At 68.7% G+C, this 56,238-nt stretch carries 58 protein-coding genes, 1 pseudogene and 1 riboswitch (1 of these 60 only partly in view); of the genes and pseudogenes, 30 read left to right on the top strand and 29 right to left on the bottom strand.

The annotated features are described in order from the left end of the window. Both A8G18_RS23105 and A8G18_RS17010 read right to left on the bottom strand, forming a co-directional pair. Positions 1-100: the 5' portion of a hypothetical protein gene (locus A8G18_RS23105; RefSeq protein WP_016932729.1), read on the bottom strand. It extends 68 nt beyond the left edge of the window; 100 of the gene's 168 nt are visible here — the first part of the coding sequence; it begins with the start codon at positions 98-100; its stop codon lies beyond the left edge, outside the window. 562 nt (positions 101-662) lie between these two features. Beyond that, positions 663-2,942, bottom strand: a complete 2,280-nt coding sequence (locus A8G18_RS17010; protein ID WP_064064779.1) for a helicase-associated domain-containing protein — start codon at positions 2,940-2,942, stop codon at positions 663-665. Between the two features lie 59 nt (positions 2,943-3,001). Between A8G18_RS17010 and A8G18_RS17005 the strand changes: the two genes are divergently transcribed. After that, a complete protein-coding gene (locus A8G18_RS17005; RefSeq protein ID WP_006551681.1) occupies positions 3,002-3,190 on the top strand; it encodes a hypothetical protein in 189 nt (62 codons plus the stop codon). A gap of 150 nt (positions 3,191-3,340) precedes the next feature. Here the strand turns inward: A8G18_RS17005 and A8G18_RS17000 are convergent, their stop codons facing one another. The 3 genes from A8G18_RS17000 to A8G18_RS16990 all read right to left on the bottom strand — a co-directional run bounded on the left by A8G18_RS17000 (position 3,341) and on the right by A8G18_RS16990 (position 5,034). Beyond that, entirely contained in the window at positions 3,341-3,931 is a 591-nt protein-coding gene (locus A8G18_RS17000) for a resuscitation-promoting factor Rpf1 domain-containing protein (protein WP_026002975.1), read from the bottom strand. A gap of 10 nt (positions 3,932-3,941) precedes the next feature. Continuing rightward, positions 3,942-4,082: riboswitch (cyclic di-AMP (ydaO/yuaA leader) on the bottom strand. Positions 4,083-4,402: 320 nt separating this feature from the next. Next, positions 4,403-4,795, bottom strand: a complete 393-nt coding sequence (locus A8G18_RS16995; RefSeq protein WP_064064778.1) for a YccF domain-containing protein — start codon at positions 4,793-4,795, stop codon at positions 4,403-4,405. Continuing rightward, positions 4,792-5,034 (bottom strand): hypothetical protein, encoded by a 243-nt coding sequence (locus A8G18_RS16990; protein WP_037222384.1) that lies wholly within the window; start codon positions 5,032-5,034, stop codon positions 4,792-4,794. The genes A8G18_RS16995 and A8G18_RS16990 overlap by 4 nt, the downstream gene beginning before the upstream one ends. A gap of 192 nt (positions 5,035-5,226) precedes the next feature. On the opposite strand from A8G18_RS16990, the gene A8G18_RS16985 reads away from it, so the two are divergent. Continuing rightward, positions 5,227-5,634 (top strand): cold-shock protein, encoded by a 408-nt coding sequence (locus A8G18_RS16985; RefSeq protein WP_172506139.1) that lies wholly within the window; start codon positions 5,227-5,229, stop codon positions 5,632-5,634. A gap of 65 nt (positions 5,635-5,699) precedes the next feature. Here A8G18_RS16985 and A8G18_RS16980 read toward each other — a convergent pair whose 3' ends face one another. The 3 genes from A8G18_RS16980 to A8G18_RS16970 all read right to left on the bottom strand — a co-directional run bounded on the left by A8G18_RS16980 (position 5,700) and on the right by A8G18_RS16970 (position 8,773). Further along, positions 5,700-6,188: a DUF2771 domain-containing protein gene (locus tag A8G18_RS16980; RefSeq protein WP_064064777.1), complete on the bottom strand. Its 489-nt coding sequence runs from the start codon at positions 6,186-6,188 to the stop codon at positions 5,700-5,702. A gap of 1 nt (position 6,189) precedes the next feature. Beyond that, positions 6,190-7,866 (bottom strand): MFS transporter, encoded by a 1,677-nt coding sequence (locus tag A8G18_RS16975; RefSeq protein WP_064064776.1) that lies wholly within the window; start codon positions 7,864-7,866, stop codon positions 6,190-6,192. Between the two features lie 91 nt (positions 7,867-7,957). Beyond that, positions 7,958-8,773: a glutaminyl-peptide cyclotransferase gene (locus A8G18_RS16970; protein ID WP_064064801.1), complete on the bottom strand. Its 816-nt coding sequence runs from the start codon at positions 8,771-8,773 to the stop codon at positions 7,958-7,960. Positions 8,774-8,857: 84 nt separating this feature from the next. Between A8G18_RS16970 and A8G18_RS16965 the strand changes: the two genes are divergently transcribed. From A8G18_RS16965 to A8G18_RS16955, 3 genes are read left to right on the top strand one after another with little or no spacing between them, the layout of a single operon-like run. Next, positions 8,858-9,715, top strand: coding sequence for a DUF3027 domain-containing protein (locus A8G18_RS16965; protein ID WP_242496761.1), 858 nt, complete (start codon positions 8,858-8,860; stop codon positions 9,713-9,715). A 1-nt stretch (position 9,716) separates the two neighbouring features. Next, positions 9,717-12,554, top strand: a complete 2,838-nt coding sequence (locus tag A8G18_RS16960) for a sacsin N-terminal ATP-binding-like domain-containing protein (protein ID WP_064064775.1) — start codon at positions 9,717-9,719, stop codon at positions 12,552-12,554. Further along, the gene (locus A8G18_RS16955; protein WP_064064774.1) at positions 12,551-13,090 is read left to right on the top strand and encodes a phosphatase PAP2 family protein; all 540 of its coding nucleotides are present in this window, start codon (positions 12,551-12,553) and stop codon (positions 13,088-13,090) included. The genes A8G18_RS16960 and A8G18_RS16955 overlap by 4 nt, the downstream gene beginning before the upstream one ends. Positions 13,091-13,128: 38 nt before the next feature. Here A8G18_RS16955 and A8G18_RS16950 read toward each other — a convergent pair whose 3' ends face one another. After that, a complete protein-coding gene (locus A8G18_RS16950; protein ID WP_016935129.1) occupies positions 13,129-13,380 on the bottom strand; it encodes a DUF2530 domain-containing protein in 252 nt (83 codons plus the stop codon). Between the two features lie 81 nt (positions 13,381-13,461). Between A8G18_RS16950 and A8G18_RS16945 the strand changes: the two genes are divergently transcribed. From A8G18_RS16945 to A8G18_RS16910, 8 genes are all read left to right on the top strand, one after another. Continuing rightward, complete coding sequence (locus A8G18_RS16945; RefSeq protein ID WP_064064773.1) at positions 13,462-14,931, top strand: NCS2 family permease; 1,470 nt, start codon at positions 13,462-13,464, stop codon at positions 14,929-14,931. Between the two features lie 44 nt (positions 14,932-14,975). After that, positions 14,976-15,407 carry an Rv0880 family HTH-type transcriptional regulator gene (locus A8G18_RS16940; protein WP_026002996.1) on the top strand — a complete coding sequence of 144 codons (432 nt, stop codon included), beginning with the start codon at positions 14,976-14,978 and terminating at the stop codon, positions 15,405-15,407. Between the two features lie 179 nt (positions 15,408-15,586). Continuing rightward, entirely contained in the window at positions 15,587-16,393 is an 807-nt protein-coding gene (locus tag A8G18_RS16935) for a TrmH family RNA methyltransferase (protein ID WP_064064772.1), read from the top strand. Further along, complete coding sequence (locus A8G18_RS16930; RefSeq protein ID WP_064064771.1) at positions 16,390-16,662, top strand: DUF2537 domain-containing protein; 273 nt, start codon at positions 16,390-16,392, stop codon at positions 16,660-16,662. The genes A8G18_RS16935 and A8G18_RS16930 overlap by 4 nt, the downstream gene beginning before the upstream one ends. 103 nt (positions 16,663-16,765) lie before the next feature. Beyond that, positions 16,766-17,191 carry a DUF7144 family membrane protein gene (locus A8G18_RS16925; RefSeq protein WP_016932827.1) on the top strand — a complete coding sequence of 142 codons (426 nt, stop codon included), beginning with the start codon at positions 16,766-16,768 and terminating at the stop codon, positions 17,189-17,191. Positions 17,192-17,499: 308 nt separating this feature from the next. Further along, positions 17,500-17,916: an SHOCT domain-containing protein gene (locus A8G18_RS16920; protein WP_064064770.1), complete on the top strand. Its 417-nt coding sequence runs from the start codon at positions 17,500-17,502 to the stop codon at positions 17,914-17,916. Between the two features lie 209 nt (positions 17,917-18,125). Further along, positions 18,126-18,551 (top strand): DUF7144 family membrane protein, encoded by a 426-nt coding sequence (locus A8G18_RS16915; protein WP_064064769.1) that lies wholly within the window; start codon positions 18,126-18,128, stop codon positions 18,549-18,551. A 133-nt stretch (positions 18,552-18,684) separates the two neighbouring features. After that, the gene (locus A8G18_RS16910) at positions 18,685-20,268 is read left to right on the top strand and encodes an alpha/beta hydrolase (protein WP_064064799.1); all 1,584 of its coding nucleotides are present in this window, start codon (positions 18,685-18,687) and stop codon (positions 20,266-20,268) included. A gap of 36 nt (positions 20,269-20,304) precedes the next feature. On the opposite strand, the gene A8G18_RS16905 is transcribed toward A8G18_RS16910, so the two are convergent. From A8G18_RS16905 to A8G18_RS16890, 4 genes are all read right to left on the bottom strand, one after another. Then, positions 20,305-21,006, bottom strand: coding sequence for a DUF6928 family protein (locus tag A8G18_RS16905; RefSeq protein ID WP_064064768.1), 702 nt, complete (start codon positions 21,004-21,006; stop codon positions 20,305-20,307). A 14-nt stretch (positions 21,007-21,020) separates the two neighbouring features. Beyond that, a complete protein-coding gene (gene sepH / locus A8G18_RS16900; RefSeq protein WP_165369252.1) occupies positions 21,021-21,875 on the bottom strand; it encodes a septation protein SepH in 855 nt (284 codons plus the stop codon). Between the two features lie 221 nt (positions 21,876-22,096). Beyond that, on the bottom strand, positions 22,097-23,218 hold the full coding sequence (serC, locus tag A8G18_RS16895; RefSeq protein WP_016932820.1) for a phosphoserine transaminase: 1,122 nt from the start codon (positions 23,216-23,218) through the stop codon (positions 22,097-22,099). A 103-nt stretch (positions 23,219-23,321) separates the two neighbouring features. Further along, complete coding sequence (locus tag A8G18_RS16890; protein ID WP_064064766.1) at positions 23,322-24,449, bottom strand: citrate synthase 2; 1,128 nt, start codon at positions 24,447-24,449, stop codon at positions 23,322-23,324. A 183-nt stretch (positions 24,450-24,632) separates the two neighbouring features. Between A8G18_RS16890 and pdxH the strand changes: the two genes are divergently transcribed. The 5 genes and pseudogenes from pdxH to A8G18_RS23445 all read left to right on the top strand — a co-directional run bounded on the left by pdxH (position 24,633) and on the right by A8G18_RS23445 (position 29,276). Beyond that, complete coding sequence (pdxH, locus tag A8G18_RS16885) at positions 24,633-25,319, top strand: pyridoxamine 5'-phosphate oxidase (protein WP_165369259.1); 687 nt, start codon at positions 24,633-24,635, stop codon at positions 25,317-25,319. Beyond that, positions 25,316-26,584 carry an MFS transporter gene (locus A8G18_RS16880; protein WP_064064764.1) on the top strand — a complete coding sequence of 423 codons (1,269 nt, stop codon included), beginning with the start codon at positions 25,316-25,318 and terminating at the stop codon, positions 26,582-26,584. Before pdxH ends, A8G18_RS16880 begins: the two co-directional genes overlap by 4 nt. A gap of 621 nt (positions 26,585-27,205) precedes the next feature. Continuing rightward, positions 27,206-28,504, top strand: a complete 1,299-nt coding sequence (locus A8G18_RS16875) for a citrate synthase (RefSeq protein ID WP_016933032.1) — start codon at positions 27,206-27,208, stop codon at positions 28,502-28,504. Between the two features lie 49 nt (positions 28,505-28,553). Continuing rightward, positions 28,554-28,904, top strand: a pseudogene (locus tag A8G18_RS23450) (FKBP-type peptidyl-prolyl cis-trans isomerase); the annotation flags it as partial. Continuing rightward, entirely contained in the window at positions 28,881-29,276 is a 396-nt protein-coding gene (locus tag A8G18_RS23445) for an FKBP-type peptidyl-prolyl cis-trans isomerase (protein ID WP_232284705.1), read from the top strand. The pseudogene A8G18_RS23450 and the gene A8G18_RS23445, both read left to right, overlap by 24 nt. A gap of 87 nt (positions 29,277-29,363) precedes the next feature. Here the strand turns inward: A8G18_RS23445 and A8G18_RS16865 are convergent, their stop codons facing one another. Continuing rightward, on the bottom strand, positions 29,364-30,059 hold the full coding sequence (locus A8G18_RS16865; protein ID WP_064064798.1) for a TetR/AcrR family transcriptional regulator: 696 nt from the start codon (positions 30,057-30,059) through the stop codon (positions 29,364-29,366). 77 nt (positions 30,060-30,136) lie between these two features. Here A8G18_RS16865 and A8G18_RS16860 point away from each other — a divergent pair, with 77 nt between their 5' ends. After that, on the top strand, positions 30,137-31,936 hold the full coding sequence (locus A8G18_RS16860; RefSeq protein ID WP_064064763.1) for an acyl-CoA dehydrogenase: 1,800 nt from the start codon (positions 30,137-30,139) through the stop codon (positions 31,934-31,936). Here the strand turns inward: A8G18_RS16860 and A8G18_RS16855 are convergent. From A8G18_RS16855 to A8G18_RS16840, 4 genes are read right to left on the bottom strand one after another with little or no spacing between them, the layout of a single operon-like run. Beyond that, positions 31,919-32,431: a hypothetical protein gene (locus A8G18_RS16855; RefSeq protein ID WP_026003041.1), complete on the bottom strand. Its 513-nt coding sequence runs from the start codon at positions 32,429-32,431 to the stop codon at positions 31,919-31,921. The genes A8G18_RS16860 and A8G18_RS16855 overlap by 18 nt on opposite strands. Before the next feature lie 44 nt (positions 32,432-32,475). Further along, positions 32,476-32,967 carry a CinA family protein gene (locus A8G18_RS16850; protein WP_016933027.1) on the bottom strand — a complete coding sequence of 164 codons (492 nt, stop codon included), beginning with the start codon at positions 32,965-32,967 and terminating at the stop codon, positions 32,476-32,478. Next, a complete protein-coding gene (locus A8G18_RS16845) occupies positions 32,957-33,733 on the bottom strand; it encodes a pyrimidine reductase family protein (protein ID WP_016933026.1) in 777 nt (258 codons plus the stop codon). Before A8G18_RS16845 ends, A8G18_RS16850 begins: the two co-directional genes overlap by 11 nt. Before the next feature lie 37 nt (positions 33,734-33,770). After that, on the bottom strand, positions 33,771-34,280 hold the full coding sequence (locus A8G18_RS16840; RefSeq protein WP_016933025.1) for a flavin reductase family protein: 510 nt from the start codon (positions 34,278-34,280) through the stop codon (positions 33,771-33,773). A gap of 99 nt (positions 34,281-34,379) precedes the next feature. Here A8G18_RS16840 and A8G18_RS16835 point away from each other — a divergent pair, with 99 nt between their 5' ends. From A8G18_RS16835 to A8G18_RS16825, 3 genes are read left to right on the top strand one after another with little or no spacing between them, the layout of a single operon-like run. Next, positions 34,380-35,501, top strand: coding sequence for a YihY/virulence factor BrkB family protein (locus A8G18_RS16835; RefSeq protein ID WP_016933024.1), 1,122 nt, complete (start codon positions 34,380-34,382; stop codon positions 35,499-35,501). Then, positions 35,498-35,923, top strand: coding sequence for a phage holin family protein (locus A8G18_RS16830; RefSeq protein ID WP_016933023.1), 426 nt, complete (start codon positions 35,498-35,500; stop codon positions 35,921-35,923). The genes A8G18_RS16835 and A8G18_RS16830 overlap by 4 nt, the downstream gene beginning before the upstream one ends. Further along, on the top strand, positions 35,920-36,162 hold the full coding sequence (locus tag A8G18_RS16825; RefSeq protein ID WP_016933022.1) for a DUF3618 domain-containing protein: 243 nt from the start codon (positions 35,920-35,922) through the stop codon (positions 36,160-36,162). The genes A8G18_RS16830 and A8G18_RS16825 overlap by 4 nt, the downstream gene beginning before the upstream one ends. Positions 36,163-36,245: 83 nt before the next feature. On the opposite strand, the gene A8G18_RS16820 is transcribed toward A8G18_RS16825, so the two are convergent. Next, positions 36,246-38,138 carry a propionyl-CoA synthetase gene (locus A8G18_RS16820; RefSeq protein WP_064064762.1) on the bottom strand — a complete coding sequence of 631 codons (1,893 nt, stop codon included), beginning with the start codon at positions 38,136-38,138 and terminating at the stop codon, positions 36,246-36,248. Between the two features lie 131 nt (positions 38,139-38,269). Between A8G18_RS16820 and A8G18_RS16815 the strand changes: the two genes are divergently transcribed. Continuing rightward, positions 38,270-38,944, top strand: a complete 675-nt coding sequence (locus A8G18_RS16815) for a GOLPH3/VPS74 family protein (RefSeq protein ID WP_016935039.1) — start codon at positions 38,270-38,272, stop codon at positions 38,942-38,944. Positions 38,945-38,960: 16 nt separating this feature from the next. Here A8G18_RS16815 and A8G18_RS16810 read toward each other — a convergent pair whose 3' ends face one another. The 10 genes from A8G18_RS16810 to A8G18_RS16765 form a co-directional block, all read right to left on the bottom strand. Then, the gene (locus tag A8G18_RS16810) at positions 38,961-40,466 is read right to left on the bottom strand and encodes a carboxyl transferase domain-containing protein (RefSeq protein ID WP_016935040.1); all 1,506 of its coding nucleotides are present in this window, start codon (positions 40,464-40,466) and stop codon (positions 38,961-38,963) included. A 118-nt stretch (positions 40,467-40,584) separates the two neighbouring features. Further along, entirely contained in the window at positions 40,585-41,778 is a 1,194-nt protein-coding gene (locus A8G18_RS16805) for an ABC transporter permease (RefSeq protein ID WP_064064761.1), read from the bottom strand. Next, positions 41,775-42,665, bottom strand: a complete 891-nt coding sequence (locus A8G18_RS16800; RefSeq protein WP_064064760.1) for an ABC transporter ATP-binding protein — start codon at positions 42,663-42,665, stop codon at positions 41,775-41,777. The genes A8G18_RS16805 and A8G18_RS16800 overlap by 4 nt, the downstream gene beginning before the upstream one ends. Beyond that, positions 42,662-43,198 (bottom strand): hypothetical protein, encoded by a 537-nt coding sequence (locus A8G18_RS16795; RefSeq protein WP_064064759.1) that lies wholly within the window; start codon positions 43,196-43,198, stop codon positions 42,662-42,664. The genes A8G18_RS16800 and A8G18_RS16795 overlap by 4 nt, the downstream gene beginning before the upstream one ends. Next, positions 43,198-43,470, bottom strand: coding sequence for a helix-turn-helix transcriptional regulator (locus A8G18_RS16790; RefSeq protein ID WP_016934131.1), 273 nt, complete (start codon positions 43,468-43,470; stop codon positions 43,198-43,200). The genes A8G18_RS16795 and A8G18_RS16790 overlap by 1 nt, the downstream gene beginning before the upstream one ends. Positions 43,471-43,539: 69 nt before the next feature. Further along, the gene (locus A8G18_RS16785) at positions 43,540-43,914 is read right to left on the bottom strand and encodes an RNA-binding S4 domain-containing protein (protein WP_016934130.1); all 375 of its coding nucleotides are present in this window, start codon (positions 43,912-43,914) and stop codon (positions 43,540-43,542) included. Further along, positions 43,915-45,552, bottom strand: coding sequence for an ABC-F family ATP-binding cassette domain-containing protein (locus A8G18_RS16780; RefSeq protein WP_064064758.1), 1,638 nt, complete (start codon positions 45,550-45,552; stop codon positions 43,915-43,917). Between the two features lie 68 nt (positions 45,553-45,620). Continuing rightward, positions 45,621-46,964: an MFS transporter gene (locus tag A8G18_RS16775; RefSeq protein ID WP_026003286.1), complete on the bottom strand. Its 1,344-nt coding sequence runs from the start codon at positions 46,962-46,964 to the stop codon at positions 45,621-45,623. 115 nt (positions 46,965-47,079) lie between these two features. Continuing rightward, a complete protein-coding gene (locus A8G18_RS16770) occupies positions 47,080-48,153 on the bottom strand; it encodes a S1C family serine protease (RefSeq protein ID WP_016934127.1) in 1,074 nt (357 codons plus the stop codon). Next, on the bottom strand, positions 48,150-49,280 hold the full coding sequence (locus A8G18_RS16765) for an NAD(P)-binding domain-containing protein (protein WP_064064797.1): 1,131 nt from the start codon (positions 49,278-49,280) through the stop codon (positions 48,150-48,152). Before A8G18_RS16765 ends, A8G18_RS16770 begins: the two co-directional genes overlap by 4 nt. Before the next feature lie 131 nt (positions 49,281-49,411). Between A8G18_RS16765 and A8G18_RS16760 the strand changes: the two genes are divergently transcribed. The 7 genes from A8G18_RS16760 to A8G18_RS16730 all read left to right on the top strand — a co-directional run bounded on the left by A8G18_RS16760 (position 49,412) and on the right by A8G18_RS16730 (position 56,056). Beyond that, positions 49,412-50,302 carry an SPFH domain-containing protein gene (locus A8G18_RS16760; protein ID WP_016933660.1) on the top strand — a complete coding sequence of 297 codons (891 nt, stop codon included), beginning with the start codon at positions 49,412-49,414 and terminating at the stop codon, positions 50,300-50,302. 12 nt (positions 50,303-50,314) lie between these two features. Beyond that, positions 50,315-50,518, top strand: a complete 204-nt coding sequence (locus tag A8G18_RS16755; RefSeq protein WP_016933661.1) for a type II toxin-antitoxin system antitoxin — start codon at positions 50,315-50,317, stop codon at positions 50,516-50,518. Positions 50,519-50,524: 6 nt separating this feature from the next. Beyond that, the gene (locus A8G18_RS16750; RefSeq protein ID WP_016933662.1) at positions 50,525-51,208 is read left to right on the top strand and encodes a DUF2332 family protein; all 684 of its coding nucleotides are present in this window, start codon (positions 50,525-50,527) and stop codon (positions 51,206-51,208) included. 123 nt (positions 51,209-51,331) lie between these two features. Further along, complete coding sequence (locus A8G18_RS16745; protein ID WP_016933663.1) at positions 51,332-52,063, top strand: enoyl-CoA hydratase; 732 nt, start codon at positions 51,332-51,334, stop codon at positions 52,061-52,063. Further along, positions 52,060-53,178 carry an MBL fold metallo-hydrolase gene (locus tag A8G18_RS16740; protein ID WP_064064757.1) on the top strand — a complete coding sequence of 373 codons (1,119 nt, stop codon included), beginning with the start codon at positions 52,060-52,062 and terminating at the stop codon, positions 53,176-53,178. Before A8G18_RS16745 ends, A8G18_RS16740 begins: the two co-directional genes overlap by 4 nt. Before the next feature lie 52 nt (positions 53,179-53,230). Further along, positions 53,231-55,708: an HAD-IC family P-type ATPase gene (locus A8G18_RS16735; RefSeq protein ID WP_026003181.1), complete on the top strand. Its 2,478-nt coding sequence runs from the start codon at positions 53,231-53,233 to the stop codon at positions 55,706-55,708. Positions 55,709-55,771: 63 nt separating this feature from the next. After that, positions 55,772-56,056 carry an antitoxin gene (locus A8G18_RS16730; protein ID WP_016933666.1) on the top strand — a complete coding sequence of 95 codons (285 nt, stop codon included), beginning with the start codon at positions 55,772-55,774 and terminating at the stop codon, positions 56,054-56,056. The last annotated feature ends 182 nt before the right edge of the window (positions 56,057-56,238 follow it).

Below are 56,238 nucleotides of genomic sequence, written 5' to 3'. Positions count from 1 at the left end.
ACCGATATCCGTGCCGCTGCGCGTCGGTGCCCGATTCCCGACCGGACAATCCACTTATCTTCTCGTACAGCGCTTCGAGCGCTGCGATTTCGAGATCCATGGCCTGCAAGTGGATTCAGCTCCGCTTCCGCTTACGAATGAACTCTCCGGCTTCGGCGGTCTTCTGCCGCTTCTCCTGTCGACGTTCCTTCAGGGACTTCGCAGGCTTCTTCGGATTCTTGCCCTTGTCGGCCATTGTCACTCCATCTTCGATGAACAACCACTCGACAGGACCACACCATACGTCATTTCCGGGAAAAAGCCAGTCGCCCGAAATATTCTGTGCGCCATCCGAACACAATGCAGAAATAGTGCGGGCGTCCGGGTTCCCGGAGTCGATTTCACGGTGCGTCGATTCCTGTCGCACCCGAGGTCGCGCCCCTGGCGGAACGACCCTCACCGGTACTCGAACCGGTACGAGAACGAGGGTGCGCGAGGAGTGACCCGGGAGATCTCGACGCTCCTCGGCGAACCCGGATGGTGCCACCGGTCCGATGTCGAGCAGATCGGTGATCGAGGACTCGAATCCATTGCCGCGGAATCTGTTCCGCGGGAGCACATGAAGGGGGCGGGCTCGTGCGCGACCGGCCGCCGAATGCCGACGGCCGCACCCGGTTCCGTCATCAGTCGACCAGCGCCACCGAGGTGACACGGTGCAGCACGAAGCTGCGCACCGAGCCCGTCGCCGGGTCGAAAGCCTGCACCTGTCCGCCGCCCACCGACACCGGGTCGACGATCCGCCGCGTCGCCACCCCCTGGGCGTCGACGTAGCCGAGGGTGACGCTGCGCTTGCCGTGCACGGCAAGCTGCAACAGTGCAAGAGTCGCCGCGCCCCCGGATCTGCTGCCGTCGCCGCGCGCCGAGGCCGTCGGTGTCGCGGCCTCCGCACGGTCGCCGGCGCGCAGCGTACGCACCAGGGTGTCGAGCTGCTCGCCGCTCGGCGCGGTCGGTCCGGCGTAACGGGCGCGGGCGCGCGGCATCGCGACACGGGCCCCTCGGGGCCGTAGATCCACGATTGCTCCCGAGGCGTCCTCTCCGGCCGGAGCGAAGCCCGCGGCACGCAGCTCGGTGAGCACCTCGGCGAGCGGTGCCTGCGAGATCGCGACGGTCGGGGCGACCGCACGCAGAGCGAGCATCGCGGCGACCGGGGCGGACAACACCTCGGTGAGGAGAGCTGGGTCGTCGGCGCGGACGAAGGACGTCGCAACACCCGCGCGCAGACGTCCGTGGCGACGCGCGACGTCGTCGATCAGATAGGTGAGCGATTGCGGCACCGGGGTACGGGAATGCGTCGCGAACAGACCGTGCAGGTCGCTCGCGCCGAGACCGGCGTCGAGCGCGCGCCGGATGCTGCTGTCGCCGATCCGGTAGACCGTCGCGGCACCGGCCGATTCGACGTCCGCCACGAGTGCGATCCGCTCGCCGAGTTCGGGGACGAGCGGTCCGGGAGCGACGACCGTCAGGTCGGCCTGCACGAGCACGTAGTCGACGGGTTCGGGCAGCACGGCCGCCATCTCGGCCTCGGCGTCGCCGCCGTGCAGCAACGCCTTACCGGGCGACGCGAGCATGCCGTGCGCGACGAGACCGAGGGTCGTCGCCTCACGCACGGTCTCCACGACGCTCGTCGTGTCGAGACGACCCGCCCAGCGAGGACGACGCCACGCCGCAGCCGCACGGAGATCGGCGACGTCCGCGCCCAGTGCCGGCACGTCGGAGAGGACGTCGAGCAGCAGTCGCCGATCGCGGGCGGCTGTGGGGGACTTCACCTCGTCGGAGAGTGCGGCGACCGGCTTGTCGTTCTGGTCGCGCCGGCCGATCAGCCAGGGGCGCCGCGGCAGGTCGAGCCAGGCGCCGGCCAGGACCGCCCAGCGGTAGGCGGGGGAGGACGCCAGCCACGCGTCGGTGGCGGTGGTCGGGGCCCAGTGATCGTCGTCGCCGGGTGTGGGCGGGTCGGGAAGGCCACGCGCGATCAGCCCGGCGCCGGCGAGGACCTCGACGACCAGCGCCGTCTCGTCGTCGTCGAGGCCGACCGCCTTCCCGATGCGATGCAGTTCGCGGACACCGAGTCCGCCGGCCTTGAGGACGGGGGCGGGTTGCGCGCCCAGCACGTCGAGGACGTCCTCACAGTGCCGCAGCAGTTCGAGGGCGGCACCGGCGGCGGTCGCGTTGACGTCGGCGGTCGACCGGGTGGGTTTCGGCGCGCGCGGGGGAGCGAACGCCGCCGGGTCGAAGGATGCGTCGTCGCGCAGCGCCTGACCCACCCGGTGGGGGAGTTCGACGGTCTCGTCGTCGATGCGGAGGAGCAGTCCGGCGGCGAGCAGTTTCTGCACGGGCCGCTCGTCGGGTGTTCCGGGCGCGGCGTCGCGGGTACGGCCGATCGGGGACGTACGGGACAGGGTGTCGAGGATGCTGCGCTGCTCGGGCGGTAGCGCCGCGAGGAGATCGTCGAGTTCCTGCCGGGACGGACCGGCGACGTCGCTGCTGCGTCCCACGCGCCACGGGACGGCGTCCACGGCGGCAGCGGACAGACGCAACTCGTCGGTGGATCCCCAGACCAGCAGCAGCGACCGCAGGGTGGACAGGATCCGGTCGAGATTCCTCGCGCTGAGCCGGCCGGACACCTCGTCGAATACGGCGGCCCGGGCCACGGGGGACACGACCGCTCCGAGACGCGCCAGCACCTCGATGATTCCGAAGGTGGCGGTGTCGAGCTCGTCGGCAGCACGGAACACCGAGGCGCGTTGCTGTGCCCGGTTGGCGAGCACGTTCATGCTCGCCGGTGGCGGCACCACGAGGTCGGGCCGGGCACGCAGCGTGGCAGCGAGATCCGTGTCGCGTCGACCTGCCAGCCAGCGGGCGAGGGAGTCCGAGGCGGTGTCGGGAGCGGGCGTGGTCGGGGACATCCCCTCCAGATTAGAGACCTGCGGTAGCAGGCCCCGAACTCACCTGCCAAAATGAGCGCATGGCTACCTCTTCGAAAAAGCACTATGTCGACCACGGATGGCCCGAGCTGGCCGACGGTGAGCACGCTGTCACCGAACTGTCGTCCACGCGATCCGGTCCGCTCTCCCCCTACGGTGAGGACACCGTGTTCCCGTTGCCGGTCGAGGACCTGCCCTACACGCACCCCAAGACGGTGATCAACCGCTGATCGCGGATCACCGATTCGGCTCTTCCGCACGACGCCCGGTCCCTTCGCAGGGGCCGGGCGTCGTCGTTCTCAGGGTCCATGCCGGGTCCGCGCATGCGGAAAGGCCCCGCACCATCAGTGGTGCGGGGCCTTCCCGGGATGTTCGGAGTGTTACTGCGGGAGCACCGCGCGAACGGCGTCCAGGATGTTCGGGTCGAGCTCGACGCCGGCGTCCTGGAGCGCGGTGACGCCCTGCTCGAAGCCGGCCAGGATGCCCTGGACATCGGCGGGGAGGGCGGGGGTCTCCGGAAGCTGCGGGACAGCGTTCTCGATGCTCGGCGCCGGGGTCTCCGCAGGAGCGCTGGGGACCGTGTCGACGGAGCGCTGCGTGGGCGCGCTCGACAGTCCGAGGCTCGACGAGCAGGAGGGCCATGCGCCCCAGCCCTGGCCGGCGAGGACACGCTCGGCGACGGCGATCTGCTGTTCGCGGCTGGCCTGGCTGGCCGAGGCAGCGTATTCCTGGCCGCCGTAGGCGTTCCAGGTGCTCGGCGAGAACTGCAGGCCACCGTGGTAGCCGTTGCCGGTGTTGATTCCCCAGTTGCCGCCGGACTCGCACTGTGCGAGGCGGTCCCAGTCGGAGTCGGGGGCGGCAGCGGCGGTGCCGCTGAACGCGACACCCGTGACGCCGAGGACTGCACCCGTCAGCGCGAACTTCGCGACGGTACGACCGGTATTGGTGGGCTTGCGATGGCGTCCGCTCATGTCGGTTCCGTGTTCCTCTCCGTACGCACCTACGAGGTCAGCTGTCGGGTTCGGGCTGAAGAGGTTGCCCGGCCGTGTCGCTCCGTTGGGAGCGCCTTCGGCTTCACCCCGAGGGCCGTCGCGCTTGCGTCGGCCCGGGCCTCCTGGACACCGTCCGGCTGTGGGCCGGTCGGTTCCTGGGAGACCGGTGGGTCCCCCGTTTCCTGTCCCCTGTGGATCGTTCGTCGGGATTTCCGGAACCACGGGACAGGAATTTGGCGCGGCGGTTCCGGACCGGCCGAGCCTGGCGGTTCGACCGGACATGACGGTAACGGCCCGAGGGCGAAGTGTCACCAATTGATAACGCGCCGATTCGAGGGTCGGCGAACGCGCGCATCGCGTACCAGGGAATAAAGTCCCAGGTAGTGGGGTTCGGGTACCCGAAAATCCGTTTCGAGTCCCGCTCGTTATCCCCCTGTTATGTGATAAAGATCACATATAACTCGGGCGGGTCTCCACAGGAACGATCTCCTTCCCCAAGGGCATCAGGGAGATCGGGATCATCTTCAGGTTCGCGATCGCGAGCGGGATACCGATGATCGTCACGGCCATGGCGATCGCCGTGGCGATGTGCCCGAGGGCCAGCCAGATGCCGGCGACCACGATCCAGATGACATTTCCGATCAGCGACGCGGTACCGGCCGTCGGTTTGTCGACCGTCGTCTTGCCGAACGGCCACAACGCGTAGACGCCGATGCGGAACGACGCGATGCCGAAGGGGATGGTGATGATGAGGATGCAGCAGATCAGACCGGCCGCGAAATAACCGAGCGCGAGCCACAGGCCGCCGAAGATCAGCCAGATGATGTTGAGGAGGATCCTCATGTCCGGTCTCCGTTCCGTGCGCGCCGGCCCGAGCTCAGCGCGAAGGCGATGGCGAGCGCGAAGCCCAGCGGCCAGGCGAGGGTCAGCAGATACAGCACGAGCCCGGGCTTGCCGTCGGTGATCACCGGGGTGAGGAAGATGGCGAGGACGGCCACCACGCCGACGGCGAAACACACGATCGCGGCCTTCAGGAGGCCGTTACGCGGAGCGGCGGACGAATCCGAAGATGAAGTACCCACGTGACCACGGTAGTCGTCGCGGGGTCCGGCGGTGAGGTCCGGGAGCGGGAAGACGATTCGGGGGGACGCACACCCCGGCAGGTACACTGGCAGGCGTCTACGCGTCCCACTCGACCGAGTCGGGGCGCGTTGTTTTGCATGGTAAACGGGTTGCCCCGTGGGGGCACAGCTGTCGAGGAGCGGGTGAGCGCGGTGCCGACCGGCAAGGTGAAGTGGTACGACGTCGAAAAGGGCTTCGGCTTCCTGTCCCAGGACGAGGGCGAGGACGTCTACGTGCGTGCCTCCGCGCTCCCCGAAGGAGTGGAAGCGCTCAAGCCCGGGCAGCGCGTCGAGTTCGGCATGGCAGTGGGTCGCCGGGGTCCGCAGGCGCTGAAGGTCGAGCTCCTCGAGCAACCCACGCTGCGGCAGGGACGCCGCGAGGCTCCTGTCCAGCAGAAGCGCCGCGCACCGGACGAGCTGCACGGCATGGTCGAGGACATGATCAAGCTGCTCGAAGCAGCGGTACAGCCCGATCTGCGGCGCGGGCGCTATCCCGACCGCAAGACCGGTCAGCGCATCTCCGAGGTCATGCGGGCGATCGCGCGCGAGCTCGACCACTAGAAACGAAACACGCCAGGCCGCCTCGCTACCGGCGAGAGCGGCCCGGCGTCGTTCGTGCTGCCGGATCAGAAGGTCTTCACGGCCCAGACTGCGTGCGCGATCGGTTCACCGGCCTCGTCGACCACGGCCGACGGCAGCTGGATCTCGACCCCGAGCAGCTGCAGCTCGGGAGAGCTCTTCACAGTGAGCGTCCGACGCGCCCCGGCCTCGAACATGGCGCCGTCGACGTAGGTCTGACCGGTCTGCGTGTCGCCGTAGACGGTGATGATGCGCCACGGAGCATCGGCGATCTCCGCGGGGAGCGACAACTGCAGCGGGTAGCCCGCCGGCACGTCGAGCTGACCGATGGGGTTCTCCACGCAGTCCTCGAGATAGAGATTGCAGTGTTGCGCGGGGTCGACCGTCACGGTCTTTCCCCGGGCGTACGCGGTGATGGTCGGAAGCGTGGGCTCGGCCGAATCGACCAGTTTCCACACCGTGGCGGCGACTCCCCCCACCACGATCACCAGGGCCACCAGCAGCAGCGCGAGAGTCTTCTTCGTCCGGGCCTGCAACTCAACTGTTCCAATCTTCGGTGGGGGATCCGCCGGCGCGTCGTCGCCCGGCAGCCGTCTCGGTGGAGACGCGTTCGGGTCGACGGCCGCCGAATCCCGGTAGCAACGTCCCCCCACGGTATGTCAGCACCGTCTGTGCGAATCCGACGACCAGCACCACGGAGACCACGGCGAATCCGAGCCACAGTTCGGTGGGCAGCAGCACGCCCATCGCCCCGCCGAACACCCAGCTGAGCTGGAGGACGGTCTCGGACCGTCCGAATCCCGACGCGATCGATTCCTCCGGGAGGTCCTGCTGGAGCGACGCGTCGAGCGAGACCTTGGCGAGCGCGCTGGCGCACGCCGCGACGAGCGCCGCCAGGGCTGCGGTCAGGACGTTGCCGGTCGCGGCGACCACGGCGGCCACGACCACGACCGCCGCGGTGCACCGCACGACGATCAGGGCGGGCCGCCCCAGCGCGAGTCGCGCTCCGGTCGCATTGCCGGCGAAGTTGCCGATCGCGGCGGCGGCGCCGACACCTCCGAGCATCGCGGCCTGCATCAGCGGATCCTGTCCGGTGGTGTTCTTCGCGACGAACGCCATGAACAGGGTGAGGAAGCCGGTGAGGATGCGGATCGTGCCGTTGCCCCACAGTCCGGTCACGACGGCCCGTCCGAGGGGCTGTTTCCGTTTTCCGGACTTGGTGACGATCACCTCGGTCACGGTGTCGGAATGCAGCACCTCGGTACGCGCATCGGAGCGGTGGTACGACAGTGTCGCCGGTACCTCGCCCTCGGTGACCTCGACCCAGGCCGGGATACGCATGCTCAGATAGGCGCCGAAGGCGGTGATCCCGGCGCACAGCCACAATGCTCCCGCCGACCCGAACGCCCACGCGGCGGCCGCCGCGACCGCGCCGGCGCCGATCGTGCCGCCGACCAGGCCGAAGACCGTCAGCCGGGAGTTCACCCGCACCAGATCGATCTCCGGTGGCAGGACGCGTGGGGTCACCGCGGATTTGAGTACCGCGAACGATTTGCTCAGCACCATCATGCCCAGGGCGGCCGGATACAGCAGCCAGCTGTCGAAGTTGAACACGAGCACCATCGCGAGCACCGTGCGCAGCGCGAAGGACGTCGCCAGCGCGAGACGGCGACCGTGCTGCAGCCGATCGAGCAACGGCCCGATGAGCGGCGCGATGATCGCGAACGGCGCGATCGTGATGAGCAGATACAGCGCGACCTTCGTCTTGTCCTCCCCGGTGGCCGCCGAGAAGAACAGGGTGTTCGCGAGGGCGACGGCGATTGCCGCATCGGAAGCGAAGTTCGCCATCGTCGCGTAGGTGAGCGCGGTCAGTCCCGACTTGTCGGCGCCGTCGGCGGTGGCGGCCCGGCGGAACGTCGCGATGCCCTTCGAGGTGAGTTCGCGGCTGCGCAGAGCCGCGACTCGCGTCACCGTCAGTTTCCGCGGCATGCGCGGAGCGCGCGGTGCATCGGTGCCGGACGCGGACTCCTCGCGATCGGCACCCGGCGCACCCGCAGGTCGGCGCGGGTGGTCGACGGGATGCAGGGGTGGCAGGGGAGTACGACGTCCCGAGACGCGGCGGGGAGGCGGATAGTTGCTGTACCCCGGATGCTGCGAGCCCGGGGCAGGTCGGTCTGCTCCCTCTGGGGCGGGTCGCTCGTCCGGTTCGGTCACGTCTTCGATTCTTCCCCACGCTGTAGCGGCTGTAACACAAGGGCGGGTCGTGGCCCCGGTGAGGCGTGTCGCGATCGGTATGCCACCCGGATCACCCCACGAAACGCACCTCGAACAGGGTCGGCCAGTACTTGCCCGTCACCAGGAACCGGTCGGTTCCCGGGATCTGCGCGATGCCGTTGAGGACGTCCACCTCGGCCCCGTCGGGCAGCAGATCGCGCAGCGGCGCCGCGTCGATCCGCGCGTCCACCCGGCCGGTGGACGGATCGATCCGCACGATCTCGTCCGTCTGCCAGACGTTCGCGTAGACACTGCCGTCCTCGGCGCACTCGAGCTCGTTGAGATTCGTCACGGCGCGGCCCTCCCGGTGCACGGTGACGCGTCCGATCTCGGCGAAGGAGGTGGGGTCGCGGAAGATCAGCTCGGCCGAGCCGTCGCTCATCACCAGACGGTCGGGCCGGGCGCACAGCCCCCAGCCTTCGCTGTCGTAGCCGACGCGGCGCTTCTCGAGAAGCGTGTCGCGATCGCGCACGACGGCGGTGCCGTCCTTCCAGGTCAGTTGCCACAGCTCGTCGTCGACCACGGTGATGCCCTCCCCGAAGAAGTCGTCGAGGACGGGCTCACGGGTGCGTTCGGCTTCGGCGAGTGTGAGGGTGCCGCCGTCGACGTCGACCTCCCGCGCCGAGACCCACGAGTGTCCGGCACGGCCGGTGCCTTCGAGCAGTTCGTCCTCGTCGATCTCGAGGCCCTGGGTGAACGCCTCCGGATCGTGAGGGTGTGTGGCGACGACCTCCACACCGAGCTCGGTGGCCGGTGGCCCGGGTTCGGCGACGAGATCGTCACCGCATCCGGCGGTGGTGACGCAGACGATCGCCGCGACCGCGGCCGAGAGAAGAAGACGGGACACGCGCCCATCCTGCATCGCGTGTGCGACCCGCGTCTGCACCAGCTTCCGCGACCCGCGGGCGCCCGGGCCGACAGGTCAGGCAGAATGGGGGCCGTGAGTGTTGCCTCTGCTTCCGCTTCCCGAGGAACGAACCCCGTGGTCGATCCGGCGGTGCGTTCCGTGCTCGCCGACGCCGCCGACCTCGCTCGGGCCGCACTCGACGAACTCGGAGACGGTGGAGTCGGCGCCTATCTGGGCGTCACGCGCGAGGACGAGTGCTCGGCCACCCACCGCTTCGTCGCGGAGCTTCCGGGCTACCGCGGTTGGCAGTGGGCCGTCGTCGTGTCCGCCGCACCGGATTCCGACCGGGTGACGGTGAGCGAACTCGTGCTCCTGCCAGGCCCCGACGCCCTCGTCGCGCCCGAGTGGGTGCCGTGGAGCGAACGGATCCGTCCCGGCGATCTCGGTCCCGGCGATCTGCTGGCTCCCGCTCCCGACGATGTGCGGCTGGTACCCGGCTACATGCAGTCCGGCGATCCCGAGGTCGACGAGACCGCCCTCGAGATCGGGTTGGGCCGCAGGCAGGTCATGAGCCTCGAGGGTCGCCTCGAAGCAGCGCAGCGGTGGTTCGACGGCGAGTACGGCCCCGGTTCGGAGATGGCGAAGGCCGCCCCGTCCTCGTGCCGCCTGTGCGGTTTCTACCTTCCCCTCGCAGGTTCGTTGCGTGCGGCCTTCGGGGTATGCGGCAACGAGTTCGCCGCCGACGGTCATGTCGTGCACGCCGAGTACGGGTGCGGTGCGCATTCCGACACCTCTCTGCCCACCGGCGCCGGCTCCCCGCTGTACGAGGCATTCGACGATTCGGCCGTGGAGGTCGTCGAACTCGGCTCGGCGCCCGCCGAGTCCGCGGACGAGCCTGCCGCTGCCGAGTCGTCCTCGTCCGAACCGGAACAGACCGACTGACGTGACCCGGCCGGGCCCCGCGGATCCGTTCGGGACCGCGGCGTTACGCGAGGGAATCCTCGCGGCGTGGTCGTCGTCGCCCACCCGCCTCCGGGAGGACGCCGCCACCGAGGCCGATCACGTCCGTGCGGGGTACCGCGATCGCGTCCTGACCGAACTCGCCCAGAACGCCGCCGATGCCGCCGCGCGCGCCGGTACACCGGGGGAACTGCGGGTACGGGTCGCCGACGGTCGGCTCCATGTCGCGAACATCGGCGAGCCGCTCGACGTGGGCGGTGTCCATGCACTGACCGCGCTGCGCTCGTCGAACAAGAGCGGTACCGCATCCACAGTGGGACGGTTCGGGGTCGGCTTCACCGCGGTGCTGGCGGTCTCCGACGACATCGAGGTCCGTTCGCGGACCGGCTCGATCCGCTTCTCGGCCGAGCGCACCCGCTCGGTCCTCGCCGAGCGGGGCCTGCCGGAACCGGAGTCCGGTGTCCCGGCGCTGCGCCTCGTGTGGCCGACGGCGACACCACCGGTGCCCGACAGCGACACCGAGGTCGTGCTGACCCTGCGTGCCGGGGTCGACCCGGTCGCGCTGCTCGATGCCTTCCGCGCCGAGGCCCACGACATCCTGCTCGAACTTCCCGGCCTGCGCACCGTCGTCATCGGCGACGACGAGTTCACCCGCCACCGGCGCGAACTCGACAACGGCCTGGGGGAGGTGCGGATCGGCGGTCGCACCTGGTGGGAGTTCACCGGATCGTCGGCGCGGTGGCTCGTCCCCGTCGTGGACGGCCGGGTCGCACCGGTCGGCAGCGACGTCCTGCGCGCTCCCACCCGCTCCGACGAGGAGCTGTCGCTGCCCGCGATCGTCGTCGCCGACGTCGCGATGCAACCCGACCGGCGGCGCGTGCTGCCCGGGGCCCACGTCGAGAACGCCGCCCGCGGGTACGCGCGGTTCGTCGCGGCTCTGCCCCCCGACCAGCGACTCGACCTCGTGCCCCTCCCGGGCTTCGCGCGCAGCGAGGTCGACGGCAGGATCCGCGAGGCGATCCTCGACGACCTGGCCGCCGGAGCGTGGCTTCCCGCAGCCGACGGCGACGCCGATCTGGTACCGGACCGGGCCGTCGCGTTGCCCGGTCTCACCGACGAGCTCGCCGACGTCCTCGGTGAGGTCGTCCCCGGGCTCGTGATCCCGGAGCTGTGCGGCCCGCGACATTCGTCGGCGCTCTCGGCCGTCGGAGTGCACCGGCTCGGTCTCGCGCGACTGGCCGAACTGCTCTCCGGCCACGAACGCGATCCGAAGTGGTGGAACCGCCTCTACGAGGCGCTGACTCCGCTCGTCGTCGACGCGGTGGCGGCCGAGGAACTCGCATCCCTGCCGGTTCCGCTGTCGGACGGCCGGACCGTGACCGGCCCGCGCACGACCGTCCTCGCGACGCAACTGCAGGATGTGGGCGCGGTGTCGATGCCGTGGGTGCGCCTCGTCCATCCCGAGGCCGCGCATCCTCTGCTCGCCCGGCTCGGAGCCGGCACCGTGACGGTCGAGGATCTGCTCGCCGACCCGGCGCTCGCCGCCGCCGTCGAGGACGCCGATCCCGACGACATCGACCCGGACGGCGATCTCCCGGCCGGCGAGCTCGCCGACGTCGTGCTCCGGCTGGTGCCGTTCGCCTCCGCTGCGGCCGTGCCTCGCGAACTCGGGGCGTTGCTGCTGCCCGACACCCACGGCGATGCCGTTCCCGCCGACGAACTCCTGCTCCCCGGCGCGCCGCTCGCCGAGGTGCTGGTCGAGGACGCACCCTTCGGCACCGTCGACCCGTCCGTCGTCGACCGGTACGGGGCCGACGCGCTGCGCGCGATCGGTGTGGGCTGGGGCTTCACGGTCCTCCGCGCCGACCTGCCCACCGGTCCCGATCACGACCTGCCCGACGAACACCTCTGGTGGGAGCGACTCGACGACGATCCCGAGACACTCGTCGCGGTGCGCGATCTCGATCTCGTCGACGATCGTCGCTGGTCACGGGCGCTGACCCTGCTGGCGACCGAACCCACTACGGCCGAGGCGCTCGCCGACCCCGCCGGATACACCGCGTGGTACCTGCGCACCCGCGCGTCGCTCGACGGCCGGCCCCTGGGGCACTACCGCTTCGCCGACGACGTCCTGTTCGACGGTCTCCTCGATCCCTGCACCCATCCCGACGCGGCCGCCTTCCGCGGTGCCCTCGCCGGAACGGTGATCGAGGACCTCGACCTGGCACAGACACTGCTCGACCGGCTCGCCGACGAGAGCCGATCGCCGGGACCGGCGGCGATCGTCGCCGCTCACGACGCGCTCGCCGCGGCCTTCTCGTCGGGGGGTCTCGATCCCGAGTCGGTCACCCTGCCCGACGGGGTGCGCAGCCTGGCGGGCACCGTCGCCGATGCCGCGGACGCCCTCGTCCCCGACCGTCCGTGGTTCGCGGCCGTCATCCCGCACGACCGGCTCGTCACCGGCGGACGGGGAACCGCACACGCGCTTGCGGACGTGCTCGACATCGCCGTGGCGTCGGCGGTCGTCGACGCCGAACCCGTCGAGCAGGGACACAGCTCGACCTGGGAACGCGAGCCTGCCGCCGTCCTGGCCGGGATCGTCGCCGGTGTACCGCTGCCGCGCGGGGTGCTCGCCCTGCACGACCGGCTGGTCGTGCGCTGCTCCGGGGCTCTGGCCGGTGAGATCGAGGTCGAATGGTGGGTCGATGCCGCCGGCACCGTCCACAGCACGCCGAAGGGCCTGGCCGCCGCGCTCACCGCGCTCGCGGCGGGCCGCGCGACCGTGGTGGCAGCTGCGCCGCACCGGGGAACCGGACCGTGACGATCGACGTCGCGGTGCTCGACTGGATGGTCTCGATCCGCGAGCCCGTACTGACCACCACAGTGACCGTCCTCACCCATACGGGTGGGGGAATCGCGACGAGTCTGATCGCGACGGTGACGACGTTGTTGCTGGTGCGCGCCGATCGTCTGCGCGATGCCGTCTTCGTGGCCGGTGCCGTACTGACGGGCTGGCCGGTGATGTCGCTGCTCAAGCATCTGTTCGGCCGCGTCCGGCCCCCCGAACCCGAACGACTGGTCGTCCTGCACACCGAGTCGTTCCCTTCGGGACATGCGATGACCAGTGCCGTGCTGGCCACGGTGCTCGTGGCGGTGGTGGTGCGCACGTGGCCGCGGGGGGATCGTCGCCGGACGGTCGCGACGGCGGCGCTCGCAACGTACACCCTGGCCATCGGGTTCTCCCGCGTCTACCTGGCCGCGCACTGGTTCACCGATGTCGTCGCGGGCTGGATCTTCGGGATCACATGGGCCGTGCTGTGGGTGTGGTTGATCACTCGCGTGCGGATCCGCCGCTGACCCGCCGTGGGTGTCTCGCGGACGGCGGTGTACGGGAATCAGTCCAGACCCACCTGGGCGCCGCGGTCGCCGCGACGGGCGGCGCGACGCTGCAGCAGGAAGAGCGCAGTTCCCAGCAGCCCCACCAGGATTCCCGCCACGCAGATCGGTAGCGCATCGTCGCGGAGATCGCCGCCGACCCACAACACGACGACGGTCGCCACCACCCACAGAGCGGTTCCCACGGCGAGCGCGGGGCGGGGGTCGGCGAGGCGTCGGATACGGGCGGCGACGAGCTGGGCGGGTTCCACGGATTGCAGATTAGTTCCTTCGCGCTGCAATAATCGGTTCCCGTTGCGACGCCCCGTACTCGACGAGCGGATTTTGTGGACATGGCCGTAGGCACCGACTCCAAGCGAACGTCCTTTCTGGACGCCTATTTCAAGATCACCGAGCGCGGTTCGACCGTGTCCCGGGAGGTGCGTGGCGGCATCGTCACGTTCTTCGCGATGTCGTACATCGTGGTCCTCAACCCGCTCATCCTCGGTAGTTTCTCCGCCGACGACGCGAGCGCGAAGGTCGACGTGCTGGGCAACATCCTGCCCATCAATCAGGTCGCGGCCGTCACCGCGCTGGTCGCCGGCTTCATGAGCATCGTCTTCGGTGTGGTCGCCAACTATCCGTTCGCCATCGCCGCCGGCCTGGGCATCAACAGCCTGCTCGCGGTGACCATCGCCCCGCAGGTGACCTGGCCCGAAGCGATGGGTCTGGTGGTCATCGACGGCATCATCATCGTCGTGCTGGCCCTGACCGGCTTCCGCACCGCGGTGTTCAACGCCATCCCGGCGGAACTGAAGGCCGCCATCGCCGCCGGTATCGGCGCCTTCATCGCCATGATCGGTCTCGTCGACGCCGGCTTCGTACGCCGCATCCCCGACGCCGCCGGCACCACCGTTCCGGTCGGCCTGGGTATCGACGGATCGATCGCCTCGTGGCCGACCTTCGTCTTCGTCGTCGGTGTCCTGCTGATGGGTGTGCTCGTCGCACGCAAGGTGCGCGGCGGACTGCTGATCGGCATCGTCGTCACGACCATCCTGTCGATGATCATCGAAGCGGTCACGGACGTCGGTCCGTCCCTGGGCACCAACCCGAAGGGCTGGAACCTCAGCACCCCCGAGGCCCCGGACTCCTTCTTCGGGATCCCGGACCTGAGCCTCGTCGGCAATGTCGACCTGTTCGGCGCGTTCACCCGCATCGGCGTGATCGCCGCGACGCTGCTCGTGTTCACCCTCGTCCTCGCGAACTTCTTCGACGCGATGGGAACCATGACCGGTCTCGGCAAGGAGGCCGACCTCGCCGACAAGAACGGCACCCTGCCGGGCATCGGCAAGGCCCTCGTCGTCGAGGGCACCGGCGCCATCGTCGGTGGCGGCGCCTCGGCCTCCTCGAACACGGTGTTCGTCGAATCGGCCTCGGGTATCGCGGAAGGAGCCCGCACCGGCCTGGCCAACGTGGTCACCGGCGTGTTGTTCCTGCTCGCGATGTTCCTGACTCCGCTGTACGAGGTGGTCCCGATCGAGGCGGCCGCTCCGGCGCTGGTCGTGGTCGGTGCCCTGATGATCGGCCAGGTCCGCGACATCGACTTCTCGGTGTTCGCCGTGGCGTTGCCGGCCTTCCTGACCATCATGGTCATGCCGTTCACCTACTCGATCGCCAACGGCATCGGCGTCGGCTTCATCACCTGGGTGGTCCTGCACGCGGCCAGCGGCAAGATCCGCACCATCCATCCGCTGATGTGGATCGTCGCGGGGCTGTTCGCCCTGTACTTCTCGGTCGATCCGATCACGGAACTGCTCACGTAGAGGGCCGAGGCGTGTTTCGGGCGATGTGACGTATTCTGCACGCCATGATCTCGGATACACGCGCACTCGCCGGTGACCTCTCACTCGCCGTTGTGCGTCTGACGCGTCATTTGCGGGGGCGACGCACCGATTCCCGAGTTTCCCTGACCCAGATCTCGGCGATGGCCACCCTCGCGCAGGAGGGTGCGATGACCCCGGGGGCGCTGGCTGCGCGCGAACGCGTCCAACCGCCTTCGATGACCAGGGTCATCGCCTCGCTTCACGAACTCGGCCTCGTCGAGCGGACACCGCATCCCACGGACGGACGACAGATCATCGTGACGTTGTCCGACGCCGGGACCGAGTTGCTCGCCGACGAAGCCCAGGCACGTGAAGTGTGGCTGACCGAACGGCTCGAGAATCTCGACTCCGCATCGCTCGCGACGCTGCGCGAGGCCGTGGGTATCCTCACGGCGCTGGTCGCGGAAGACGACTGACCGTACCCCCGGTCGCGTCGACCTCGTACCCCCGGTCGCGTCGACCTCGTACCCCCGGTCGCGTCGACCTCGTACCCCCGGTCGCGCCGACCTCGTGTCACGGTCGCGTCGACCTCGTGTCACGGTCGCGTCGACCGACCCGGTGCGGGAGGGGACGCGGACGCTGGGAGAATGTCCCGGTGGTTCACGTCATCGACATCGACGATCCTTCCGACCCCCGGGTCGACGATTTCCGCGATCTCAACTCGGCGGATCGTCGGCCCGACCTTCCCGGTCGGAAGGGGCTGGTGATCGCTGAGGGTGTGCTGGTCGTCCAGCGCATGCTCGATTCCCGGTTCTCTCCGGCGAGCCTGCTCGGAGTGGGTCGACGGCTGGACGAACTCGCCGGCGACCTGTGCGACGTCGACGTGCCCTTCTACCGCACCGACGTCGGAACCATGGCCGAGATCGTCGGGTTCCACCTCAACCGAGGCGTGCTCGCGGTCTCGCACCGACCCGCACCGTTGTCGCTCGACGAGGTCCTCGGCAAGGCGACCACGGTCACGGTGCTCGAAGGGGTCAACGACCACGAGAACATCGGCTCGATGTTCCGCAACGCGGCCGGCCTCGGTGTCGACGGTGTGCTTTTCGGGAAGGGCTGCGCCGACCCGTTGTACCGCAGGGCGGTCCGCGTGTCGATGGGGCACGTCCTCCGTGTTCCCTTCACGCATCTCGACCGATGGCCGTCCGACCTGGATCAGTTGCGTGGCAAGGGATTCCAGCTGATCTCGCTGACTCCCGATCCGCAGGCGATCCCGCTCGCGGAAGCGATGACGGAGGAGAAGGTCGCACTGTTGCTCGGTGCCGAAGGCCCGGGTCTGACCGAGCAGGCGATGCGGGCGACCGACGTGCGTGCCCGAATTCCCATGGCGCCCGGCACGGATTCGCTGAACGTGGCCACTGCGGCGGCGATGGCGTTCTACGAGCGGGTCCGGCTGCCGCGATGATCCCGGCTCGCGACCCCGCGCCCACCCCGTGGGGGACGGGGCTCACACTGACGGCATTCTCCTTCGTCGCCACCGTCATCGCCGTCGTGGCCTGCGGCCGGGTGCTCGGCCGGATCGATCCGGTTCTCGCGGTCGTCGTCAACATCGTGACGGCCGCGGGAATCGTCCCGACCGTGTGGTCGTGGCTGCGGGTGCCGGTGCTGCGCTGGCTCGCGGCCGGTGTCGTGGGCGGCGTGCCGTTCGGATGGCTCGCGCTGCTCGTGGCCTGACCGTTCCGGGTGTGCTCACCGGCGGAGGAAAATCGTCAACCCCTACTGGAGAATTCCGGCGGAGCGCACACTCGATGATGACGGGTCGTCCGGAAGGAGCATCATGTCTCACAATGTGCATGCCGATCGGGAGGAAATGTCGGTCAAGCAGGGTCTGGCCGCGGGAACGTCGGTCGGCGCCGCGATCATCATGACCTTGATCGGCGCTCTGCAGCTGTTGCAGGGGATTGCGGCGGTCGCCGAGGACGAAGTGTTCGTCACCGGTCAGGAGTACGTGTTCAGGTTCGATCTCACCACGTGGGGGTGGGTCCACATCGTCGTCGGTGTCGTGATGGTGATCGTGGGCATCGCGTTGATCTCCGGGGTGACATGGGCGCGGGTGTCGGCGATGGTCATTGCCGCGCTGTCCATCCTGGTGAACTTCATGTGGCTTCCCTACTACCCCGGGTGGGCACTCGCGATCATCGCCCTCGATGTAGTGGTCATCTGGGCGGTCGCAACCTGGAACCCCCGGGCGGTGTACTCCTGATCGACCCGATCCGGTACCGAAACGCGCCGATTGCGCAAACCGGTGCCCTCGACCCGGGAACGGGCGTATGGTATATCCGGCCCTCCCGAACAGAGGGACGGAGGTCGTCATGACCGAAGATGGACCTGCCGAAGCCCGAATCGGACAGTCGTCACGATTCGACACCGGTGTCGACGAGTGGACCGGGGGCCGCGAGTAGTGGCAGTGCCGTTGCGGCACACCGCAGGGACAACAGAATTCGAGATCTTCATTCTCCGGTGGTTTCACAGGGCATCGCCCGCCATCGGTTCGGCCGGGGAGGTTCGGCTATGGATTCATTCTGGGACTACGTGTGGTACACCGTCGTCGTATTCGCCTTCGTGGCGTATCTGATCGTCCTGTTCCAAATCATCGTCGACCTCTTCCGGGATCACTCCGTATCCGGTTGGGTGAAGGCGGTGTGGGTCATCGGTCTGGTGGTCCTTCCGTACCTGACGGCGTTGGTCTACCTGATCGCTCGCGGTCGGGGAATGGCGCTGCGGGCACAGCAGGCCCAAGCGGAGGCGAAGCAGGCCACCGACGAATACATCCGGACCGTGGCGGTCGGGAAGTCTCCGGCTCAACAGATCGCCGATGCGAAGGCCCTGCTCGACTCCGGTGCGATCACGCCCGCGGAGTACGAACACCTCAAGGCTCAGGCGCTCGGTAACGCCACGACCGGACGTGACGGCGTGCCCATCGCGTGAATCATCGTCGCGGGGAGGGCACTGCGACGGTGCCCTCCCGTGGTCGGCTCGTGCGTTCGACGCCTCGTCGCGTCGAGAAGCCGGCGGTCGAAAATTCAAGGGTGGCAGCATAACCCGAAGACACCCTTGCTTCTGAGAATCGGATCGTAACCGCTCCTCGTGAGGAGCGGCGCACGGTCGATGTCTTCTTCCTACACGAGAGGATTGTCATGTCGCAGGATGTACGCCCCGACCGGGGCGGGACGAGTGTCAAACAGGGCATCGCCGCAGGCACCTCGATCGGCGCAGCGATCATCCTGGCAACCGTCGGCATCGTCCAGATCTTCCAGGGCATCGCCGCGGTGGCCGAGGACGAAGTCTTCGTGCGGGGCGTGGAATACACGTTCAAATTCGACTTCACCACCTGGGGATGGATCCACATCGTCCTCGGTGTCGTGATGCTGGTCGCCGGTCTCGCGTTGATGAGCGGCGCCACGTGGGCTCGCGTCACGGCCATCGTCATCGCCGCGTTGTCGATCCTTGCGAACTTCATGTGGTTGCCGTACTACCCGTGGTGGTCGATCCTGATCATCGCGCTCGATGTGGTTGTGATCTGGGCGGTCTCGACCTGGCAGCCGCGTTCCGACTACTACTGACGCGGCCGTGCAGGAAGGCGGTCGCGGCGTTCGGGGCGGACCGGTCGGGAACATCACGACCGAGTCCGGCGCTTCCCGTTCGCAGCGACGACGGAGTGCACTGCATCTCACGCTTCCCGGGTGTTGGGGTGCAGTGCTTTTCGCATGTTTGTCCTTCACCCCGTCGTTGCTTCCGCGCGGTGGGATCCTGCAGGGGATGATCTGCGGGATCACTGCCGCGATCGGATACGGCCTCGGGGTGCTCCTCGCGTTCGTGTGGCGCGCGTTCGCCGACCGGCCTCCTCGGTCTCCCAAGGCTGCGTCGTGGTGGATCTTCGGAGTCTGCGGGGCGGTCCTCTTCGCGGTCTTCTTCGGGCTCGGCCAGTACTGGCAGCACGAAATCCGATCTCTGATGGGGATTTCCGAATACGATCTCGTGTTCACGGTGCTCTCGCCGGTCATCGCGGTACTGGTGTTCGGCCTCCTCCTGGCGATCGGACGCGGTATTCGCGGTCTGTATCGCTGGGCGGCGAAGACGCTCGACCGGTGGATCGGGCAGCGAGCGGCGAACGTCGTGGGATGGGTGCTCGTCGCCGGCCTGGTGTACGCGCTCGTCTCCGGCGTGCTGCTCGCAGGTTTCATCGACGTCGCCAACACGGCGTTCTCGGCACGGGACACGAAGACCGAGGAAGGTGTGCAGCAACCGACGACCGCGCTACGCTCCGGCGGACCGGATTCGGTGGTGCCGTGGGATTCCCTGGGGTGGCAGGGGCGGATCTTCGTCGGGCAGGGTCCGTCCACCGAGCAGATCGGCCGGTTCACCGAAGGTCCTGCCCTCGAACCGATCCGGATCTACGCCGGTCTGGCGTCGTCCGAGGACACCGAGACGCGAGCGGCGCTGGCGGTCGAAGACCTCACGCGGGCAGGCGGATTCGAACGCCGGAATCTGGTGGTGGTGACGACGACCGGAAGTGGATGGGTGGACCCGGCCCTGGTGGACTCCGTCGAGTACCTCACCGGCGGCGATGTCGCGACCGTTGCCATCCAGTACTCCTACCTGCCTTCGTGGATCTCCTATCTGGTCGACCAGTCGAAGGCGAGGGAAGCCGGACGCGATCTGTTCGACGCGGTCTACGACGTCTGGTCCAAGCTTCCTCAGGACGCCCGCCCCCGATTGTTCGTGGCAGGTGAGAGTCTCGGTTCGTTCGGTGGGGAGACGGCCTTCAGCGGCGAGTACGACCTGCGCAATCGGACGGCGGGTACGGTGTTCGCCGGTCCTCCGAACTTCAACGTCCTCTTCCGGGAGTTCAGTGATCGCCGGGACGAGGGCAGCCCGGAGGTCGAGCCGGTCTTCCGGGACGGTCGCACGGTGCGATTCACGAACGACCCGCAGACGGGTATTCCTCCCGACGGCGCTCCGTGGGAGGGAAGTCGGGTGCTGTATCTGATGCATCCGTCGGACCCGATCGTGTGGTGGAGTCCGCGTCTGATCACGAGCGAACCGGATTGGATCGGTGAAGCCCCCGGTCGCGACGTGCTCGAGGACATGGTGTGGATACCGTTCGTGACCTTCTGGCAGATCACGGCAGATCTGCCCTTCTCCACGGGTGTGCCGGCCGGTCACGGCCACAAGTACAGCACCGAGTACGTGGACGCCTGGGCCATCGTCCTCCAGTCCCCGGACATCACGTCCGAGGACGTCGACTCCCTGAAAACCACTATCTCAGAAGGAGAGTGAACAGACCGGTGGAGAATCCGGGGTAGGGGCGGGAGGTCAACGCGCCACGAGGCGCCGCCACCAGCCGGTCTTCGGAGCCGGGGCGGTGACCTGCGGGACCGGGGTGCGCAGCGTGAAACTCCACGTCTCGATCTCGCGCGGGTCCGGTTCGTCGTGGCGACGCCCGACGTAGCGGAATCCGAGCCATGCGCCGTGCGCCTCCTCGACGAGCTTGCGGGGGTGGAAAGGCAGGGACTCCGGGGGCGGTGGGATGTTCGGCGGCCAGCGGAGCGGATGGTCACCCGCCCAGAACGGCCGTTCCCACACGAACGGCAGGCCCTCGTCCTCGAAGAACTCGACCGTGCTCGCCCCGAAACTGCGTCGCAGCCTGCCGCACTCCCACACGGCGAACGATCCCCACGCGCCGGCCGGATCGGAGGCCAGCAGGCAGGTGTGTTCCGCGGCGGGCGTACGCAACCACATCGAGGGAAGCTCCGATGGGTGGCGCAGTGCGAATCGGCGGCTCGACACGACCGTCACGCCGGGATAGCTGCCGACCCAGAACCGTTCGACCGAATCCGCCGTATCGTCTCGACCGACCTCGGTCAGCGGAACCCGCACCCCGGGATCGACCTGAACGTCGGGGAACATGCGCGACAGAAGTGCCTGCGCCGCATCACGATCCGGGGAGAACTCGCGCAGGACCGCGGCAGGATCGGGTGCGTCGACGTACCAGAGCGTCGACACCGTCGCCGACATCGCCGACGTCTTCCTCAGACGCGTCCGTTACTGCGCACACCGAGCAACACGTCGTCCCACGAGGGGAGGGCCGGCTTGCCGCGCTTGTCCTTCGCGGGGGCCTGTGGTGCCTCGTCGCCCACGGTGGCGGCAACGGCAGCCTCCTCTGCAGCGGTCGGCTCGGGAGCCGGTTCTTCGGCAGCGGGGGACTCCAGTGCGATCGGGGCGTGACGTTCGGCGTTCTCGGCCTCGGTGGAATCGTCGACGTCGCGCGCCGAGTAGACCGGGGTCAGGTAGCGCAAAGGACGACCGCAATCGGGATCCACCAGATCGGCCGCGATGTCGTCGAGAGCGGTGATCGTGCCACCGTGCGCATCGGGCTGGTACCGCCAGTGGGCCCGGTTCGTGGAACGACCGGCGTGCCACCGCAACTGCGCGACCCAGAATCCGTCGTCGTCGCGCCAGGCATCCCATTCGGCCTCGTCGAGGCTGTGCCCACGGGCGCGGAAGGCATGCGTGACGATGTCGAGCAGGGTTTCGACAGCAGGTCCGTCGGGTCGGACCGGGTGACCCTTCTTGGCCATGTCGGCGGCCCGGGACCGTTCGAGCAGAACGGGATAGGCGAACCGTTCGACCTTGGCGACGGGGATGCCCGCCTCGTCGGCCACCTGTTCGACCGAGGCGCCGCCGCGGATGCGGGCCTGGATCTCGCGAGGACGGAGCTGGCTGGTCGTCTCGATCTGGATCTGGCCGAGACGGGCCAGATCCCCGCGAGCGGCTGCGCGCAGGGTGTCGTCGACGGGAATGCGGAACTTGTCCCCCGTCGTGGGATCGGCGAGCACCACATGCTTAGCATCGGGCTCGAGACCGACCACTCGAAGCTCTCGCACCTTGACCTCCTCGCGCCGATCGCGATTGACCCGCCCGACTGTAACCGACCGCGATATTTTTCGTGGCCGGACACGCCGCGCCACGCCGAGTGGCATCGCAAGAAATCCGACGCGGCGCGTTATCGTCCAGGGTTCGCCGAAATGTCTCGATGCGAGGTCGAGACTCGAACGACAGCGGGGCCGGGTCCGATCCCGGACCCGGCCCCGCTTCGCGAGCGTGCTCAGAGCTGGGAGACGACCCAGTCGATGCTCTTGGTCAGCTGCGAGACGTCCTCGGGATCGATGGCCGGGAACATGCCGACGCGCAGCTGGTTGCGGCCGAGCTTGCGGTAGGGCTCGGTGTCGACGATGCCGTTGGCGCGCAGGATCTTCGCGACCTGGGCTGCGTCGACCGACTCGGCGAAGTCGATGGTGCCCACGACCTGCGAACGCAGTGCCGGATCGGCGACGAACGGGGTCGCGTACTCGGATGCCTCGGCCCACTCGTACAGGCGCGCGGACGAATCCTTCGTGCGGGCGACCGCCCAGTCGAGCCCGCCGTTGCCGTTCATCCACTCGATCTGGTTGGCGAACAGCAGCAGGGTGGCCAGCGCCGGGGTGTTGTACGTCTGGTCCTTGCTGCTGTTGTCCACCGCGATCGGCAGCGACAGGAACTCGGGGGTGAAACGACCCGACTCCTTGATCTCCGCGACACGCTCGAGCGCAGCCGGGCTCATCAGCGCGATCCACAGACCACCGTCGGCGGCGAAGCACTTCTGCGGAGCGAAGTAGTACACGTCGGCGTCGGCGATGTTCACCGGCAGGCCGCCGGCACCCGAGGTCGCGTCGATCGCGATCAGGGCGTTGTCGGAACCGGCAGGGCGCTGCACGGGAACCGCGACACCCGTCGAGGTCTCGTTGTGCGCCCAGCCGATGAGGTCGGCCGACGCGTCGGCGACGATCTCGGGGGCCGAACCGGGCTCCGAACCCACGACGATCGGGTCGCCGATGAACGGGTTCTTCTTCGCGACGGTCGCGAACTTCGACGAGAACTCGCCGTAGGTGAAGTGCTGCGAACGCTCCCGGATCAGACCGAACGCCGCGGCATCCCAGAAGGCGGTGGTGCCACCGTTGCCGAGGACGACCTCGTAACCCTCCGGCAGGGAGAACAGGTCGCGCAGACCCGAGCGGACACGGGCGACGACGTCCTTGACCGGCTTCTGCCGGTGGCTGGTGCCGAACACCGAAGCGCCGACATCGACCAGCGACTGCAGCTGCTCGGGACGAACCTTGGAGGGGCCGCAGCCGAAGCGGCCGTCTGCGGGCTTCAGGTCGGCGGGAATGATCGGTGACGCGTCTGCCATCGGAATGCGTGTCCTAAGAGTCGAGGGACATGGTGCACAGGTAGTCTAGACCGCCTCCTCGGAGCCCCGGCCGGGCGCTGGTCGGGCCCGGCCGGGGGAGGGGTCAACGGTGTGCGATCGAGTCCCAGCCCGTGACCTCCGAGGCAGGTCGCGGATCCGGGCCTGTGTAGATCGCCGCGGGACGCACCAGCTTGCCCAGGCGCTTCTGCTCGAGGATGTGCGCGCACCAGCCGGCGGTGCGCCCGCAGGTGAACATCGCAGGCATCATCGCCGCAGGGACCTCCGCGAAATCGAGGATCACCGCGGCCCAGAACTCGACGTTGGTCTCGATCGCGCGGTCGGGGCGACGCTCGCGCAGTTCGGCCAGCGCGGCCTGCTCGAGCGCGGCCGCGGCCTCGAAGCGGGGAGCGTCGAGCCGCTTCGCGGTGCTGCGCAGCACCCGGGCGCGGGGGTCCTCGGCGCGGTAGACACGGTGACCGAAGCCCATGAGCTTCTCCTTGCGGTCGAGGATGCCCTTGACCAGTCCGCGCGGATCGCCGGTGCGTTCGGTCTCCTCGATCATCGGCAGCACGCGGGCCGGGGCGCCGCCGTGCAGCGGCCCGGACATCGCGCCGACGGCGCCGGAGAGCGATGCGGCCGCGTCGGCGCCGGTGGAGGCGATGACCCGGGCGGTGAACGTCGAGGCGTTCATGCCGTGCTCGGCCGCCGACACCCAGTAGGCGTCGATCGCCTCGACGTGCTTGGGATCGGGATCGCCCTTCCAGCGCACCATGAAACGCTCCGTGACGGTGCTCGCCTCGTCGATGCGCTGCTGCGGCACGGCGGGCTGATAGATGCCGCGGGCCGATTGGGCCACATAGGACAGGGCCATCACCGCGGCACGCGCGAGATTGTCGCGGGCCGTGGCGTCGTCGATGTCGAGCAGCGGACGGAAACCCCAGATGGGTGCGAGCATCGCCAGCCCCGCCTGGACGTCGACACGCACGTCGCCGGTGTGGATCGGGAGGGGGAACGGCTCGGCCGGGTACAGGCCGCGACCGAACTCGCCGTCGACGAGCAGAGCCCACACGTCGCCGAGGGTGACTCCCTTCTCGACGAGTTCTTCGATGTCGACCCCGCGATAGCGCAGTGCGCCACCGTCCTTGTCGGGCTCGGCGATGTCGCTCGTGAAGGCGACCACGCCTTCGAGTCCTGCGACGAAATCCTCGGGAACTGACGTGCGCATTGCCATGACGGTTGGGCTCTCCTCATTCGAGCACGGCCCGGTCCGAGCCGCGCTGCCGGTGGAATGAGGTCACCGCCAGGTGTGATCGGCACCCCACTCGGGTCGTCGTGAAAACTGTAGTCCTCGTGGTCCGAGCGCCGCCTTCCGGATGCCGGAGTACCGTCGTCGTTCGTGCCGTCCGATACACCGTTGCCGCGCCCCGAGGGAGACGACCTCGCGCGTATGCGTGTCGACTACAGCCCGGCCGGGCCGACCGACGAGTCCCCCGCCGACCGCGATCTCACCCCGGACGATGTCGCCGGAGGCTGGCTTCCGCTGTTGCGTACGTGGTTTGCGGACGCGGTCGCCACCGCTGTGCCCGAACCCAATGCGATGGTGCTCGCGACCGTCGACGAGCAGGGCCACCCGGCGACCCGCACCGTGCTGTGCAAGAAGATCGACGCCGACGGCCTGACCTTCTTCACGAACTTCGAGTCCGACAAGGGCCGCCATCTGGCCGGGCATCCCTACGCTTCGGCCACCTTCCTGTGGCTGCCGGTCTACCGGCAGGTGACGGTCCGCGGACCGGTCGTCCGCGTGCCCGACGATCAGACGCTCGCGTACTGGCACACCCGTCCGCGCGGATCACGACTCGGCGCGTGGGCGTCGCAACAGTCACGGCCGGTGGGGGAGCGGGCCGATCTCGAGCACGCCCTCGTCGAGGCCGCCGAGCGGTACGACCTCGACGACGACATCCCGGTGCCGCCGTTCTGGGGCGGCTTCCGGATCGTGCCGGAGTCGGTCGAGTTCTGGCAGGGCCGACCCAATCGGTTGCACAACAGGATCCGGACCCGCTCGGTCGACGGTCGCTGGGTCACCGAGCGCCTGCAACCGTGAGGCGGTTGCTCGCCGACACCACACCCCTGCGCACCAAGGATTACGCCCGGCTGTGGTGGGCCGGGATCGTTACCGTCATCGGCGCCCAGATGGCCGTGGTCGCCGTGCCGCAGCAGATCTACGAGATCACCCGCAATTCGGCATATGTGGGCCTGACCGGTGTCTTCGGGCTGGTTCCCCTCGTGGTCTTCGGACTGTGGGGCGGAGCCCTCGCCGACGCCATGGATCGCCGGAAGCTGCTCCTGATCACCTCCGCCGGACTCGGTGCCACGTCCCTGTTGCTGTGGGTGCAGGCGGCGAGCGGACTGGACAACGTGTGGATCCTGCTGTGTCTGTTCTCGGTGCAGCAGGCGTTCTTCGCCGTCAACCAGCCGACCCGCGCGGCGATCATCCCGCGGTTGCTGCCGACGGGGCAGATCGCGGCGGCCACCTCGCTGAACATGACGGTGGTGCAGTTCGGTGCCATCGCCGGGCCGTTGTTCGCGGGTGCCCTCATCCCCGTCGTGGGTCTGCCCACTCTCTATCTGCTCGACGCGATCTTCCTGCTCGCAACCCTGTGGGCGGTGGTCCGGCTACCGGCGATCCCGCCGCTGGGCGAGGTGACCCGCGCCGGTCTGCGCGCGGTGTTCGACGGCTTCCGGTATCTGTCCGGACAGAAGATCCTGCTGGCGTCGTTCGTCGTCGACATCGTCGCGATGGTGTTCGGGATGCCGCGCGCGCTGTTCCCGCAGATCGCCCACGAATCGTTCGGTGATCCCGCGCAGGGCGGCTTCGCCCTCGGTCTGCTGTTCGCGGCGATGTCGGTGGGCGCGGTGATCGGCGGCGTCTTCTCCGGGTGGTTGCCGCGAGTGCAGCGACAGGGGCTCGCCGTGATCGTGTGCATCGTCCTGTGGGGCGTGGCGATGGTGGGTTTCGGTGCCGCGGTGTGGTGGGCCGAGCCGGGCGGCAGCGGCCTGCTGCTGTGGGTCGCACTGTTCTTCCTGGCCTTCGGCGGTGCGGTCGACATGGTGTCCGCGGCCTTCCGCTCGACGATGCTGCAGACCGTCGCGACCGACGAGATGCGCGGTCGGCTCCAGGGTGTGTTCATCGTGGTCGTCGCGGGCGGGCCGCGTATCGGCGACGTGCTCCACGGTGCGGCCGCAGCGGCTGTGGGCACGGCAGTCGCGGCGGCCGGTGGCGGTGTGCTCGTGATCGTCGGCACGGCCGTGTGCGTCGTCGCTTTCCCTGCGTTCGTGCGCTACCGGGTCTCGCGCACCCTCGGGTGACGACAGGTCCACATTCTCGCCGGAAACGACTTCGTCCGGAAGCGGCGCGTGCAACCCGGTGACGGCGATGCGCGGGGTTGCGTCATGCCGATTCGAAACACTCTGCCGCGCAGAATGTTCTGCGCGATGCCGGGCGCTGTTCTCCACCGCCGCTGTTCTGCGCCTCGAAGCGGAAGGGTCCCTCCGAAGGGACGGCGGACGACGCCGGGATGGTGTGGTCGCCCGACGGGCAGCCGGTGATGGCGGCGATCCTGTCGGACTCGACGACCGATGAACCGATGCGCCTCTCGAGGGTGCAGCCGTCGCGCAGGCCACCGCCGCACTCCTCGATGTGCTCCTCGCGGTGCCGTGAGTAGAGTGACCGCGTGGGCGCCGGATACGCGCAGATCCCCGCGTAACGACCTTGGTGAGACTTGGGTAGTATTGCCGCAGGTTATCGGCGTGTGCCGGCCTTGCGGCGCTGTCGCAGAGGGTGCGGGCGAGCGTTCGGAGCCCACATGGACGACATACCGATCGGGGACTTTCGGCGGACCCTGCCTCAGCGCATACCCCGCGCTACGGCTAGGTTCTACGTGAATGTCCGGAAGTTTCTCGTAGGTCTGAGCTTGAGAGGGATCCTTCGTGCCCGCTGAGAATGACACCAACCCCACCCTCAGCTACCCCGGTGGCGAACACACGATGTCGATCGCCAAGGCGACGGAAGGCAATGACGGTATCGAGCTGGGCAAGCTCCTTGCGGCGACCGGGTACACCACCCTGGATCCGGGTTTCGTCAACACCGCCTCCACCAAGTCGGCGATCACGTACATCGACGGTGAGGAGGGCATCCTGCGGTACCGCGGATACCCGATCGAGCAGCTCGCCGAGAAGTCCACGTTCATCGAGGTCAGCTACCTGCTGATCTACGGTGAGCTGCCGACCGCGGAGCAGCTCGAGGTCTTCACCGACAAGATCCGCCGCCACACCCTGCTGCACGAGGATCTCAAGCGGTTCTTCGACGGCTTCCCGCGCAACGCGCACCCGATGCCCGTCGTGTCGAGCGCTGTCAACGCCCTGTCGGCGTACTACCCCGACTCCCTCGACCCGGACGACTCCGAGCAGGTCGAGCTGTCGACGATCCGTCTGCTCGCCAAGCTGCCGACCATCGCGGCCTACGCGTACAAGAAGTCGGTCGGTCAGCCCTTCCTCTACCCCGACAACTCGTTGTCGCTGGTCGAGAACTTCCTGCGCATGACCTTCGGCTTCCCGGCCGAGCCCTACGAGATCGATCCCGAGATCGCGCAGGCGCTCGACATGCTGCTCATCCTGCACGCCGATCACGAGCAGAACTGCTCGACCTCGACGGTGCGTCTCGTCGGCTCGTCCGATGCCAACCTCTTCACGTCCATCTCGGGTGGCATCAACGCGCTGTGGGGCCCGCTGCACGGCGGCGCCAACCAGGCCGTGCTCGAGATGCTCGACGGCATCGCCAAGTCCGAGGGCGACGTCAAGGATTTCGTCCGCAAGGTCAAGAACAAGGAAGACGGCGTGAAGCTCATGGGCTTCGGGCACCGCGTCTACCGTAATTACGACCCACGGGCCGCGATCGTCAAGAAGACCGCCGACCGCATCCTCAAGAAGCTCGGTGCGGGCGACGAACTGCTCGAGATCGCCATGAAGCTCGAAGAGGCCGCGCTGACGGACGACTACTTCATCGAGCGCAAGCTGTACCCGAACGTCGACTTCTACACGGGCCTGATCTACCGTGCGATGGGCTTCCCGGACCGCATGTTCACCGTGCTGTTCGCCCTCGGCCGCCTGCCCGGCTGGATCGCGCACTGGCGTGAGATGCACTCCGACCCGACCCTGAAGATCGGCCGTCCGCGTCAGATCTACACCGGCTACACCGAGCGGCCGTACACGTCCCTCGAGGAGCGCTGACCCTCGTAACGACCGGACATCTCGACCGAATCCCGACGAGGAGACACGCATGACAAAGCCCGAAATCGAGTTCCAGGAGGGCCCCGCTCCCACCCAGTTGGTCATCAAGGACCTGGTGGTCGGCGACGGTGCCGAGGCGGAACCCGGATCGAAGGTCGAAGTCCACTACGTCGGGGTCGAGTTCGATTCCGGTGAGGAGTTCGACTCGTCGTGGAGCCGCGGTGAGTCCATCACCTTCCCCCTGTCCGGCCTGATCGCCGGCTGGCAGGAAGGCATCCCGGGCATGAAGGTCGGCGGGCGTCGCCAGCTGACCATCCCGCCGGAGCTCGCCTACGGTCCGGCCGGATCGGGACACCGCATGTCCGGCAAGACCCTCGTGTTCATCATCGACCTGCTCGCCGTGCAGGTGCCGCCGGAGGTTCCGACGATCGAGCCGGCGACCGGCCCTGCGCCCGCCGATCTCGTGATCGAGGACATCACGATCGGTGACGGCGACGAGGCCCAGCCGGGCGGCGTGGTCGATGTGCACTACCACGGTGTGGAGTACGAGACCAACGAGGTGTTCGACTCGTCGTTCGCTCGTGGCGACTCCGCCCGGTTCCCGCTGGGACGGCTGATCCCGGGTTGGCAGGAGGGCATTCCGGGCATGCGCGTCGGTGGACGTCGCAAGCTCACGGTGCCCCCGCAGCTCGCGTACGGACCGGCCGGTTCCGGGCATCCGCTCGGAGGCAAGACACTGGTCTTCGTGATCGATCTGCTCGGCGTCGGATAACCGCGCCCGCAACGACATTCGAGGCCCGCGACAACGGTGGTCAGACCGATGTCGCGGGCCTCGTCGTCGTTCGGCGGCCGGCCCGGGTCAGTGTGGGGGTGCCCCGAGCATCGACAACGCCAGGTCGACGTAGTGGCGGGCCAGGTCGTCGACGTCCATTCGGCCCGGGCGGTACCACCGGGCGACATCGATTCCCAGCGACAGGACGGCCAGGGCTGCGGTGGGCACGTCGCCGACGCGGAACGCACCGCTGCCGACTCCGGAGGAGATGACCTCGCGGACCACGGCGTCGGTGCGCCGGCGGATCTCGGCGATCTCGCGGTAGTGCTCCTCCGAGAGCGCGTGCAGTTCGTACTGCGCGACGCGGCAGGTCGTGTGGTGCACCGCGTGGATCCGCACGAACCGGTCGACGATCGCGCGCATCCGTTCGACCGGATCGGTGGAGATCGCAGCAGCGCTCTCGACCTCCTCGAGAACGTGGAGGTGTCCGTTGCGACCGGCTTCGAAGAGTACCGCCTCCTTGGACGGGAAGTGCACGTACAGAGCGGCGGGGCTCAGCCCCGCGCCGACGGAGATGTCCCTGGTGGTGGTCGCGTGGTAGCCGCGTCGGGCGAAGGACTCCACGGCGGAGGCGACGAGCCGGCGCGCGACGTCGGATCCGCCGCCCGGAAGGGCGGCGGCGGGGGAATCGACGGTAACGGGCGCGTCGGAGGTCTGCTCGGGTGTGTCGGTCACGGGGTCCGTCCTGCGGGTCGCGGAAAAGGCGTCGTTGACATCATGCACCGGCATTGCTCTACTGAGTGAGCGCTTAGTTCGTTCCTGCTGCGGCCGGATACCCGCGTCGCCCGAAAGGATCCCCGATGCCCTCACCTCTCCTGTCCCGCCGCGATCTGGACTTTCTTCTCTACGACTGGCTCGACGTCGAGTCCCTGACCACGCGGACACGCTTCGCCGACCACTCTCGGGAAACCTTCGACGCCGTATTCGCCCTGAGCGCCGACATCGCCACCAAGCACTTCGCGCCGCACAACAAGAAGGCCGACGCCCAGGAACCCCGCATCGGGGAGGACGGCCGCGTCGAGATCATCCCCGAGGTCAAGGACGCCCTGGAGCTGTTCTCCAAGGCAGGCCTCCTCGCGGGCGGATTCGACGAGGAACACGGCGGGATGCAACTTCCGGTGACGGTGCAGCGCGCGTCGATGGCGTGGTTCCAGGCGGCGAACGCCGGAACCTCCGCCTATCCCTTCCTCACGGCGGCGAACGCGAGCCTGCTCGTCGCGCACGGCAGCGACGAGCAGATCGCCACCTTCGTACCGCCCATGCTCGAGGGGCGCTTCTTCGGCACCATGTGCCTGTCCGAACCCCAGGCAGGTTCCTCGCTCGCCGACATCACCACCAAGGCCGTGCCCGCGGACGACGGCTCCTACCGCCTCACCGGCACCAAGATGTGGATCTCCGGCGGCGATCACGAACTCACCGAGAACATCGTCCACCTCGTCCTCGCCAAGATCCCCGGCGGACCGGACGGGGTGAAGGGCATCTCGCTGTTCATCGTCCCGAAGTTCCTCGTCGAGGCCGACGGCACCCTCGGCGAACGCAACGACGTCGCTCTCGTCGGCCTCAACCACAAGATGGGCAACCGCGGCACCACCAACACCCTGCTCAACTTCGGGGAGGGCGTCCACACGCCCGGCGGAAAGGCCGGTGCGGTCGGCTACCTGCTCGGCGAGCCGCACAAGGGCCTGTCGTACATGTTCCACATGATGAACGAGGCGCGGATCGGCGTCGGCTTCCTTGCCACCTCCCTCGGGTACGCCGGATACCTGCAGTCCCTCGACTACGCCCGCACCCGCACCCAGGGCCGTCCGCTCGGCGCGAAGGATCCGGCCTCACCGCAGGTTCCCCTCGTCGAACACGCCGATGTACGGCGGATGTTGTTGGCGCAGAAGTCGTACGTCGAAGGTGCGCTGGCGTTGGGCTTGTACTGCTCGAAGCTCGTCGACGACCAGCGCACCGCCGAGAGCGAAGCGGCGCGCGCACGCGCCGGTCTGCTGCTGGACCTGCTCACGCCCATCGCGAAGTCCTGGCCGTCGCAGTGGTGCCTCGAGGCCAACAGCCTCGCGATCCAGGTGCTCGGGGGCTACGGCTACACCCGCGAGTTCGACGTCGAACAGTTCTACCGCGACAACCGCCTCAACCCCATTCACGAAGGCACCCACGGTATCCAAGGTTTGGATCTGCTCGGCCGCAAGGTGATCATGCAGGGCGGTGCCGCTCTCGCGCTGCTCGGCGAAACGGTAGGACGGACCATCGCGCAGGCGACACGGGCAGGGGGCGACGCCGCCGCTTACGCGGAACAGCTGGGCGCGGCCGTGGGGCGCGTCGCGGAGACCACCGCGACACTGTGGTCCACCGGCGATCCCGCTGTGGCCCTGGCGAACTCGTCGGTCTATCTGGAAGCCGTCGGACACGTCGTCGTGGCGTGGCTGTGGCTCGAGCAGCTCCTTGCCGTAGGCAACCGCGAGGGCGACTTCTTCGACGGGAAGCGCGCTGCCGCACGCTATTTCTTCCGTTTCGAACTGCCGAGGACCGGCCCGCAGTTCGATCTGCTCGCGAGCCTCGACCGGACGACCCTGGACGTGTCACCGTCGGCTCTGTGACGGTCTCTCCCAGGTCACCGTGAGCGACCCGCCGACCGGTAGCGCATGCCACCGGTCGGCGTAGTCGTCGAAGGTGTCCACGATGCGGTCGACCACCGGTACGACGTCCTTCTCGGAGACATGGGCCGGCAGCCCGTCTGCCAGGCGGCGCCGCGCCTCCCAGACGGGGACGGCGATGCGCGCCAGTTCCTCCGACCTGATCATGTCGGCCTCCGCGCGCGGGGGCATCGCATGCTTCTTCGACCTGCGGCGCCGACCGGCCCGGGTTCGTTCTGCGTCGTCGGCAGGCCAGAACAGGCCGTTGTCGCCGGCGGCCAACTGTCCGTAGACGCCGAGCTCGATGCCCGCCTCCCTCTCGACCAGCAGGTGCACGAGGTCGTGGGGGAGATAGGGGTGACCGCCCGGGCCGTTGCGCGGAGCGAGTTCCGGTCCGGTCTCGCGATGCACCGCGATCTCGTACCCGATGCCGGGACCTTTCGTGAAGACGACGCGCATGGCCGTCACGGTAGGTCCCGCAGGCAGGGGACCGCATCCGATTTTCAGGCGGATGCCCGCTCCACGAGCAACGACAGCGCGTGACGCACCGTCTGTGCGAGCACCTTCTCGGGGTCACCGTCGAAGTGCTGCTCCTCGCTGCGAGTTCCGTCCGGACCGGTCGTCGCGAAACAGACCGTGCCCGGCGGACGGCCGTCCTGCGGATCGGGTCCGCCGGCTCCGCTCACGGCGACGACGATCCCGGCTCCCAGGAGGCGGGAGGTGCTCTCCGCCATCGTGCGCGCCGCGGTCTCGCTGACCACCGGACCTTCGGGTACGTCCAGCAGGCCGTACTTGACCTCGCGCGAGTACGCGACGATGCCGCCGCGGAACCAGTCGGAGCTGCCCTTCGCGGCACCCAGACGGGCTGCGAGCGTGCCGGCGGTGAGCGATTCCGCGCAGCCGAGCGTCAGCTCCTTGTCGGAGGCGAGCTGTGCCAGCTGCTCGATCAACTCGTCGGAGGTGTCCGTCCCCTCCACCACATCGTCATCGGCCATGCGTGTCTCCTTCCAGAGCATCGGTCCGCACCCAGCGGGTGAGCAGGGTGCCGTCGTCGTCGCACACCAGGTGCGCACGTCGCAGGGGGGTCAGGGCAGCCGTCGGTGCGTGCGCGATGCGCCCGGCGTTACCGGCGGCCAGGACCGGCGCCCAGGTCAGACACAGCTCGTCGACGACGCCGTCCTCGATCATGCGGCCGAACAGGCTCGGCCCGCCCTCGCACAGCACGCGGAGCCATCCTGCCTCGCCGATCGCGGCGAGCAGGGAGGGTCCGTCGATCACCGCGTCGGCGATGACGCGTACCTCGCCACCGGCGGCCTCGACCGCGCGCCGGGCGCTCCCGGGGGCACGTGCGGTCGTGAACACCACGGGCGGGATCGTCGTATCGGTGAACAGACGCAGGTCGGGTGGCAGGTCGCACGAGGCGGTCACCACCGCGACCGGGGGTATCGGAGCCAGCCCGGCCTCCTGCCGCCGCGCCCGCAGGGCCTCGCTCGTCCGGGCGCCACCGTAGTTCTCGGCGCGCACCGTGCCCGCACCCACGAGGATCACGTCGGCGAGCTCGCGCAGCAGTCCGAAGACCTTCTTGTCGGAAGGGGAACCGAGGGCGCCCGACCGTCCTTCGACCGCCACGGCGCCGTCGAGCGAGGACACGAAGTTGATCCGCAGCCACGGCCGGGACAGGTCGTCGGGATAGGCGTAGAGCGCGCGCAGCGCCGTGTCGTCCACGTGCTGCGTCGCAGGGGTGCCGTCGAGTCGTCGCATGTCGCCGATCAGATCACTTGCGCTCTACGGATGCACGTCACGCGCCGTGCCCGGCCTCGAGATCGCCCACGGACGCGAAGGTCATGAGGCGGTCCAGGTCGCCGCGGAGCTCGCCGCGTTCGGGTTCGAGGAGAAAACCTCCGTGGTCGCCGGTCGTGAACGTCTCCAGGATCCGGCCGACGAACCAGGCCCGCGGGCCGTCGAGCACGGGCAGGCCGTACGGTCCCTCCCGCCACGAGCAGCGGGCGAACTTGTCGATGTCGTCACCGGTGTGCTCACCGAACAGCGCCGCCAGTTCGCGATCGGCCGGGGTCAGGACGTGTACCGCGAGATGCTTCGCCTTCGACGCCACCCGGTACGTCCGGTTCTTGTCCGACAGCGCCACGAGGAAGCGCGCCGGATCGATCGCGGACTGCGTCGCGAATCCGATCAGGCAGCCGCTGCGTTCCTCACCGTCGAATGCGGTGACGATGAACATCGGGTAGTCGAGCTGCGAGGCGATGTCCGCGAAACCGTCGGCGGATCCTTCGAGTGGGATGTCGGGCATGAGCCGAATCGTACGGCCGTCGCACCGCTGCGGCGGCGCGTTCGGTCCCGGTGCGGTTGTGAGTTTGGTCCGGGTGCGACCGCGGGTACCCGCCGCAGTATGGATGCCGAGCACAGACGTGACGGGTCATCGGGTGCCACCCTCGCACCCGACGATCCGCGCAAACCCGACTCTCCGACCGATCTGTCCAAACCGTCGTGGAAGTATGTGCTGCGCAGGACGATTCGAGAGTTCAGTCGGGATCAGTGCACCGATCTCGCCGCCGCGCTGACCTACTACGCCGTCCTGTCGCTGTTCCCGGCCCTGCTCGTCGTGGTCTCGTTGCTCGGTGTGTTCGGCCAAGGGCAGACGACGGTGGATGCCGTGCTCGGCATGGTCGAAGATCTCGGTCCGTCCTCCGCCGTCGACACGCTCCGAGGGCCGATCGAACAGCTCGTCGCCGCACCGACAGCCGGATTCGCCCTGATCGTCGGTATTCTCGGCGCGCTGTGGTCGGCATCGGGATATGTCGGCGCCTTCGGTCGCGCCATGAACCGGATCTACGAGATCGAAGAGGGGCGGCCCGTCTGGAAACTGCGTCCGCTGATGCTGCTGATCACCGCCGTGGCCCTGGTGGCCGCGGGCGCCACCGCCCTGATGCTCGTGATCAGTGGTCCGGTGGCACGGACGATCGGCGACGTCATCGGCCTCGGCGACACCGCTGTGACGGTATGGAACATCGTCAAGTGGCCCGTGATGCTCGCGCTGGTGGTCATGATCGTCGCTGTGCTGTACTACGCGACACCCAATGTGTCCCAGCCGAAATTCCGCTGGGTCAGCCTCGGATCACTCATCGCGATCCTGGTGTGGATCGTGGCTTCGGTGGGATTCGCCTTCTACGTCTCGAATTTCGGCAGCTACAACAAGACCTACGGATCCCTCGCCGGCGCGGTGATCTTCCTGCTGTGGTTGTGGATCACCAACCTGGCCCTGTTGTTCGGTGCCGAGTTCGACGCCGAGATGGAGCGAGGTCGCCAGCTGCAGGCCGGTATGCCTGCCGAGAAGACACTGCAACTGCCCGAACGTGATTCACGCGCGAGCGAGAAGAACGCCGCCAAGCTCGATGAACTCGTCGAGCACGGGCGGAAACTGCGTGAAGCCCACAGCGGGGACAACTCCTCCGAGGAGGCGACCGACTCCGTGGACCCTCCCCGACCCCCGACAGAAAGGAGTCCGCGATGACGACGCCCGGCGGCAATGCGCGTCCCGTGGCCGAACAACCGAAGAACCTGTCCACGGTCGAACTCACCGAGCGGCTCACCGAACAGGTGTCGACCCTGGTCCGGACCGAGGTCTCACACGCGCTCGAGGAGGTCAAGTCCAAGGGCACCCGTATCGGTGTGGGCGTGGGTATCTCGGGTGCGGGAGCGGTCCTGCTGTTCCTGGGACTGGCGACGCTGATCGCGACGGCCGTGCTCGGCCTCGCCACGGCCGTCGAGCCGTGGCTCGCCGCCCTCATCGTCGCGCTCGTGGTGCTCGCCGTCGGAGGCATCCTCGCGGCGGTCGGTGCCTCGAAGGCGAAGAACGCCGCACCCCCCGTGCCGGAACGCACGGTCGCCAGTGTCCGCGCCGACATCGACGCCGCGAAGGGAGCAACGAAGTGACCGCATCCGACAACGATGGGCGTCCGGAGGACGTGGCCGACATCGAACGTCAACGGGCCGAACTCGCCGCGACCGTCGGCGAACTCACCGACCGACTCGACGTGCCCACGAGGATCAAGCAGTCCGCGGCCGAGCGGGCGGAGGTGGTGCGCACCCGGCCCGACCTGATGGCGGCGGCCGGAGGGGTGCTCGCAGCAGTGATCGTGCTGTTGATCGTGAGGCGCCGACGACGCAGGTGACGCAGGCGTACCCCGGCGGACGGATACTCGTGCTCTGCACCGGGTATCCGTCCGCTGCCGTGTACACCCTCCTTAGCGTGCCGTCAGCCGCCGAGTTGCTGCTTCAGCGCGTCGAGCACCGCCGGATCCTCGATCGTCGACGGCACCGTGTACTCCTCGTGGTCGGCGATCTGCCGCATCGTCTTGCGCAGGATCTTGCCGGAGCGTGTCTTCGGGAGAGCCTGGACCACCGTCACATCGCGGAAGGTCGCGACCGCGCCGATCTGGTCGCGGACCATCGCGACGAGCTCTCGGCGCAGGGTCTCGGGATCGATCTCCACGCCCGCCTTGAGCACTACATAACCCGACGGGCGCTGACCCTTGAGTTCGTCGCGGATGCCCACCACCGCGCATTCGGCGACGGCAGGATGTCCGGCCACCACGGCCTCCATGCTGCCGGTCGAGAGCCGGTGCCCGGCAACGTTGATCACGTCGTCGGAGCGGCCGAGGACGAAGACGTAGCCGTCCTCGTCGATGTACCCGGAATCGCCGGTGAGGTAGTAACCGGGGAATGTGTCGAGGTACGAGCGGCGGTAACGATCCTCGTCCTGCCACAGGCCGGCCAGGGTGCCCGGCGGCAACGGCAGCCGGATGACGATGTTGCCCTCGGTGTTCGGATCGACGAGCCTGCCTTCGCCGTCGACGATCTCGACCCGGTATCCCGGAACGGGGACGGTCGGGGAGCCGGCCTTGAGCGGCATCGCTTCGAGGCCGCGCAGATTGGCGGCGATCGCCCAGCCCGTCTCGGTCTGCCACCAGTGGTCGACCACCGGACGGTCGAGCACCTTCGTCGCCCAGTGGTAGGTGTCGGGGTCGAGGCGTTCACCGGCGGCGAAGAGCGTCCGCAACGAGTCGATGGGGTACTTCTTCAGCTCCTCGGCATTCGGATCGGCCTTGCGCACCGCGCGAATCGCGGTGGGGGCGGTGAACAACGCCTTGACGCCGTTCTCGGCGATGATCCGCCAGAACGCGCCCGCATCGGGTGTGCCGACGGGCTTGCCCTCGTACATCACCGTCGTCGCGCCCACCAGCAGCGGACCGTAGACGATGTAGGAGTGGCCGACCACCCAGCCCACATCGGAGGCGGTCCACCACACGTCGCCCGGGTCGATGTCGTAGATGTTGTGCATCGACCAGGTCAGAGCTACGGCGTGCCCGCCGTTGTCGCGCACCACGCCCTTGGGCTTCCCGGTGGTGCCGGAGGTGTAGAGGATGTAGAGCGGGTCGGTCGCCGCGACCGTCACGGGCTCGGCGGGAGCGGCGTCAACGCAGAGCTCGTCCCAGTCGAACCACGCCGCGGAGGAGGTCTGGTAGTCGGCCGCCGAACCGGGGATCTGCTCACGATCCTTGACGATCACGGTGTGCGGCGGCGTCGGCGACAGACCGATCGCCTGCTCGACGATCGGCAGGTACTCGATCGTGCGGCCCGGTTCGAGACCGCCGGAGGCCGTGACCAGCACGACCGGCTTCGCGTCGTCGATGCGGGTCGCGAGTTCCTTCGCGGCGAACCCACCGAAGACCACCGAGTGCACCGCCCCGATACGGGCGCAGGCGAGCATCGCGATCGCGGCCTCGGGGATCATCGGCATGTAGACGATCACGCGGTCGCCGGCCACGACACCCTGGTCCCGCAGCACCCCGGCGAACGTCGCGACTTCGTCGAGCAGCTCTGCGTAGGTGTAGGTGCGCTTCGCGGGGACCATCGCCGAATCCCAGATCAGCGCCGGGCGGTCGCCGTGCCCCGCGCGCACGTGCCGGTCGAGCGCGTTGACGCTGGTGTTCAGGGCGCCGTCCGGGAACCACCTGTACGACGGTGCCGCCGAGTCGTCGAGAGCTCGCGTCGGCGCGCTCTCCCACTCGACCGCCTGGGCGGCCTCGAGCCAGAATCCCTCGGGATCCTCGGTGCTCCGGCGGAACGCCTCCTCGTACGAGCCCATCGCTTGTGTCCTTCCTCGACGGTAGTTGTGGACCGAACCACTCTATGGGACCTGCGGTGGGGGCGACCTCGTGTCTGCGTCGGACGGACACGATCGCGCGACGAGCGGGCGAAGTGCCTACCCTGACTCGCATGACCTCGATAGCGGAAGACCTTCTGCTCCTGCTGCTCGACGACGAATCGGGGAAGCCGCTCGTCGACGGAGTGAAGTTGCCCCGTGTTCTCGCGGGTGCGGTGCTCGTCGAACTCGCCCTCGACGACGTGGTGGCGGTCGACACCGAGGGGAAGCAGGTGAGAAAGGGGCGGATCGTGATACGCACCGAGGCGCGACCCGCCGATCCGATCCTCGCCGAGGCGGTCGAACGGCTCCGCTCGGGCAGGCCGGTGAAGCCGACGGTGGCCATCGAGAAACTGCAGAAGGGCCTCCAGGAGAAGCTTCTCGCACGGGTCGTCGAGCAGGGCTCGGTCTCGGAGGAGCGCGGGAAGATACTCGGTGTCTTTCCGACGAAGAAGTGGCCCGCGAGCGATTCCGGCCACGAGCAGCGCGTTCGTGGCCCGATCCGCGCGGCGTTGATCGACGGCCTGACCCCCGACCCACGCACCGCGGCCCTGATCGCGCTGCTGTCGGCGGCGGATGCGGCGCCGAAGGTGTTCCCGGAGGCCGACAAGCGGGCGGTGAAGAAGCGGGCGAAGGATATCGCGCAGGGCGAGTGGGCGGCCGAGGCGGTACGCGACGCCGTCGCATCGGTCAACGCGGCGATGATGACGGCCATCGCAGCGGGTGGAGCGGTGGCGGGTTCGAGCTGATCCGGATCGCGCCGGGTCAGGAGGGCACGCCGAGCTTCCGATACCGTTCGATCCGCCGCCGGTACCGTTCCTCCGCGGGTTCGTCGGTGAGGACGGCGAGTTCGCGCGCGACCGCCGCGCCGACCCGCTTGACGAACGAGACGGGTTCCTCGGTGGCGTCGGGGTGCTCGGGGACGACCGCGTCGACCACACCGTTGCGCAGCAGGTCGCGGGAGCGGATCCCCTGATCCTGCGCCATCACCGGAGCGTGGGTGGTGTCGCGGTGCACGATGGCGCTGGCGCCTTCGGGTGGGAGCGGTGCGAGCCAGCCGTGCTGCGCGCACAACACCCGGTCGGCGGGCAGCAGGGCGAGCGCACCTCCTCCGGTGCCCTGGCCGAGCAGCACCGACACCGTCGGGGTGGACAGAGTGACGAGATCGGCGAGGCAGCGGGCGATCTCGGGTGCCAGCCCGCGCTCCTCGGCCTCCTTCGACAGTGAGGCACCCAGGGTGTCGATGACGAGCACCAGCGGCAGGCGCAGTTCGTCTGCCAGCCGCATCGCGCGCCGGGCTTCGCGCAGCGCACCCGGCCCCATCGTGCGTTCGGGCGACTGTCCCGCGCGGTCCTGGCCGAACATCACGCACGAGACGCCGCGGAACCGGGCGAGCGAGAGCAGCACGGTGCGGTCGGACTCGCCCTGCCCCGTTCCGGACAGGGGTACCTGTGCGGAGGCGGCGTGCCGCAGCAATTGCCGGATGCCGGGTCGTTCGGGACGTCGGCTGAGCATCACCGACTGCCAGGCCGGGATGTCGGGGACGTCGTCGACGGCGGTGATCGCCGGACTCGCTGCCACCTCGGGCCGGTTCGGCTCGACCAGCACGCGCAGCAGCCGGTGTACCACCTGCCGCACCCCGCCGAGGGGCACGACCCCGTCGATCACGCCCTTGCGGTACAGGTTCTCCGCCGTCTGCACGTCTTCCGGGAAGTCCTCCTGATAGAGCGCCTTGTAGACGCGCGGGCCGAGGAAACCGACGAGCGCGCCGGGTTCGGCGGCGGTGACGTGCCCGAGCGACCCCCACGACGCGAACACGCCACCGGTCGTCGGATTGCGCAGGTACACGAGGTAACCGAGATGGGCGGCCTTGTGGGCGGCGACGGCGGCGGCGATCTTCACCATCTGCACGAACGCGAGGGTGCCTTCCTGCATGCGGGTGCCGCCCGAAGTGGGGGACGCGAGGAGGGGCAGTCCCTCGGCGGTCGCGCGTTCGACGGCGGCAACGATACGTTCGGCGGCGGCGACACCGATAGAGCCTGCGAGGAAGGAGAATTCGCACACGATCAGCGCGACGCGCCGGCCGTGGACGGTGCCCGAGCCGGTGAGCACGGATTCGTCGACACCCGACTTCTCGGCGGCCCTGCCCAGATCGGCGAGGTACTTCTCACCGGCCCCGACGTCGATGGGCGGAACGTCCCAGGAGGCGAAACTGCCCGGGTCGAGCACCTTGTCGATGAACTCCTGCGCCGAGATCCTGCCACCGGCCACGTTGCCTCCACCTGTCCTCGTCGGTCGAAGGTCAACCTATACCGACGCGAACGAGGGGGAGAATATGTGCGACGTCTTGCGAGAAACCGCACATATTCTCCCTTCGAAGCGGGATCGGCTATCGGCCGAGCGCTTCCTTCCACGTGACCGTCCGGCCGATGCGCAGGATCGACCGCTGGTAGATGCGCGCGGCGATCACGCTGAGCACTCCGATGGCGATCACCATGAGCACGATGGTGCCGACGATCTGCACCGGCGTGGCAACACCCGCGGCGATACGCAGGGGCATGAGGATTGCCGAGAACGGCGGGATCCAGCTCAGCGTGGTGCTCCATCCGGCCTCGGGGTCGTCGACCGACGAGAAGGCCGCGAAGAACATCGCAAGGATGAGGAACACCAGCGGGCCCGAGGTGGAGTTGACGTCCTCCTGCCGAGACACCATCGATCCCGCCGCCGCGTAGAGCACGGCGAAGAACGCGAAACCGAGGACGAACCAGCCGAGCGTGCCGGCGAGAACCCCGAGGGCGGTGCCGGTGATCGTGAGGGTGCCGGTGGCGAGTGCGGTGCCGACACCGACCGCGCCGTAGGCGGTGAGCTGCAGGAGCCCCACCGCGCCGATGCCGAGGATCTTGCCCCACAGCAACTGCAGTGGCCGCAGGGTCGACAGCAGCAGTTCGACGACCCGCGAGGACTTCTCCTCGACGACACCCATCGCGACGTACATGCCGAACATCAGGATCTGCATGTACAGCAGGACCACGGCGATGATCGAGAGGATGATCCGTTGTCCCTGTTCGGGATCCGGCGGGTCGAGGGCGTCGACGGTCACGGTCGCCGTGGCCACGTCGGCCGCGACCGCAGCGGCATCGACACCGCGATCGGTCAGTGCGGCGACCTGGGCCTGCTGCACGACCGCGGCCTCGACGACAGCCCGGACGTCGGTGTCGAGTTCCGATTCGGTGATCGCCGTGACGGACGCACCGTCGCCGGGCACGAGCGCAACGTCGAGATCGCCGGAGGACACCCGGTCGCGCGCGGTGGCGGCATCCGGAACCTCGGAGACCTCGAGCGGGGTGCCGACGGTCTCACCGAGCGACTCGATCGTCGTCTGCAGGGCGGGTGCACCCACGACTCCGACGGTGGGCCGGTCCTCGCCGCCGCCGGACAGGATCGAGGTGGCGACGATGCCGACGACGATCGCGACGAGGATGATCGCGTTGCTGATCAGGAAGCTCTTCTTCCGGACCTGCGTGACGAACTCGCGCGACGCGACGAGACCGACCGCTCGGGCGTTGCTCAACGGGGCGCTCATGCGGACACCACCTCTCGGAACAGCTCGGTCAGGGACGGGCGCCGGAGCGAGAACTCGTGGACGGGGCCGGTGGCCAGGGCGGCCTTGAGGATCAGCTGGTCGTCGGCGCCGGGGGTGACGGTGAGCACGGTGCGCTCGTCCTCGTACTCGGCGTGGGTGACTCCCGGCAGACCGTCCGCCCAGCCGCGGGGTGCCTGCGGCGCGTGGACGACGAGGAGCGCGTCGCCACCGGCGCGCAGGTCGTCGACGGTGCCGACGGCGCGCATCCTGCCCGCGCCGATGATGCCCACCCGGTCGCACAGGCGCTGGACCAGGTCGAGCTGGTGACTCGAGAACACCACCGGCACACCCTCTTTCGCTTTCTCCACCAGGACGTCGCTCATGACGTCCACGGCTACCGGGTCGAGTCCGGAGAACGGCTCGTCGAGCACGAGCACCTTCGGGTCGTGCACGAGGGCGGCGGCGAGCTGCACGCGCTGCTGGTTGCCGAGCGACAGGGCGTCGACGGTGTCGCCGAGGCGTTCGGCGATGCCGAGCCGCTCGGTCCACCGCTGTACCGCCTCCGTCGCCTCCGTTTTCGAGAGTCCGTGCAGCCGAGCGAGATAGGCCAGTTGCTTGCCGACCTTCATCTTCGGGTACAGGCCGCGTTCCTCGGGCATGTACCCGATGTTGCGGCGCATCTCGAGGTCGACGGGCCGCCCGTCGATGCGGACTTCACCGGCGTCGGCGGCCAGGACGCCGAGCGCGATCCGCATGGTGGTGGTCTTGCCCGCCCCATTGCTGCCGACGAAGCCGAACAACTCGCCGGGGCGGACTTCGAAGCTCACGCCGTCGAGGGCGATCTTGTCGCCGTAGCGTTTCGAGAGAGTGTCGATCGTCAGTGTCACAGCACGTCCTCCGGGTCGTCGTCGGGGCGGGTCCAGGCGAGCAGAACAGCGGGCAGGCAACCGCTGAACAGTATCGAGGCGAGAGCGAATCCGCCTGCCGAGTAGGCGAGTGCCCGATGGTCGATCGATGCGGTCGAGGCGCTCCACAGCAGCGCGAAGATCGGCAGCATCAGCAGCCCCTGCGCCACGGACAGGCCGATCGAACGGGCGCTGTTGCGCTCGGCGATCTCACGTTCGTCGAGCGCGTGACGCGGAGCGTCGGATTGACGTCCCGACACGATCTGCAGGCACGTCCACGTGGGCAGGAATACCAGCGCGACCGGCAACCAGGCGATCGCTGCCCACATCGTGAAATACGACGCGATGGCGGTGACGAACATCAGCGCGATCAATGCCACGACCGCGCCGGCGAGGATGCGGCGGCGGCGTCGGGTGCGCCAGTTCGGCATCCATCCAGCGGTGATCTCCTCGTTCTTCAGGAACCGGCGGGTGCGGTAGTCCTCGTAGCGGTCGAGCAGCGATTCGGTGGTCATCAGGCCTCCTTCCGAGGCTTGTACAGCTCCGTCGACAACGGCGTGAACTCGGTGCGGGAGAAGACGGCTTCGACCGGCAGCCCGAACACGTCGCAGATGCGGAAGGCGAGATCGAGACTCGGATAGTGGTCGCCGCGTTCGAGTGCGCCGACGGTCTGCGGGTTCACGTCGATGAGCGCGGCCAGTTGTGCGCGGCTCATGCCACGCTCCGCGCGCAGGACGCGGATGCGGTTGTAGATGGGAAGCGTTTCCCCACGGCGTACCGGACTCATGGAACAAAGTGTTAGGAAAACACAACGGTTTGTCAACTGTTGAAGACGACTGCCTGCTCAGCGGGTTGTTCAGTCGTCGTCGACTCCGCGAAGCCGATCGAGCTCGCGGCGCTCCTTCTTCGTCGGGCGACCCGCTCCGCGGTCCCGGCGGGGAAGCGCGGCGAGGATCTCCTTCGGCGGAGGCGGGGGACTGTGATCGATGTAGGCGGTGGCGGCGATCGGTGCGCCCACCCGCTTGTTCACGAGCTGGGTGACCTCGACGATCTTCTCCGTGCCGTGGGCACGCACACGGACCTCGGCGCCGAGCGTCACCGGTGTCGACGGCTTGGCCGTCACACCATCGACCCGGACGTGCCCGGCGCGGCACGCACTCGCCGCGGCGGACCGGGTCTTGAACAACCGGACCGACCACGTCCAACTGTCCACCCGCACGCTTCCACCCATCTACAGCAACTCCTCACTCAGCGTCCCGCCGTCGAGCATCCATCGACGCGTGGTCCGCGTGGTCTCCAGCATGCGGCGATCGTGCGTGATCAGCAGCAGAGTGCCCTCGAAACTGTCGACGGCCTGCTCGAGTTGCTCGATCGCCGGCAGATCGAGGTGGTTGGTCGGTTCGTCCAGCACCAGCAGATTGACACCGCGGGCCTGCAGCAGCGCGAGCCCGGCGCGGGTGCGTTCGCCCGGCGACAGCGACGACGCCGTCCGCAGGACGTGGTGCCCCTTGAGGGCGAACTTCGCCAGCAGGGTCCGCACGTCGGCGTCCGGCCACTCGGGCACGTTGCGTCCGAACGCCTCGACGAGCGGTTCGTCGCCCTCGAACAGGCTGCGGGCCTGATCGATCTCGCCGACCAGCACACCCGACCCCAGCGATGCGCGCCCGGAATCCGGTGCGACGGTGCCGAGCAGCAATCGCAGCAACGTGGATTTCCCGGCCCCGTTCGGGCCGGTGACGACGATGCGGTCGCCCCACTCGACCTGCGTGGTGATCGGACCGAGGACGAAGTCGCCCCGCCGGACGACGGCGTCGTCGAGGGTCGCGACCACCGTGCCGCTGCGTGGGGCGGCAGCGATGGACATGCGCAGTTCCCATTCCTTGCGCGGTTCCTCGACGACGTCGAGTCGCTCGATGCGCCGCTGTGTCTGCCGGGCCTTCGCCGCCTGCTTCTCGGTGGCCTCCGCGCGGTGCTTGCGTCCGATCTTGTCGTTGTCCTTGGACTTGCGACGTGCGTTGCGCACACCGTGCTCGAGCCAGTTCCGCTGCATCCGAGCGCGTTCCTCGAGCTGGGTCTTCGTGTCGGCGTACTCCTCGAACTGCTCACGGGCGTGCCGGCGCGCCACCTCGCGCTCGACGAGATACGCCTCGTACCCGCCCTCGTACACCGAGATCTGCTGCTGCACCGGATCGAGTTCGACGATGCCCGTCACCGTGCGCGCGAGGAATTCGCGGTCGTGGCTGACGACCACCAACGCCGTGCGTGTCTCGTCCACGAAGCGTTCGAGCCGTTCGAGCCCGGCCAGATCGAGGTCGTTCGTCGGCTCGTCGAGCAGCAGGACGTCGTAGCGCGACAGCAGCAGTGCCGCCAGCCCGGCGCGGGCGGCCTGGCCACCGGAGAGCGCCGTCATCGGAGCGTCGAGGCCCGCTTCCAGGCCGAGGTCGTCGATCACCTTCTCGGCGCGCTCGGCGAGGTCGGCCCCGCCGAGCGCCAGCCACCGTTCGAGCGCCGGGGTGTACTCGTCCTCGTCGGAGTCGCCGAGTCGCTCGGCAGCGGCGTTCATGACGTGTTCTGCCGCCGCGACACCCGTGCGACGTGCGAGGAAACCGAGGATCGTCTCGCCCGGCACCCGTTCGGGTTCCTGGGCGAGATAGCCGATGGTGGCGTCGGGCGGGCTGAGTATCACGGAGCCGGTCACGTCGGCGTCCCCCATCCCTGCGAGGGTCGTGAGCAGCGTCGATTTCCCGGCGCCGTTCGCCCCCACCAGACCGATCACATCGCCGGGTGCGACGGTGAGATCGAGTCCGTCGAACAGGACACGTTCCCCGCGGGAGGCCGACAGGCCGTTGATACGAAGTGTTGCGCTCACGCACCGAGTATCCCGGGTGCGACGAGTCCGAGGTCGGGCGCGGGTCGGTACCGGCCACGAGCGGCCCCTCAGCCGCCGCACTCCGCGGGCACGATCCCACCGTCGCCCACCGGGACGGCGTCGAGCGGATTGTCGATCTCGTCGCGCCGCGTCCGGGCCGCGACGATCACGATCACCGCGGCGACGGCCGGCACCGACCCGGCGATCGCGAAGGTCGGCGCGAGCCCGACCGTGAGGGCCAGCGGCCCGGCCACGGCCATGGACAGCGGCATGAACACGATCGAGACGAAGAAGTCGAGACTCGACACCCGGCCCAGCAGGTGCGCGGGCACCCGCCGTTGCAGCAGCGTTCCCCACACGACGGATCCGGCGTTGAACAGAGCGCCGACGACGAACACCGCGGCGATCATGATCGGCACCGACCCGGAGACCCCGATGACGGCGAGGGGGACGCAGCCCAGACCCCACATCAGGAGCGGGACGGTGAGATAGCGTCTCGGCAACCGGAGCGACGCCACGATCGTCGACCCGACGGCGCCACCGACGCCGAAACCCGCCATCACCATCGCGTGCTGGGACGGCCCACCCCCGGTCGACTCGCGGATCGCGAACGGGATGAGCACCTCGATCGGTCCCAGCACGCAGAGGACCGCGACGGACCCGAAGAGGAGCGTTCCGAGCAACCAGGGAGTGCGCACGGTGAACCGCACGCCTTCCGCGAGATCGTCCACGACGGAACGGAAACCGCTGACTCTGCCCGTCCGTGCACCGGCACGGCGGACCGCGGTCGGACGCATCGCGAGAACGCACAGCGCCCCGGCCACCTCGAGGAGCGCGACCATGCACAACGCGACTGCGGGGGACGAGGCGGCCACGACAGCGCTCGCCGCCGCCGGGCCGGCCGCCTGCATGAGCGTCGGCCGGAGTACTCCTTCGACGCCGTTGGCGGCGAGCAGGTCCTGCGGAGGGACGATGGAGGGCAGCAACGCCGAATAGGCCGGGAACTGGACGCCGTTCGCCAGCCCCAGCGCGAACCCCACGACGGTGAGATGCCCGAAGGTGAGCGATCCGCCGACGGCGAGTGCCGCCGTCACCGCCACCAGCACCGCACGTGCGATGTACGTCGTGAGAAGCAGGGTGCGCTGGGGGATCCGGTCGGCGAGGACACCGCCGGCAAGCGCGACGAGGAGCATGCCGACCGCCGGTCCGACTGCGACCGAAGACAGTTCGGCCGGACCGCCACCCATGTCGACGACCTGCCACACCACCGCGATGAGCCAGGTACCCACGGACAGCAGTCCCGCCGCGAGCGCCAGGATCAGCAGGCGGTACTGCGGGTGGGCGAACGGCCGCACGGGCCCGCGTGCCAGGCGCGGACGCCTGTGCGTCGGTGGTGCGGTGTGGTTGTTCATCGTCTTTCCCCGGTCGTCGAACGGTCCGATGAGATCTTGCGACCTCGAGGTGACTCCAGGTCGAGTGTCTTCGCCGGCCGGCCCGAGGATCAACCGATTTTCGTGAACGGCGACGTCAGCGTGCCGGTCCGGATTCGAGAACGATCTCGGTGGAACGCTTTTCGCCACTCTCGGTGGTCCACTCGATCGACACGACATCGCCGGGACGCCGTCGCAGCAGCCGTTGCTCGAGTTCGGCGGTCGACGAGACCGGCTCACCGTCGAAGGACACCACGACGTCGCCGGCATCGAGTCCGGCACGATAGGCGGGACTGTCGTAGGACACCCACAGCACCTCGACACCGAGATCCTGTCCGTCCTTGCGTGCGGTGGTGACGCTCGCGCCCAGCCGCGGCGTGGGACCCACGTGCACCGATCCTTCGCTCGCGCCTGCGCGCACCTGCTCGACGACCGTCATCGCCTCGGCGATGGGCACGGCATACGCCTCGGGTCTCGTCCCGGGCGAGGTGTCGGTGTTCCGTTGCACGGCACCCGCGGTGTTGATGCCCACGACCGTTCCGTAGTCGTCGACGAGGGGCCCACCGGAATCGCCCGGCCGGATCGGGGCGTCGGTGCGGATCATCCCCGTGAGACGGTGTCGCGACCCGTTCGTGGCGTCGCGCACCACGACGTTGCGGTCGAACTCGACGATGGTGCCGGGGGTGGCCACGACGACTCCGCCACCCTCCGAGTTGCCGAAGGCCGTGACGCGGGAACCCACCGGCGGCAGGATGTCGGCGATCGTCGCGGCCGGGAGATCGCTCGCGGTGCCGAGCTGCAGGACGGCGAGATCGCGTTCGCGGTCGTAACCGAGGACCTCCGCGTCGTAGATCGATCCGTCGGCACCGCTCACCGCGCTGATGTCGGTGGCCCCGCTCACCACATGATGATTCGTGACGACCGTGCCGTCGGGGGTGAGCACGATCCCGGTGCCCGTCATCCCGGTCCATCCCGCGCTCGCATCGATGGTTACGACGACCGGCACGGTACGCGCGACGAGCTCGTCGGCCGTCAGCGGTGTCGGTGGAGGTGCGGCCGGCGCCGGCGGTGGGGGAGGAAGGGCGATGTCGACCAGGACCGGCGACGAGGCGACGAGGCTGGCGGTGGTCGCGAGCGCGACCAGCAGTACCGATCCGCCCCGCCCACTCACTGCTGCGGCACCTCCCCGGTGAGATGGTCGAGCAGTTCGCGCGCGGCGGCGCGCCCGGCCCGGTTCGCACCGATCGTGGACGCGGACGGACCGTACCCGACGAGGTGGATGCGCGGATCCTTCGCGACCCGGGTCGCGAGGCGGCCGGCCATGGTGATGCCGCCACCGGAGTTGCGCAACGACAGGGGAGCCAGGTGGTCGAGGGAACTCCGGAAACCGGTGCACCACAGAATGACGTCGACGTCGAGGGTTCGGCCGTCGCTCCACCGGACACCGGTCTCGGTGATCTCGGAGAACATCGGCGACCGCTCCAGTGCACCGCGTTCGCGTGCGGCGCGCAGCGCCGGGGTGAGGGGGAGCCCGGTGACGGAGACGACCGATCCGGGTGGCAGTCCGCGTCGCACCCGGTCCTCGACGAGCGCGACGGCGGCGTGACCCCGTGCGGACGTGAAAGGTTCGTCCCTCCAAGCGGGTTCGCGACGTGTCACCCAGGTGGTCTCGGTGACGCGGGAGATCTCGTCGAGGAGTTGCACCGCCGAGATGCCGCCGCCGACGACGAGCACGTGCTGTCCGGTGAACTCGTCGGCCGTCCGGTAGTCCTTGGTGTGCAGTTGCCGCCCGGTGAACTGCGCGGCCCCCGGATACCACGGGACGAAGGGCCGCTCCCACGTGCCGGTCGCGTTGACGATGCCGCGGGCGGCGTAGACGGCCGACTCGGTCTCCACGCGTAACCGGTCGCCGCGGTCGCATACGACCCGGACCGTGGTCGGGCGATGGACGGGGAGGTCGAACTCCTTCTCGTAGGCGGCGTAGTACTGCGGTACCGCCGACGCCGCCGGGACTTCTCCCGCGGAGGTGTCGACGACGTCCGCGAATGCGAGGCCCGGCAGGTCGTGGACGCCGTTGACGGTGTTCAGGGTGAGCGACGGCCAGCGGTCCTGCCATGCCCCGCCGGGGCCGAACGAGCGGTCGAGGACGACGAATCCGGTCTCGGGTGCGACTCCGAATCGCGTGAGGAAGTAGGCGGTCGACAGGCCGGCCTGTCCGGCGCCGATGACGACGATGTCCACCGGTGTCGCGTCGGCGGTGCGCGTGCCGGCAGCATCGAGTGCCTCGTCGGCGATCATCACGAGCCTCCCTGTCGGATCGTTGTCCTTCATCATGCCGCTCTCGCGGACCGTGCGCGGAGCGAACGCTGTCGGCCACCGAATAAATGTGATATCACTTTTATATCGCTTTGACTCTGGGAGGTAGGAACATGAATATCGTGCAATCACCCGTCACCACCGAGCGGCCGGGCGCCTCGTCCAACGGTTGGCCCGTACTGATCGCCGCTCTGGTCGCGGTCGCCGTCGGCGCCGGGCTGATCGGCTGGGGAGCGGTCGAGGTGATGGTTCCCCTGATCGTCGTCGGCGCTGTGATCGCGGTGCTCGCCCTCGTGTCACTCGCCGGACTCGTCCTCGTCGAGCCGAACGAGGCGCGCGTCCTCCAGCTCCTCGGCAGTTCGTACACCGGCACCCTGCGTGAACCAGGTCTGCGCTGGATGAACCCGCTCAACACCCGGCGCAAGATCTCCACACGCATCCGCAACCACGAGACCGGCAAGGCCAAGGTCAACGACGCCGACGGCAACCCCATCGAGATCTCGGCGGTGATCGTGTGGCAGGTCGAGGACACCGCGCGGGCGGTCTTCGACGTCGACGACTTCGAGGAATTCGTCGCGGTCCAGACCGAGGCCGCGGTCCGCCACATCGCCGGCTCCTACCCCTACGACGGTGCGCCGGAAGTGATGTCGCTGCGCCAGAACGCCGACGAGATCACCACCAAGCTCTCGGCCGAGGTCCACGACCGCGTGCAGTCCGCCGGTATCCGCGTCATCGAGACCCGCATCAACCAGCTCGCCTACGCACCCGAGATCGCCCAGGCGATGCTGCGACGCCAGCAGGCCGGTGCCGTCATCGCCGCCCGCGAGCAGATCGTCAAGGGTGCCGTGTCGATGGTCGGAACCGCACTGGCCCGCCTCGAGGCCGAACACACCGTCGAACTCGACGAAGAACGCAAAGCTGCGATGGTCTCGAACCTCCTCGTCGTATTGTGCGGCGACCAGAGTGCTCAGCCCGTCCTCAACACGGGATCGCTGTACCAGTAGGGATCATGCGGCATGCCCGAACGTAAGAAGGTGTTGCTGCGCCTCGACCCGGCAGTCCACGACGCGCTCGCGCGGTGGGCTGCCGACGAGTTGCGCAGCACCAACGCTCAGATCGAATTCCTGCTCCGGCGTGCCCTCGCCGATGCCGACCGGCTGCCGCGCGAGGTGGGCCGCATGCGCGGGCCCGGCCGTCCACGTGCCGACGACGAGGAGTGAGCAGACATGGCCGGCACGGCGCGAGGGAGAACTGCCACCGACGAGACGGGGCGCTACGCGGTGCTCCACCCGGCGGTCACCGAGGCTGCCCACCGCGCGGGAGCGACCGCGATCGGTCTGATCGATGTGGGGCGCCCCGCAGCCCTGAACCTGTGTGTCGACCGCGTGGGCATCACCTACAGCGACGGCCTGTTCCTGGGCGACCCGAATTCTTCTGTGCAGGAGAACTGTTCGATCGTCAACGGCGGGTCGGTCCCCGGCCGGGCGATGCCTCCGGTGGTCGCGCGCGTCGCGGTGACCCGCAACAGGCCCGACATCGAGGACGCTCTGTTCGCCGTGGATCCACCCCTCCGGTTCCGCGGCGACATCGTGGACCTGCTGCCCGAAGCGATCGCGGCCGTACCCGAGGACGCTCTGCCCGTCGTGACGACGACCTGGGCGCTGTCGCGTCTCCCGATCCCGCGGCGCCCGGCATTCGTCGACCGCCTCCGGGACGCCGCTGCGGGGCGGACGGTCGCATGGGTGTCGGCCGAGGGGGTGGGCGTCGCGCCGTCGGTTCCGACACTCGGCGATCGCCCTGCCTCCGGCCACAGCATCGTCGGCATCGCGCTGTACGAGGGGTCTCGGCAACGCGTGGATGCGGTGGCGCGCTGCTGGTCGCGGGGCCGGCTCCTCGACTGGTTCCATTGATGTCGGTGGTTCTACCCCCGCTCAGCGGTGCCGGACCCACCGAAATCGGATCAGGCGATCAGTGCACGCCCGAACTGATGGAATGATGCGGGGTGTTCGCTGACGAAGGGATGGGGATCGCACATGATCGGGATCAGCCGCGACGGCGACGTCGTGACCGTGGAACTGCAACGCGAGGAGCGCAGGAACGCGCTCAACACGCAGTTGTGCGTGGAGATCCGCGAAGCGGTGGAGAAGGCCGTGGCCGACGACGCGCGGGTCATGGTGATCACCGGACGGGGCACGAGCTTCTGTGCCGGCGCCGACCTCTCCGGCGACGTCTACGCCGAAGGATTCACCGACAGCCTCGCCGAGATGTTGCGCACCATCGTGGAAGCCCCGATCCCGGTGATCGCGGCCGTCAACGGCCCCGCCATCGGTGCCGGCACCCAGCTCACGCTGGCCGCAGACCTCCGGGTCGTGGCTCCCACCGGGCGTTTCGCGGTACCCGCTGCACGACTGGGCATCTCGGTCGATCGCTGGACCGTCCGGCGACTCGCCTCGCTCCTCGGCGGAGGTCCTGCGCGCTCCGTCTTCCTCGCCGCCGAGCCCGTCCACGCCGAAGAAGCCCTCGCGCGCGGACTCGCCAACCGCATCGGTGACCTCGCCGACGCTCAGGCATGGGCGCGCGAGATCGCGAAACTCGCGCCGCTGTCGTTGCATGCGATGAAGTTGTTCCTCAACGACGACGGCACCCGCGACGAGGCCACCCCCGAGCAGACCGCCGCGCTCGCCGCGGCGTGGCTCAGCGAAGACGTCCAGGAAGCCCGGCTCGCTCGTGCCGAGCGCCGCGACCCGATCTTCCGCGGACGATGAACATCCGGTCTGCGGTCTCCGCCGCCCTCGCGGGCGCGGGCACGCTGTGGGTCGCACGCGCCGTGAACGGGCTGCCCGGTTCCCTCGGCGCCTCGGTCTCCGACATCCGCCCCTACGCCGCCGCGTCGCCCCGTTACCGCGGCGGTCGGTTCCACAACACCGATCCGGCGTCCGTGCTCGGCCCCGAGGCGGCGGGCGGTTTCGCGAAGGACCTGCTCACTCGCGGATCCCGGGGGAGACCTCGCGCCGAGGTGCCGTTGTCGCCCTATCTCGCTCCGGTCGACGCGGCAGAGCTCGCCGTGACGTGGTTCGGGCACTCGAGCACGCTCGTGGAGGTCGACGGTTACCGGGTGCTGTGCGACCCGGTGTGGAGCGAGCGGGTCTCGCCGTCACCGACCGTCGGCCCGGCGCGCCTGCACCCGGTGCCGGCCGAGTTGCAGACCCTGCCGCGCCTCGACGCGGTGGTGATCTCGCACGACCATTACGACCATCTCGACAGGTTCACGGTCGAGAGTCTCGCCGTGCTGCAACCGACCGCCCGCTTCGTCGTACCGCTCGGTGTGGGCGCGCACCTGCGCAGATGGCGGATCGCCGAGGAACGCATCGTCGAACTCGACTGGGACGAGCACGTCGAGGTGGACGGGCTGCGCATCACGTGCACCGAGGCCCGGCATTTCTCCGGACGCGGTCTCCAGCGCAACATCACCCTGTGGTCGTCGTGGGTGTTCACCGGACCGACGCGTCGGGTGTTCTTCGGCGGCGACAGCGGCTACACCCCGCGGTTCGCGGATGTCGGCGAAGCCTACGGCCCGTTCGACTTCACGCTGCTGCCCGTCGGCGCCTACGACAAGCGCTGGCCCGACGTGCACATGAATCCCGAGGAGGCGGTACGCACGCACCTCGACCTCGGGGGTGTCGACCGGCGCGACAGCCTGCTCGTCCCGGTGCACTGGGGAACCTTCGATCTCGCCTTCCACGCCTGGTCGGAACCGGTCGCCCGGCTGCTACCCGCGGCGAGGGAGTCGGAGGTGACCACCGCGGTGCCGATGCCGGGGCAACGGATCGATATATCCAAACCCGTCGTGGTCGATCCGTGGTGGCTTGCGTCGAGCTGATCCACCCGCCACGACGCCGGTTGTTCGCTTTCGTACCCTAATCTGGTTCGTCATGGCAGTAGAAGAGCCCCCGACGGTGGTGGGAACGGGCGAGGCCCCTGTCCTCGTACCCGACCACGCAGCCACCGGGCTGTCCACCGAGCAGGTCGCCGAGCGGGTCGCGCGTGGCCTCACCAACGATGTACCCGACCGCGCGTCCCGATCGGTCGAGGACATCGTCCGGGCCAACGTGTTCACGCGGATCAACGCGATCCTCGGGGTGCTGCTGCTGATCGTGCTGGCCACCGGTTCGATCATCGACGGTATGTTCGGCCTGCTGATCATCGCGAACAGCGGAATCGGCATCATCCAGGAGGTCCGCGCCAAGCGCACCCTGGACAAGCTCGCCATCGTCAGTCAGACGAAGCCTGTCGTGCGCCGGGGCGGCACCGCCGCGCAGGTCGCGCCGCACGAAGTGGTGCTCGACGACATCATCGAACTCGGCCCCGGCGACCAGCTGGTCGTCGACGGTGAGGTGGTCGAGGCCCAGGGACTCGAGCTGGACGAATCGCTGCTGACGGGCGAGGCGGACGCCGTGCACAAGGTGCCCGGGTCGACGGTGATGTCGGGCAGCTTCGTCGCCTCCGGCTCCGGCTCCTATCGCGCCACGAAGGTGGGCCGCGACGCCTACGCGGCGCGACTCGCGGAAGAGGCGAGCAAGTTCACCCTCGTGAAATCGGAACTGAACGCGGGCATCAACAAGATCCTGCGTTTCATCACCTACCTGATGATTCCCGCGGGTCTGCTGATCATCTACAACCAGCTCTTCTCCAGCGGCGAATCGCTCGGCCCCGCGCTGAGCGGCATGGTCGCCGCCCTCGTGCCGATGGTGCCCGAGGGGCTCGTGCTCATGACGTCCATCGCGTTCGCGGTCGGCGTCGTCCGCCTCGGACGCCGGCAGTGCCTCGTGCAGGAACTGCCGGCGATCGAAGGGCTCGCGCGCGTCGACGTGGTGTGTGCCGACAAGACAGGCACGCTGACCGAGAACGGCATGCGCCTGGCCGACGTCGAAGTCGTCGACGGGAGCGACCTCGACGAGGCCGGCGCCGCCCTTGCTGCGCTCGCGGCCGACGATCCGCGTCCCAATTCCAGCGTCCTCGCGATCGCGGAGGCGTTCCCCACCGCCCCGGGCTGGGGCGAGCCGACGGCCGTGGCACCGTTCTCGTCGGCGAAGAAGTGGAGCGGGCAGTCCTACGGCACGCACGGCAACTGGTTGCTCGGCGCTCCCGACGTACTGCTCGATCCGGGCAGCGAGCCGGCGCGACGCGCCGAGGAACTCGGAGCCGGCGGGTTGCGGGTGTTGTTGCTCGCCTCCAGCGACCGCCCGGTCGACGCGGTGGATGCGCCCGGCACGGTCACGCCCGTCGCGCTCGTCGTCCTCGACCAGCGGGTGCGTCCGGACGCGAAACCGACCCTCGAGTACTTCGCGGGCCAGCATGTCGACGTCAAGGTCATCTCCGGCGACAACGCGATCGCCGTCGGCGCGGTCGCCTCGTCGCTCGGCCTGCCGGGAAGCACATCTCCCGTCGACGCGCGTTCCCTGCCGGAGGCCGAGAACGAACTTGCCGACGTCGTCGAAGGATCGACGACCTTCGGCCGGGTCCGTCCCGATCAGAAACGCGCCATGGTCGGCGCCCTGCAGTCGCGCGGACACACCGTCGCCATGACCGGCGACGGCGTCAACGACGTCCTCGCCCTCAAGGACGCCGACATCGGAGTCGCGATGGGATCGGGCAGCCCCGCGACCCGCGCGGTCGCACAGATAGTCCTGCTCGACAACAAGTTCGCGACGCTGCCCTACGTGGTGGCCGAGGGTCGCCGGGTGATCGGCAACATCGAACGCGTCTCCAATCTGTTCCTCACCAAAACCGTCTACTCGGTGCTGCTCGCCTTCCTGGTGGGTATGTCGGGCGTGCTGTCCCAGGTGTTCGACTTCGAACCGTTGCCCTATCCGTTCCTGCCCCGGCACGTGACGATCGCGGCGTGGTTCACCATCGGCATCCCCGCTTTCCTGCTGTCGCTGGCCCCGAACAACGAGCGGGCGCGCTCGGGCTTCGTCTCCCGGGTGATGCGATTGGCGATCCCGTCCGGTGTCGTCGTGGGTGTGGCGACCTTCGTCTGTTACGTGCTCGTCTACGGCGGTCCCGACCAGACCGAGCAGCAGAAGATCCAGGCCGGGACGTCTGCTCTGATCACGTTGCTGATCATCGCGCTGTGGGTGCTCGCCGTGGTGGCCCGCCCGTACCAGTGGTGGAAGATCGCCTTGCTCGCCGGTTCGGTACTCGGATACGTGATCCTGTTCTCCGTGCCGTTCACGCGGGAGTTCTTCGCTCTCGATCCGTCGAACGTCGCGTACACGACGATCGCGGTGACGTGCGGCCTGATCGGAGTCGTCCTCGTCGAGATCCTGTGGTGGGTGTCGGGCCGTCTGCACGGTGAGCACCGCCGCCTGTTCGCGGCCCCCGACGATCTGCTCCCGGGCGTACACTGACTCGGAGCACATGGTTCGGTGTGCCCGGACCCACGGCACTCTGCACGAGGGAAGGACCGCGCTATGGGTTTCATGGATTCGCTGAAGGGCCTTGTGAACAAGGGCAAGGACTACGCCGAGAAGAATCCGGACAAGGCCGACGGTTTCATCGAGAAGGCCGGCGACCACGTCGACGGACGTACCGGCGGGAAGTACGCCCAGCACGTCGACAAGGCGCAGGACGCCGCCCGCAAACATCTGGGTACCACCGGTAATCCCGTTCCGGGAGCGCAGCCGGAGCCGGGCGGGCAACCGGGTCCCGAGGGCGGCCCCGGTCCCGAAGCGCAGCCCGGTCCGCGTCAGCCCTGATCACGACAGGTGCGGCAGCACCGATCACGGCAGGTGCGGTAGCACCGCGTCACCGAAGGTGTCGATGAACGGACGCTGCTCCGGGCCGACGTGATGCAGGTAGATCTCGTCGAAGCCCAGATCGGCGAATTCGCACAGGCGGTCGACGTGTTCGGCCGGGTCGTCGGAGACCACGACGGAGT

This window comes from Rhodococcus gordoniae, from assembly GCF_001646655.1.
GTDB lineage: Bacteria > Actinomycetota > Actinomycetes > Mycobacteriales > Mycobacteriaceae > Rhodococcus > Rhodococcus gordoniae.
This window is presented reverse-complemented; position numbering and strand designations above follow the sequence as displayed.

Bases quoted from the DNA above. Each gene is read 5' to 3' on its own strand.
- A8G18_RS17010 (WP_064064779.1), bottom strand. From the start codon at position 2,942: ATGTCCCCGACCACGCCCGCTCCCGACACCGCCTCGGACTCCCTCGCC.
- A8G18_RS17005 (WP_006551681.1), top strand. From the start codon at position 3,002: ATGGCTACCTCTTCGAAAAAGCACTATGTCGACCACGGATGGCCCGAG.
- A8G18_RS17000 (WP_026002975.1), bottom strand. From the start codon at position 3,931: ATGAGCGGACGCCATCGCAAGCCCACCAATACCGGTCGTACCGTCGCG.
- A8G18_RS16995 (WP_064064778.1), bottom strand. From the start codon at position 4,795: ATGAGGATCCTCCTCAACATCATCTGGCTGATCTTCGGCGGCCTGTGG.
- A8G18_RS16965 (WP_242496761.1), top strand. From the start codon at position 8,858: ATGGGGGCCGTGAGTGTTGCCTCTGCTTCCGCTTCCCGAGGAACGAAC.
- A8G18_RS16945 (WP_064064773.1), top strand. From the start codon at position 13,462: ATGGCCGTAGGCACCGACTCCAAGCGAACGTCCTTTCTGGACGCCTAT.
- A8G18_RS16940 (WP_026002996.1), top strand. From the start codon at position 14,976: ATGATCTCGGATACACGCGCACTCGCCGGTGACCTCTCACTCGCCGTT.
- A8G18_RS16930 (WP_064064771.1), top strand. From the start codon at position 16,390: ATGATCCCGGCTCGCGACCCCGCGCCCACCCCGTGGGGGACGGGGCTC.
- A8G18_RS16925 (WP_016932827.1), top strand. From the start codon at position 16,766: ATGTCTCACAATGTGCATGCCGATCGGGAGGAAATGTCGGTCAAGCAG.
- A8G18_RS16920 (WP_064064770.1), top strand. From the start codon at position 17,500: ATGGATTCATTCTGGGACTACGTGTGGTACACCGTCGTCGTATTCGCC.
- A8G18_RS16915 (WP_064064769.1), top strand. From the start codon at position 18,126: ATGTCGCAGGATGTACGCCCCGACCGGGGCGGGACGAGTGTCAAACAG.
- A8G18_RS16905 (WP_064064768.1), bottom strand. From the start codon at position 21,006: ATGTCGGCGACGGTGTCGACGCTCTGGTACGTCGACGCACCCGATCCT.
- serC (WP_016932820.1), bottom strand. From the start codon at position 23,218: ATGGCAGACGCGTCACCGATCATTCCCGCCGACCTGAAGCCCGCAGAC.
- A8G18_RS16890 (WP_064064766.1), bottom strand. From the start codon at position 24,449: ATGGCAATGCGCACGTCAGTTCCCGAGGATTTCGTCGCAGGACTCGAA.
- A8G18_RS16860 (WP_064064763.1), top strand. From the start codon at position 30,137: ATGCCCTCACCTCTCCTGTCCCGCCGCGATCTGGACTTTCTTCTCTAC.
- A8G18_RS16855 (WP_026003041.1), bottom strand. From the start codon at position 32,431: ATGCGCGTCGTCTTCACGAAAGGTCCCGGCATCGGGTACGAGATCGCG.
- A8G18_RS16850 (WP_016933027.1), bottom strand. From the start codon at position 32,967: ATGGCCGATGACGATGTGGTGGAGGGGACGGACACCTCCGACGAGTTG.
- A8G18_RS16845 (WP_016933026.1), bottom strand. From the start codon at position 33,733: ATGCGACGACTCGACGGCACCCCTGCGACGCAGCACGTGGACGACACG.
- A8G18_RS16840 (WP_016933025.1), bottom strand. From the start codon at position 34,280: ATGCCCGACATCCCACTCGAAGGATCCGCCGACGGTTTCGCGGACATC.
- A8G18_RS16835 (WP_016933024.1), top strand. From the start codon at position 34,380: ATGGATGCCGAGCACAGACGTGACGGGTCATCGGGTGCCACCCTCGCA.
- A8G18_RS16830 (WP_016933023.1), top strand. From the start codon at position 35,498: ATGACGACGCCCGGCGGCAATGCGCGTCCCGTGGCCGAACAACCGAAG.
- A8G18_RS16820 (WP_064064762.1), bottom strand. From the start codon at position 38,138: ATGGGCTCGTACGAGGAGGCGTTCCGCCGGAGCACCGAGGATCCCGAG.
- A8G18_RS16815 (WP_016935039.1), top strand. From the start codon at position 38,270: ATGACCTCGATAGCGGAAGACCTTCTGCTCCTGCTGCTCGACGACGAA.
- A8G18_RS16805 (WP_064064761.1), bottom strand. From the start codon at position 41,778: ATGAGCGCCCCGTTGAGCAACGCCCGAGCGGTCGGTCTCGTCGCGTCG.
- A8G18_RS16795 (WP_064064759.1), bottom strand. From the start codon at position 43,198: ATGACCACCGAATCGCTGCTCGACCGCTACGAGGACTACCGCACCCGC.
- A8G18_RS16790 (WP_016934131.1), bottom strand. From the start codon at position 43,470: ATGAGTCCGGTACGCCGTGGGGAAACGCTTCCCATCTACAACCGCATC.
- A8G18_RS16785 (WP_016934130.1), bottom strand. From the start codon at position 43,914: ATGGGTGGAAGCGTGCGGGTGGACAGTTGGACGTGGTCGGTCCGGTTG.
- A8G18_RS16775 (WP_026003286.1), bottom strand. From the start codon at position 46,964: ATGAACAACCACACCGCACCACCGACGCACAGGCGTCCGCGCCTGGCA.
- A8G18_RS16765 (WP_064064797.1), bottom strand. From the start codon at position 49,280: ATGATCGCCGACGAGGCACTCGATGCTGCCGGCACGCGCACCGCCGAC.
- A8G18_RS16760 (WP_016933660.1), top strand. From the start codon at position 49,412: ATGAATATCGTGCAATCACCCGTCACCACCGAGCGGCCGGGCGCCTCG.
- A8G18_RS16755 (WP_016933661.1), top strand. From the start codon at position 50,315: ATGCCCGAACGTAAGAAGGTGTTGCTGCGCCTCGACCCGGCAGTCCAC.
- A8G18_RS16750 (WP_016933662.1), top strand. From the start codon at position 50,525: ATGGCCGGCACGGCGCGAGGGAGAACTGCCACCGACGAGACGGGGCGC.
- A8G18_RS16745 (WP_016933663.1), top strand. From the start codon at position 51,332: ATGATCGGGATCAGCCGCGACGGCGACGTCGTGACCGTGGAACTGCAA.
- A8G18_RS16740 (WP_064064757.1), top strand. From the start codon at position 52,060: ATGAACATCCGGTCTGCGGTCTCCGCCGCCCTCGCGGGCGCGGGCACG.
- A8G18_RS16735 (WP_026003181.1), top strand. From the start codon at position 53,231: ATGGCAGTAGAAGAGCCCCCGACGGTGGTGGGAACGGGCGAGGCCCCT.
- A8G18_RS16730 (WP_016933666.1), top strand. From the start codon at position 55,772: ATGGGTTTCATGGATTCGCTGAAGGGCCTTGTGAACAAGGGCAAGGAC.